Source organism: Mariniflexile jejuense (genome assembly GCF_042675665.1).
Classification (GTDB): Bacteria; Bacteroidota; Bacteroidia; order Flavobacteriales; family Flavobacteriaceae; genus Mariniflexile; species Mariniflexile jejuense.
This window is the reverse complement of the sequence record NZ_JBHTJI010000022.1, coordinates 115344-173014: the sequence shown is the minus strand read 5'-3', so window position 1 is coordinate 173014 and position 57671 is coordinate 115344. Positions and strand designations below refer to the sequence as shown.

Genomic DNA, 57671 nt, shown 5'->3' with positions numbered 1-57671 from the left:
TATTATGCCGAAAATACAATGCTTTGCGTAATTATGCTAATTTTTAGTGTTTAAAAGTGTTAGTTTTTACAACTGATATTTGTCATAGTTTTCTATATGTATTTAGCATAAATTTATATTTATTAAATATTTATAATTAATTGATAATGAATTATTTTAAACTATAGAAAGCAATGAAAACTATTTTATTACCTACAGATTTCTCTAAAAATTCAATTAATGCAATTAATTATGCAGTTGAATTATATAAAAATGAATCTTGCATATTTTATATTTTGAATGTTCAAAAAGCATCTTCTTTTATTTCTGATGACATGATGGTGGTAAATGCTTCAGCAACTATTTATAACACTATTGTTGATGCAGCAAAAAAATCAATCAATAACATTATTGTTAAAATGAAAAAGCATTACAACAATGATAAACATCAATTTATTGCTATTGTAGATTATGATAATTTTATCGATTCTATAAATCAAGTTTCAAGTAAATACAATGTAGATTTAATTATAATGGGTACAAAAGGCGCTTCGGGTCTAACCAAAATGTTTTTTGGTAGTAATACGGTTAAAGTTATTCAAAGAAGTAATATACCAGTATTGGCTATACCAGAAGCATGTAAATTTGATGGTTTAGAAGCTGTTGGGTTTACTACTAGTTTTAAAAATTTATATAGAAAAGAAGATTTTAAACAAGTAAAAGAGATCATATCTTTAAATAACAGTAAAGTGCATATTTTACACGCATTATGTGAACAAGATTTTGCTGATGAACTTGATAAATCGATAGACCTATTAAAGCAAATTTTTAAATATCCTGTTTTTGATTATTTGGTAGTAAAGAATAATAATGTTTATGAAACTTTGCACGAGTTTACACTTACAAACAACATCAAATTGATTGCTATGTTGGTTGATAAGCATACTTTTTTTGAACGATTATTTAACACACATACCTTTGAAACGATAGCTTTTAATGCAGAAATGCCATTTTTAGCTATGAAAAAAAGTGAAGATTAAATTTTAAATACACAATATGAAACTTTATATTTTTTCATTTGTATTGCTGTTATGTTTTGCAAGTTGTAAAAACAATAAAAGTGATAACTATTCAAAAGGCACTGTTATTAATGGCGAAAAAAACGATACTACACATCCTGGAAAAAAATTAATGGAAACCTATTGTTATGCATGTCATGATGCTACTACAAGTGAAGAAAATAGGCTAGCACCACCAATGATAGCTATAAAAAGACGCTACATTTTTAAAGAAACTACAAAAGATGAGTTTATAACAAATATGCTGAACTGGATTAAAAATCCAAATGAAAATGACGCAAAAATGTTTGGAGCTGTTAAGCGTTTTGGTGTTATGCAAAAACTACCATATCCAGAAGATGTTATTTATAAAATAGCAGATTATATTTATGATAACGAAATAGAACAACCTGAATGGTTTGAAGTTCACTTTAATCAAAATAAAGGCATGCATTAGGTTTTGTTTAGATGGTAAAAGCTATGGTTGTAACATTTTTTTGATTTATACGTCATATAAGTATCAATCAAAAAAAAACCATCATCATGAGACAAGACAATCAACTTTTAGTTATCACCCATTTAAGTCAATTAGTAACACTTGTTACGGGCTTTGGTAGTTTGTTAATACCTTTAATTATTTGGATTACCCAAAAAGAAAAAGTTTATAAAATGGACGAACACGGAAAAAATATTATAAACTTTCAACTTAGTTTAATAATATATTTTATAATATGTATTCCGCTTATTTTATTGTTAGGTTTAGGTCTTTTAGGTTTTGTTGTATTAGGAATTGCATCAATAGTTATGCCTATTATAAATGCCATTAAAGTTAGTAATGGCGAAACACCAAAATACCCTTTATCTTTTACTTTTATCAATTAATTTTTAAGAAGAAAGAAGTTTTTAAAGTATACATCATTCAAATACAAAAAAAGAAAAAGAGGCTATCAGAAAAAATCTGGATAGCCTCTTTTTATAGATATTTCTGTTTACACAGAACATTATTTTAGCTATTTAACATAACTGGCATAACAAGCATTGTAATTTGCTCGCCTTCATCCAACCCATCAACAGGTGTTAAAATACCAGCTCTATTTGGCATACTCATTTCAAGTTGCACATCATCAGAGTTTAAATTGTTTAGCATTTCGGTTAAAAAACGCGAGTTAAAACCAATTTGCATATCATCACCTTGGTAATCGCATGTTAAACGCTCTTCAGCTTTGTTGCTGTAATCAATATCTTCAGCAGAAATATTAAGTTCTGCGCCAGCAATTTTTAATCTAATTTGGTGTGTTGTTTTGTTCGAGAAAATACTAACACGACGCACAGAGTTTAAAAATTGTGTTCTACCAATTACCAGTTTGTTTGGGTTTTCTTTAGGAATAACCGCTTCATAATTAGGGTATTTTCCATCAATTAAACGACAAATTAAAACTGAATTTTCAAAAGTAAATTTAGCGTTAGAGTCGTTATATTCTATAGTTACATCATTTTCACTTCCAGCTAAAATTCCTTTTAATAAATTTAAAGGTTTTTTAGGCATGATAAATTCTGCTACTTGGTTCGCTTTTATATCTTCTCGTGTGTACTTTACCAATTTATGAGCATCGGTAGCTACAAATGTTAAACCTTGTGTTGAAAACTGAAAAAACACACCACTCATTACTGGGCGTAAATCATCATTACCTGCAGCAAAAATTGTTTTACTTATGGCAGAAGCTAACACATCGCCAAGTACAACGGTTTTACTAGGGTCATCAAGTGAAACTGCTTTAGGAAACTCTTTTCCATCGGCATAAGCTAAGGCGTATTTACCATGGTTTGAACTAATTTCTACCGTATTGTTTTCTTCAACTACAAAAGTTAAAGGTTGCTCTGGAAATGTTTTTAAAGTATCTAATAATAAACGTGCAGGAATTGCAACACTACCAGTACTATCACTTTCAACTTCTAATGAAGAAGCCATAGTTGTTTCTAAATCGCTTGCAGAAACAGTAAGGGTTGAATTATCTAATTCAAATAAAAAATTATCTAAAATAGGTAAGGTGTTTGAACTGTTAATTACACCGCCTAAAACCTGTAATTGTTTTAATAAATAGGTACTTGATACTATAAATTTCATGTAACTTTAATTTTTTTTGGTAATATGAAACATTCATTGGGTTAGTTACCTAGAATGTTTTATAAAAATAACTTGGTTAAAAGTTTAGTTTTTCTACTTACAAATATATTCTATACATACTAATATTCGAAACAAACTTATTAACATTTAATCTTAAGAAACAAGAGTGTTAAGCTTCTTAGTTTGCATACTTTTTTCTTCTGAAATAATTAAAAATAACACCAAAAATTCCTAATAATACTAACGGAAGCAGAATGTTTATAACTTGCCATTTTATTTTTTTATCGGCAATTTTTTCTTGGTCTAGAAAATTAATAACTATTTCTTTTGAACGAATGTTTATAAGTCCATTGTCGTCTAGTAAATAATTTACGGCATTTAGCAAAAATTCCTTGTTACCAAATGTTTGTCCAGTCCATCTATCAAAACCTAATTCTTGCGGTACATTTCTTGAAACATCGTTTTTTATAACATCGCCGTCGGCAATTACAATCATTTTTGTTGGCTTACTAATATTTAATTCGTTTTTAAGTTCAAAAGGTTTTACACGATTGCTGTAAACCGAATTAAATTTGCCTTCTAAAAGAACTGCCAGTGCTTGATTTCCTTTGTTAAAAGTGCTTGGGTCTGGTTCTTGAGTTACAATACTTAAACTAACTTCTCTTGGTGTGCCTTCTAGTTTTGTTAATGGCGCAGTTTCAAGTAAAATGGTTTTTTTTATGTTATTTTTTAGCGTGTCAATTTGATTGGCAAAATCAAATTTTACTAAATTTAAATTGTTAACAATAGGATGTGTTTCATTGGTTGAAGCTAATGGAGAATATGGCCAACGTAAATGTTGAAATTGCGATTCACTACCTTCGCCCATTGCTAAGGTAATAGGAGCAGAGTAAAGCGTACTAACCATAACAGGGTTTATACGAATGCCGTATTTAAAGAAAAAATCGGTTAAATTTAAATCTCTAGTAGTGGCAAAATTTTTGCCAGATGCGTTGTATAAACTATCTTTTTCCATAGCTACAGCATCAATTAACCAAAGACTTTTACCACCGTTCATGGTGAATTGGTCCAAAGCAAATTTTTCATCTTCAGAAAATGCTTCGGTTGGTTTTGCTGAAATTATTAAATCGAAATCTTTTAATTTTTCAACTGTTTTTTGTGGGTATTTTGAAACACTATCAAGCGTAAAAGGTGCTATAAAATAGTATTCACCAAGTTTCCTAATAAAATTAGCTATATACTTATCTTCTAACTGTTTATTGCCTCTTAAAACTGCAATTTTTTTGCTTTTAGGTTTTGTTAATTTGCTAAAACCATCTGCAAATGCATATTCTAAATGTTGTACAGAGTTAGTAACTAAATCTTGTTGTGAAGCGCCAATTTTACTTTTTACTAGCGGAATGATAACCGTTTCATCATTATAACTGGCTAATGCCCAAGGAAAAATAATAGCTTGAGATGCTTTTCCACTTTCTTGAACGCTTAGTTGCATGGGTGTTAAACCACGCTCAGTAAGTTGTTGAATGTTTCTTTCACGTGTTGCTTCGTCTTCTAGCGGATTTATAAAATTGAAAGCAATATTTTTATTTTTGGAAGCAAACTCTTCAAGTAATTGCTTGGTTTCATTTTGAAGCCTTCTAAATTCTGAGGGAAAATCGTCGCCACTTAAAAATACATCAATTACTATAGGAGAATCTACATCTTCAACAATAGAAATAGTAGCGTCACTTAGTGTGTAGCGTTTATCTTCGGTTAAATCAAACCGCTTATAAGTAATACTACTTAAGTAATTAATACCAATTAAAGCAATTAATAAACCAGCAATATATTTACTTTTTCTTTTCAAATTTAGTTTCTAATTGATATTGAGAAATACTTGCAACCTTATTGTTTTTAAATACAAGTTCTAAACATTCTTGTGTCATATTAAAAGCACCTGGTTTAAAGCCCATGTTGTAGTTCCATTTTTCTGGTGAATTAGCTTTAATACTATCATCCCAACCGTACCATTCACTAGTACCTAAAACAGCTTGAACTTCTTTTTTTGTTTTACCTAAAAATAGTTGTTTACTAATAATTTCATTACTCATTTCGTATCTATTGGCAGGCACTTCTTCCCATGCTTGAACATCGAAATGTTTTTCATGATGGTAACTACTAAAAATGTTTAACAATGGGTAAAACACAAAAAAATAAACAACATAAGTTAAAGGGATACTTATTAAAAAACTTAACCATTTACGTTTATCTATGGTATTTGTAAAAAGCCAAACAAGTATAAATACAATTATTAAAAAAATAATAGTTTTCGTGTTGTAAATCATTTTTTTTCTTTGTTAATATTGAGTTTAGTTAGCATTAAAAAGAAGCTAGTAATGCTTAAAAAATATATAATATCGCGCGTGTCTAAAACACCTCGACTCATGCTTTTAAAATGTGTGCTCATACCTAATTGTTCAATGAAATTGCTAGACATAAATTCGGCAACACCTTCAAAACCAATGTAAAAGATGAAGCAAATAAAAACCGATGTTATAAATGCAACTATTTGATTGTCGGATAATGTTGAAGCAAAAACGCCAATTGCAGTGTATGATGCAATTAAAAATAATAAACCAAAATAAGAACCAAGTGTGCTACCAACATCTAAATTACCAACCGGATTTCCTAATTGATAAATGGTATAAACATAAAGCAATGTTGGTATAAGTGCTATTAAAATTAAAATAAATGCTCCAAAATATTTACCTAAAACAATGTTGGTGTGCGATATTGGTTTTGTTAGTAATAATTCCAATGTGCCTTGTTTTTTTTCATCAGAAAAACTGCGCATAGTTACCGCAGGTATAAGGAAAATTAAAATCCATGGTGCTAATAAAAAGAATGATGATGCATCGGCAAAGCCATAATCTAAAATATTAAATTCTCCTTTAAACAACCATAAAAACAAGCCGTTTAACAACAAAAAAATAGCAATTACTAAATAGCCTATAGGCGAAGCAAAAAATGTGTTTATTTCTTTTTTAAGTATAGCTAGCATTAATTTTTTAAAAAAGTTAAAAGTTATTTTAAATTGATTTTTATTTACTTCTAATTGGCATCAAAATTACTAAGAAAAGCTTCAATTTTAGCTTCATAAAACCTCAATTTTACAATTCTTATCAACATAAATTTACATAAAATATTATTCTACACGTGGTAGAATAGATTCGGTGCTAAAGCTTACACTTACATTATCCATTAAACTTAATCCCATTAAGGTTGAGGCACTTCCTATTGTGGCACTATTACTTTTATAAATAGCAATTTCTAAAAAACCACCTGAATTAAAAACTACCAAACCTTTTCCTTCATCATGACGTTTATCTTCAGCGATTTCAAAATTAACAATATCGCTATATCGGTTGTGAATTTTTTTAAATTTATTATTTCTAGCCGATATTTCAAAAGCACGTCCTTTTTGTATGGTTTCAAAAAACGATTTTTTAATGTTAGTAACTACATTTCCGTAGTTGTCAATATAAATAACGCTTCCAACAATTTGTGTTTTATCATCATTTACAAAAGGCATAATGTGCTTTATGGGTTTTATTTCTTTAATGGTTTTACCAACAACTTCTAAAGTACCACCACGGGCAATATGGCAAGCTACCTTTACAAAAATATCAAGCACAGGAAAACTGGTTTGTATTTTATCATGTATATTGATTTCTACAATTTTTTCGGGAGCAATTTCAGAGCAAATCATACTCATAATCCCATTATTTGCACAAATAAAATAATGTCCGTCTAGTTTTATAGCAATGTGTTTGTTTTCTTCATTAATTTCAGAATCAATACCAATAATATGAATAGTTCCTTTAGGAAAACTATTGTATGCATTTTGAATAATATAAGCAGCTTCTAAAATATTGAAAGGCGATACAAAATGTGAGATATCAACAATTTTAACATCTGGCATTTCACTGTAAATAGCACCTTTTGTTGCGCCTACAAAGTGATCTTTTTCTCCAAAATCGGACGTAAATGTTATTATTGCCATTAATAAATTGTTGATATGTTTTTAGCGTTTGGTCACTCAAATTTGTTTATTTTTGAGTTTTAACAGATACGCAAACCTACATAAAATTTTTGTTTTCATTTTGATGTTTAACACTAAAAATATAGGTTCTTGATAAGATATTTGTAAAAATAAAATTACTGAAAAAAACTAATAAATCATTTCACTTAAATAATCATTATTTTCATTATTTTAAGAAGAAATTTTAACCAAACATCTACGCTTTTGAACGAAATTATTATCGAACTAGAGGAAATTACTCCAAAAGAATTTTTTGGAGAACAAAACATCAATATTGAACTTTTAAAAAAATATTTTCCTAAGCTAAAAATTGTAGCAAGAGGCAATAAAATTAAAGCCTTTGGTGATGATGAATTACTGGAAGAATTTAATCGCCGTATGCAAATGCTTGTTCAGCACTTTTCTAAATACAATAAGTTAGATGAAAATGTCATTGAACGCGTACTTACTAGCCAAAGTAGTGATGATTACTCAACATCCGATTCTAGTGGCGAAGTATTAGTACACGGTGTTGGTGGTAAACTTATAAAAGCACAAACCGCCAACCAGCGCAAACTTGTTGAAAGCATGCGAAAAAACGATATGGTTTTTGCCATTGGACCAGCAGGAACAGGAAAAACCTATACAGGTGTTGCATTAGCAGTTCAAGCGCTTAAAAATAAAGAAGTAAAACGTATTATTTTAACGCGACCAGCGGTGGAAGCAGGTGAAAATTTAGGATTTTTACCAGGTGATTTAAAAGAAAAGCTAGACCCATACATGCAACCATTATATGATGCATTGCGCGATATGATTCCTGCTGAAAAATTAGCAATGTACATTGAAAACGGTACCATACAAATTGCACCATTAGCATTTATGCGCGGAAGAACCTTAGATAATGCTTTTGTAATTTTAGATGAAGGCCAAAACACGACGCATAACCAAATGAAAATGTTTTTGACCCGTATGGGTAAAAACGCTAAGTTTTTATTAACTGGTGATCCTGGTCAAATAGATTTACCTCGTAGAACCATTTCTGGTTTAAAAGAAGCCTTATTGATTTTAAAAAACGTTGAAGGCGTAGGTATGATATTTTTAGATGATAAAGATGTAATTCGTCACCGTTTAGTTAAGAAAGTTATTGAAGCTTATAAAAGTATTGAAAACGTAGATTAGTTTTTTTATTAGCAATTAAGCTAATAAAATTCAGCATTACTTTAGTAAATTAATACATTTGTAGTTTCAATAATAATTTAAAAAATAAACACATCATTAAATTCGTGACAAATACAAATAATACCATTATAGATACCAATTTCAATTTTCCAAAGCAAAAAAACGTTTATAAAGGAAAAGTAAGAGAAGTTTATAACATCAATGATGAGCAATTAGTTATGATTGCTACCGATAGACTTTCGGCTTTTGATGTAGTTATGCCAAAAGGTATTCCATACAAAGGGCAAATTCTTAATCAAATTGCTACTAAAATGATGGCTGCAACCCAAGATTTAGTGCCAAATTGGTTAACAGCAACACCAGATCCAAATGTTGCAGTAGGTCATTTATGCGAACCTTTTAAAGTAGAAATGGTTATTCGTGGGTATATGTCTGGTCATGCTGCACGTGAGTACAAAGCAGGAAAACGAATACTTTGTGGTGTTTCGATGCCAGAAGGTTTAAAAGAAAATGATAAATTTCCAGAACCTATTATTACACCAGCAACTAAAGCAGAAATGGGCGATCATGATGAAGATATTTCGCGTGAAGATATTTTAAAACGTGGTATTGTTTCTGAAGAAGATTATCTGGTTTTAGAAGATTATACACGTAAATTATTTAAACGTGGAAGTGAAATAGCAGCTTCTCGCGGACTTATTTTGGTTGATACTAAATATGAATTTGGTAAAACTAAAGATGGTAAAATTGTATTGATTGATGAAATACATACACCAGATTCATCACGTTATTTTTATGCTGACGGCTACCAAGAACGTCAAGACAAAGGCGAACCTCAAAAACAACTTTCTAAAGAGTTTGTACGCCAGTGGTTAATTGCTAATAATTTTCAAGGTTTAAAAGGACAAACGGTACCATTTATGAGTGATGAATATATTGAAACCGTAAGCGAACGTTATATTGAACTTTATGAGAATATTACAGGTGAAACTTTTGTAAAAGCAGATGTTTCAAATATTCAAAGTAGGATAGAAGCAAACGTGTTGGCGTACTTAAAGTAATCTAAATACGCTCTATTAACCAATTTTTAAATTCATAAAAATTTTGTGGTGCAACACCATGACCTACAGGAAATTCAGAGTATTTGTGTTTTATATTCAAACTGCTTAAAAAAGGTACAGTTTGTCTTGCCCATTCAACAGGAATCACTTGGTCTACACTGCCGTGTGAACAGTAAAAATTTAAATTAGAATAATCTTGTTGGTTTGTGTTTTCAGGTAAAATATCTTTGTTCACATAACCGCTTAAAGCTATAATATTATTAACTTTTTCAGGATAGGTTAAAGCTACAGCATAACTTAAAATACTACCCTGGCTAAAGCCTAAAAGTGTTACACTATTTTTGTTTACAGGATAAGCTTCAATAGCTTCATCAATAAATTTTGCAATAATATCGCGCGATTTTTTAGCTTGTTCATTATCATTCCATTTACCTTGATCTGCATCAAAATTAATGGCATACCAAGCATTTCCATAAGGTTGCATAGGATATGGAGCTCTTACAGAAATAATAAAAAGTTCTTCAGGTAATTCAGATGCAAATGAAAATAAATCATTTTCATCACTGCCATAACCGTGCATCATAATAAGTAATGGTGCATTTTCAGTTAAAGAAGATTTTCTAATAATATGATGTAAAAAAAGCGAGGTATTAAGCATGATTAGTTTCCTAAGTTTGAAAATATTTTTTGGTAAAATTCACCAATTAATGGCACTGGTTGGCCTTTTTTTGAAAGCGCATTTGCAAAACCATAGATAAATAATACAGCAAAAAACAAATAAAAACCTGATGAAATCATCCAACTATCAAAGCTTCCAATAATGTAACCCAAAGCAAAAAAAGTTAGCCATAAGCCTAAAGATTGTCTAATGTGGAAACTTGCAAACTCACTTTTATTTTCAACTTCATTATTTAAGTAGTAGGCAATGATAACACCAAAAATAGTTATATAACTTATTATGGCATTATTTTTTCCTTTTTCAATATCTTGTTCTGTCATTTTTATAAGTTTAATGCCGTTTGATTATTTGCAATAATACCATAAACGCTTCCTTTTAAAGATTCGTTTTCAAAAATGGCATTTTTAGATTTTGAAATAATGTTTTTAGTAGTAAAAGTGTATTTAGAATCTGGATTGAAAAGGGTTATACTAGCTTTATTACCAACATTTATTGGTGTTTGCGCTATTCCAAATCTTGATTTTCCTTTCGTTAAAATGTCAATTGTTTTTTTGGTGGTAAAAATAGTTTGCAATGCTCCAAAAGCACTTTCTAAACCAATAGTACCATAGGCAGCATAATCAAATTCAATTTTTTTATGTTCAATGTCAATTGGGTTATGGTCGCTTGTAACCATATCAATTGTGCCATCTTTTACGGCTTCAATTAAAGCATCAACATCGGTTTGTGTTCTTAATGGTGGTAATACTTTAAAATGCGTATTAAAATCTGCTAAAACAGCATCAGTAAAATATAAGTTATGAATGGCAACACTGCAAGTAACATCCAGTTTTTTCTTTTTAGCTTCACGAATTAATTCTACCGATTTTACAGTTGAAATGGTTGGAATATGTAATTTACCACCAGTATATTCCAGTAAAAACAAATCGCGAGCCACTTGCAATTCTTCGGCTAAAGCTGGAATGCCTTTTAAACCAAGTTTTGTACTGTTAATATGTTCATTAACCACGCCATTTCCCGAAATTTTATTTTCTTGCGGAAATGAACATACCAAACCACCAAAATTGCTAGCGTACTGTAATGCAATTTTTAAAAGGTTTGGGTTGTTTATAGGCTTTTTATAATCATAATACGCTACGGCTCCAGCGGTATTCATGTCGTATAGTTCAGCTAAATCTTCTCCTTTACTACCAACGGTTAACGCGCCAACAGGCAACAATGTTACTGCATTATTTGATGCTTTTGCGTTTACAAACGTTATATCAGAATTTGAATGTATAACTGGATTTGTATTTGCATTCATCGCAACTGCTGTAAAGCCGGATGCAGCTGCTGTTTTTAGTCCATTTTTTATGGTGTCTCGTTCCTCAAAACCAGGTTCGCCAAAACATACGCTACTATCAAACCAACCTTGCGATATATGAAGGTTTTCAAACGAGATTTCTTGATAGTTTTTTGGGTTTTTAATAGTACTTTCAATCTTGGTTATCACACCATTTTCAATTAATATATCTTGAGTTGTGTTGTGAAACTCGCTTTTAGAATCTATTATGGTGGCAGATTTTATAAGTATGTTCATTTAAAGTATTTTAAGATGCCCATTTCAATAAGTAATAAAGCTAGTGCAAAAATAACAAACCATTTCCATAAGGCGTTAATTTTTGCATCACTTTTTATAGTATCGAAAATTTCGGAAATTGAACTGCTAATTGTTATGTTTTTTGAAGAAGAAAGCACATTATAAACCAAATTACTTTCATTTCTATTGTAATTGTAACTTACATTTTTAATTGCTTCTGTATTATTTTTTACTGTGAAAATTGATGCTATTGAAGGTGTTTCAGAAGTATTTATTATTACTTTATTATTGAAATATTGTTGCTTTGGTATGATGTTTTCGGCATCATTCACCAAGGTTAAAACAGCATCTTGTTGTAATTGCGTTTCTACATCAAACGTATTTTCGTTTCCAATGGTGTAATAAATATCAGGATTTTTAAAACTGAATTTTCCAATATTGTAAAGCGTAGGTACAATTAATGGCGAATTTTTAAAGCTTGAGTTTTCATTTTTTAAAGCAGAAGAAAATACAAAAGCATGTTTGTTTTGTAATAAAAACGCTTTGCCATCTTCAAATTTTAAAACAGAAGAACCGCTACTTGAACTTACAGGATAAAAACTATTTGTTTTTGGGTATTGAAAATTATCAACTTGCTTTTCAAAAACACCTTTGTTGTATAATGGATGTGAATAATTTATGGTTGTAATGCGTTTTTCGGTTTGAATGCTGTTGTTAAAATTCATTCCAAAATTAATTAAAAACGCATTATACGATTCTAAATTTATAGCTATTGAAGGAATTACAATAAGTTCGCCACCTTGGTTTGTGAACGACTTTAAAGCAGCTATTAGGGCATTAGGAATGCTATTTAATTCGTTTAAAATGATGAGATGTTGTTGGTCTATAATGCTGTAATTTAATTGATTTTCTGAAGTTGATGTATAATTAAATTCATCTTCAGTATAAATACGTTTTAAAAATGAATCATCATCTGCATTTACAACAAGTACATTAATTTTTGATGTTTTATTGATGTTGAAGAACAGGCTGTTATCAAACTGTAAATTAGCATCATCAATCGTTATTTTTCCATTAATTACTTCATTAAAAGGTAACGAAAATGTGGTTTCAGTTTTATCGGTTATTGCAACTGATGTTTTTGCAATTAGTTGGTTATTATTAAATAATGACACTGGCAAATTCTCAATGGCTTTTCCACTGTTTTTTAAAAGTACTTTAAGTTCGATAGCTGTTGCGGTAGTTGCAGCTATATAAGCACTATCAATACTAACATTATTAGTGTTTACGGGTTTTAATTGTACTAAATGTATGTTGGTTAATGAATCGTTTTTTGAACTAAAAGGATTGTTTTTTAGTTGAAAATCGGATATAAAAATTAAGTTTCTAAGTGTGTTTTTTTGCTTACTAAAAAAGGTGTTGCTTTTTAATAAAGCAGCATCATAACTTAGCTGATTTGTTGAATAATTTAACTGCAACAAGTCGTTTTTTATAGCTTTTATAGTGGTATTTCTATAAACATTATCGTTGGTTATGATGCTTAAAATTTCATCATCAGGAACGTTGTTAATTAGATCTTGTATAGCGCGTTTTAAAAGTTCACCTTGGTTGCCTTTTGCTTGCATGCTAAAAGAATTATCTAAATAAATAACCGTTTCTTTTTTTAAGTTGAATGTATTAGAATTTGTGGTAAATGGTTGCGCAAAAGCTAAAACAATGGCAGCCAACAACAACAAGCGTGTACAAAGTATTAACCATTTTTTTATTTGTGAACTTTTACGCGTTTGTATGGTAGCTTCTTTTAAAAAAGCGACGTTTGTAAAGGCTTCTTTTTTAAACTTCCGAAGTTGAAATAAATGAATAATAATAGGGATAAGCAGTAAAAATAAGGCGTAAAGAAGTTCGGGGTTTTTAAACTGCATTTCTTTTTAGATTTTTCAAATATAGAAAATGAAAATGAATAAATGATTGTAAAGCTAAATTAACAAAAGAATATATAATCTGTAAAAGGCTGTTTATTTATTTTATTTAAATAAGTTTTTATTTCTTCTTGCGCCAGTTTGTTTGCCACAGTTACAAGGCTTTGTGTGTTGTTTAATTCGGAAAGCGTTTTAAAATCACGTAAAGTTTTACCGTAAATATCTTTTCCTATTTTTTTTGGGTTATCGCAAATCCATTCAAAAGGGATATTTTTTTCTAATAAAATGCTAGCCATAAGTTTTCCTTTTGTACCTGCACCCCAAATGATGAGTGTTTTTTCTGGATTATAATCAATTTCTAAAAAGTGTCGTAGTTTTAAATTGGTAAAATGGTTTTGTGCATAGTGTATGTGAGTTCTAGAAGTACGTGTGCTATAATCACGCCAACGGTGTAAAACTATGTTACAAGGAATGCATTTAAAGTTGTGTTTGTAAAATCGAAACGTTAAGTCGTAATCTTCCGGATAACGGTTTGGGTTAAATGCATCGCAAACTATAAAATCGCTTCTGTAAACCATCCAACAAGGTGATGGAATGACACATTCTTTATAAATTTCAGAATAATTATCACCTGTTTTAGTTAATTTGTTTAGCCAATTTTCATAACTTTTATAGCCTTCGCCCACACCGGTTTCACTAAAATATGTAACCAAACCAACGGCTACGTGTTTTTCTCCATGTGTTATTAAACTGGTTGCTAACACCTCTAGTTTATTAGGCGTCATAATATCATCACTATCCATACGGGTTATGAAATTGCCTTTGCTGTGCTTAAAAGCATGTTGTAATGCATCAATAATGCCACTGCCATTATTTTTTAAAAGGGTTATTCGGTTGTCGTGTTCCGCGAAAGCGTTAACAATTTCATAACTATTGTCGGTAGAACCATCATCAACAATTACTAATTCCCAATTGGTATATGTTTGATTTATTATAGAATTGATACAGTCGGGCAAATAAGCTGCTGTATTTTTAAAAGGTGTAATAATGCTGATTAAAGGTTTTTGCATGATGCGAATATACATATTTAAGCTTTTTAACAAAACCTTAAGAAGACAATGCGTAACATAATAGTAATTTGCACGTCAATTCAAAATAAAAATAAAACCATCAATTAATGAATACTAAAACTTTAGCCACTGTATTTGCGGGTATTATGCTAGCCAGTTGTAGTGCTACAAAAACCTCTGGTAACGATTTAGCAACTAGTTTGCCCATAGAAACTTCAATAAATTTATCAAGTGTTGTAAATGATAAAGCACCTGTTGTAATAAATCCGGGTCGTTTTACGGTTGAAACAGTAACTTACAGATTGCCAAAAGTAGTTCAAGGAACTTACTCGGTAAGTGATTTTGGAAAATATATTGACGATTTTAAAGCTATTGATTACAATGGAAATGAATTACCTGTAACTAAAACCGATGTAAATACTTGGACTATTAAAAGTGCTAAAAAACTAGATAAGATAACGTATTTAGTAAACGATACTTTTGATATGGAAGCAGAAGGCGGTATTGGTAAAGAGCAGCCATTTTCACCATCGGGTACAAACATAGAGCCAACAAACTACGTGTTAAATTTACATGGTTTTATAGGGTATTTTGACTCTTTAAAAAACAACCAATATAAGTTAGATGTTGTTGCACCAACTAGTTTTGTACGTACATCTGCATTGCAACAAGTAGCATCAAAAACAAGTGAAGATGGTACTAGTACAACTACCAGTTATTTTGCACCTAGATATTTCGATATTACCGATAACCCAATGATGTATGGAAATTTAGATGTTGAAGAATTTCAAGTTGGCGATATTAAAATTGTTTTAAGTGTTTATTCTCCAAATAAAGTACACACAGCAGCATCGTTAAAAGAAACTATTTTTAATATGATGCAAGCCCAAAAAACATTTTTAGGTGCTATAAATACAACGCCACGTTATGATATTTATTTGTATTTATCAGAAGGAAAAGAAGAATCTCCAAAAGGTTTTGGAGCATTAGAGCATCATACATCAACCGTAGTTGTATTGCAAGAATCTATGGATGAAGCAGCCTTAGCAGCAAGTATGGTAGATGTGGTTTCGCATGAGTTTTTTCATATTGTTACGCCATTAAGTGTACACTCTGAAGATGTACATTATTTTGATTACAATAACCCGACATTTTCAAAACATTTATGGATGTATGAAGGTGTAACAGAGTATTTTGCAAACTTATTTCAAGTAGATCAAGGTTTAATTGATGAAGGTGAATTTTATAATAAAATGATGGAAAAAATTCAACGGTCAAGAAATTTGAATGATGCTATGAGTTTTACCATTATGAGTGAAAATGTATTAAAAGAACCTTATAAAGACCAATATTTAAACGTTTATCAAAAAGGAGCGTTAATTGGTATGTGTATTGATATTTTAATGCGCGAAGAAAGTAATGGACAACGTGGTATTTTGTCTTTAATGAAAGAATTATCAAATAAATACGGAAAAAATAAACCGTTTGAAGATGATAAATTGATTGATGAAATTGGCGCTATGACGTATCCATCGGTTCACGAATTTTTAACAACACACGTTGTTGGTGATATTCCAATTAATTACAATGAATTTTTAAATAAAGTAGGTTTAGAATTAGGTGAAGGTAAAGTTGAAACTAACTACATCCAAAACGCAGGAGAATTAATTGTTGGAGGCGATGGGCAAAGAGGTATTGTATTTTTTACAGATGCTGTTGAAAACAATAGTTTTTGGAATGACAATGGCGTAAAACCAAACGATATTATAAAGGTTGTTGACGGCACAGTTGTAACATTACAAAATGCAAACAATGTTTTACAAAATGTATTTATGTGGAAACCAGGTAAAGATATTGAGGTGAAATTAGATAGAAATGGTGAGGAAATTGTGATAAAAACTAAAACAACACAATCTTATACTTTTGGTGAAGGCATTGTTGAAAAAGCCGATGCTACACCAGCTCAAAAAAGTTTACGTGAAGCTTGGTTAAAAGGTTAACCAGATAACAATTTTTGAATAAAAAAAAACGATTGATAAACCTGAGTTTATCAATCGTTTTTTTATCAAAACCCTTCAAACACACCCAAACCAAATAACGCAAAATCGTATTTTACGGGATCTTTTGTGTCTAATTTTCTTAAAGCTGTATCTAATTCAAATAAAGCTTTCCCATCATTTTGTTTTCTGTTTAATAACCCTAATTTTCTAGCTACATTGCCTGAATGTACATCTAAAGGACATGAAAGTTGGGTAGGTGAGAGGTTTTTCCAAATACCAAAATCTACACCAGCATTATCGTTTCTTACCATCCATCGTAAAAACATATTGATACGTTTTGCTGCCGAATTTTTTAATGGATCGCTAATATGCTTTTGTGTTCTTGTTAAATGTTCAATTTCAAAAAAAGTTGTTTTAAATTTTGAAATAGATGGTTGAAGCGACTTGTTTTCAGCATATTTAACAAATACATTTTCTAACCCGTTATGGTTTTTATAAATATTTTGTAATGACTTTATAAATTGAATAGCATCATCAGCATTAAATGTTCTGTGAACAAAAGGTTGCAACTTTTCTAGATCGGGTTCGGTATGATTTATTACAAAATCAAAAGGAGCATTATCAAGTAACTTCATCAACCGTTTTGCATTATTTATAATGCTTTTTCGGTTTCCCCAAGCAATAGTAGCTGTTAAAAAACCTGCAATTTCTATATCTTCTTTTAATGAATAATTATGTGGAATTTGAATTGGATCACTTTCAATAAACTTGGGGTTATTATATTGGTTTACTTTTGTGTCTAAAAACTCTTTAAGTTCAATTTTTTTCAAAACTAATCAATATGATTGTTGGTTATTTTTCCATCTACCATCACCAATTTTCTATCGGCTAAATTGGCTAGTTCTTCGTTGTGTGTTACAATTACAAAAGTTTGACCAAATTCATCACGCAATTTAAAAAATAGACTATGTAAATTTTCAGCACTTTCGCTATCTAAATTCCCCGAAGGTTCATCAGCAAAAATTAAATCGGGATTATTTATAAGTGCTCTAGCTACAGCAACACGTTGTTGCTCACCACCAGAAAGTTCATTTGGTTTGTGGTTATAACGGTGTGATAATCCTAAAAAATCTAACAATTCTTTAGCACGTTTTTCTGCATCGGCTTTTTTTGTGCCTTTTATAAATGCAGGTAAACAAACGTTTTCAATAGCTGTGAATTCTGGCAATAACTGATGAAATTGAAAAATGAATCCGATGTGTTCATTTCTAAATTTAGCTAGTGCTTTGTCATTTAAAGCACCAACATCGGTATTATTAATTGTAAGTTGAAAGTTTTCTTTGGAGGAAGCTCTATCTAAAGTGCCTAAAATTTGTAATAATGTTGTTTTTCCTGCGCCTGAAGCACCAACAATAGAGATAACTTCCCCTTTTTGTACATGTATGTCAACTCCTTTTAAAACCTCTAAGTCTTTATAAAATTTATGGATGTTAGTTGCTTGAATCATAAGTAAAATTTAACACCGTGAAAATACTACATTAACCTGTTCTGTACAATTAAGAATGGTTTTTATTGTTTGATGCTGTTTTAGGTTTATATTTATGTAACTGAAATTTTTAAAAAAGAAAGAAAATTGGTTTTGGTATGTTTCTTGTTATTCAATTGATATAAATTTTAATTAATGAATAAATACAGTAAATTATTTTTAGGAATTTTATTTGATGCTATAGGTTATGTATCGTTTTTAATTCCTGGTATTGGTGAATTTTCAGATATAGTTTGGGCGCCACTTTCTGGGTGGTTAATGACTAGATTGTATAAAGGGAAATCTGGTAAAATTGCGGGTGTTATTAACTTTATTGAGGAAGCATTACCTGGTTTAGATATTATTCCAACCTTTACACTTATGTGGATTTACACTTATGTTTTTAGCAAAGAAACACCTAGAGTTAAAATAGAACAATAAAAAAATCCCTTTCAATTTTGAAAGGGATTTTGGTTTATTATAAGTTATAAGTTAAGCCAATAATAACATTTGTTCCCATATTAAAAACGCCATCAGTTTTTAAACGCGATAAGTGATTTATATAAGTTTTATTAGTTAAGTTAGTTCCTGATAATGTTAAGGTTGCTTCGTTTTTAAACAGGTTGAAACTTCCACCAATTCCAGCACTTAATAAACTATAGCCATTTGTAGTTGTTTCAAAAACACTTACGTTGTTTTGGTTAAATGTTGTTGTTAATTTTATAAACGAATAGCCTTTTTTTAACCAAGGTTTTTCAAATTCAACTCGTAAAATATTGGTTATAGAATTAGCAGGAATTAATGGTAAGTAAACATTATTAGCTTGCTTGCCTGTTACGGTTTCAAAACTACTTTCAATATGTAACCAATCTAATGGATGCGGATGTATGTGTAACCCAACTTCACCACCATATAATTTAGCATCATCTTGTAAATAAATAAAAACAGGATTGCCATCAATAACAGTTCCGTTTGGTGATAGAAAAATGTAATTATTAATGGTGTTATAAAACCCGTTAACAAAAAACTCAACGTGTTCGTTTTTATATTCTAAGGCTATATCGGTTTGAAAGTTTTGTTCACTTTTTAAATTTGTGTTTCCTATTTCATATCGGTTTGTACCTTCGTGTGCACCATCAGAAGTTAATTCAGATAAATTTGGCGCTCTAAAACCAGTTGCCAGATTTATTCTTGCTGTTATACTTTTTGCTATATCGGTTTTTACGCCAAAAGCACCATTAAAGCTATTAAAGTTTTTTTGCAAACCTGAAGCAATATCAATTATTCGGTTATCAAAACGCGCACCTAATTGTACATCGGTTTTTTCAAAATGAATATGTGAGGTTGCTAACACGCCAATATCGTTAGTTGTGGCATCTGGTATTAATTGCTCTTCACCATAATTGCTATTTACTTGGTTCATACCTTGTACACCAACAATGGTTTCAAACTTACCAAGTTTTGGTAGGTTGTACTTAATATCATAATTAGCGGTTTTTAACTTCATATGAAGTGCAGCTTCTAAAATTTCATCTTCTTCATGTTCTTCTTCATGTTCATGTTCATCGTCATCATCATCATGGTGGTGTTCTTCAAATTCCTTTCTATCATTATATATATAACCCAAATTAATATCTAAACGTGCGTTATTGAAAAATACTGTCGATTTAGAACTAAATATATGATTTGTAAGGTCTTGAAAAGGTAACAATGGTGTTTTGTTAGTAGATTGTTCGCCTATTTCTTCTGGAATACCTAGTTTTGAATGGTTTATATTGTATCTAAACTCAGTTTTGAAACCTTCTTTTTGATAGCCAATACCTGCTTTAAAATCCTGTTCTTTAAAACGTGTGTTGGTTACGCGGTAAACATTTGTTTTATAATCGGCATGTTCTGCGAAACTTCCTCTAAATAAAAATTTAAAATGCTCGTCTGAACTTTTATAACCTGCATTAGTACTAAAACCTTGTGTATTGCTGAAGTAGTTTCCACTAAAATCGGCATTTGAAGTATTATTTTGAGCAAACTTTTCAGGATTTAAATATAATACGCCACCAAGCGCATCGCTACCATAAAGTAGGGAAGCAGGACCTTTAATAACCTCGACGCTTTCAATACCCGAATCACTTATGCCCAATCCATGTTCGTCTCCAAATTGCTGATTTTCCAATCGAACGCCTTGTGTATAAACCAAAACACGATTTGAACTTAAACCACGAATTACGGGTTTACCAATGCTTAAACCAGTTGTTACACTTTCTACACCAGCAATATTAGTAATACCATCGGCTAAATTTACAGCACCATTAGCTTTTAAATTGGTAATGGTTTGTTGTTCTACTTTCATAACATTTTCACTTTGTAATTTGTGAAATGGTGTAGATACAATTACAGCTTGCATTTCTATAGCTGATGGAGTTAAGCTAATGGTTAAGTTATTGGTATTTGGAATGAATAGATTTAAAGATTTTGTTTCATAACCTAAAACGGATATAATTATTTTATGATTACCCGAAGGCAGGTTTTCTAATGAAAAGTAACCTGTTTCATTTGAAGATGTTCCTTTTTCAAGTTCTGAAAAGTAAATATTAGCAAACGGAATGCCTTGATTTGTATTGGCATCAATAACGTTTCCTTTTATTGAGTTTTGTGCATATAGGTTTGCAATTGCTAGAAATAGCAATGTATTTAATAGTATTCGCATATTATTTTTTTAATTTAAAAGTTGATTTTTACTGATAAGTTTCAGCGTATTTTGTAACTATTAAATTAATGATGGCGGTCCGCGAAGTGTTGTTTGTAACCGTTGAAATTTACTTAAAAAGTGATATTGTGATACAATTTGAACAGTATCTTCATTAAAAGAAACTAATTCAAAATTATAAAAAGTGAAGGTGTATTGGTTACTTAATTTGAATTTGTAAAAGTTACAATCTTTATTAATTTCATGTAAATGTGTTGCTTTTTCACCTTTACAAATATCGTGTTTATGATGTGCAAAAATATGTGTGAATTTATAAACAGTAGGAATTAATAACGCTAGCGCAAGCATTAATGTTACTATTTTAAAAGCGATATGTTTTTTTGCGTTTTGCATTAATCTACAAATCGTTTCAAGCCAATACGTTTTAACATTTTTTTTTCGAAATTCCAGAAAAATTTATGTTGCCCAAACAACCAACCAAAAAACACTAAAAGAAATTGGTACATTACAAATAATAGCAAAATACGTATTACCCAATAAGGAAATGTACCCAAACTTTCTGTTGAAATTTGAAAAAAGTTTAAAATAGGCTTTCCTATATATGAAGCAGTTGATCCGGTTATAGCGAATACAATTAAAATAACAATAATTTGCCAATCATTATCAATACCCCAACGTTTTTTTAATTTCTCCAAAAGTTACTTTTTGAACTCCAAAAATAAGTAAAGTAGATTAAATTCTAGGTACAAAAGGTCCTAATCTTTGTTTATATGTTAGCTGAAAATATATGAAGTAGTTATACAATTTATAATTTACATCGTACCCATAATCTATATTGGGCTGATAATCAATTTGCATTTCGTATAAATTAGGATTGTAGCGTTGTGGTTGTAACACACGTTGATTCCACTCGATAACATATTGATAATTTCTATTTTCTAAATATTGTTGTGTGTAGAAACCTTCAGGTCTTGCAGTGCTTGCTAACCAAGCATTGAAACCAGGTTCAATAATAATAATTTCATACTCTAAAGCATCATTACTAATACTAACGGTGTCACTAAGTTTGGTGTTTTCTAATGCTTCATTTTTGATTGAAGAAGTTGGCTTTGTGGTATTACAGCTTATAGCAAAACAACAAATAAGAAGTATGTAAATAATTGATTTCATCTTTTAAGGTTTATTATTATACAATCAAAATTATACTTTGCCTAGTTGATATGAAAGTAACAATGAGTATAACCTATTTTCCAGTTAGTAAAATAGTCTAATCTTGATACTCAAAATTACAAAAACGATATACTAAATACTTGTTTATGAATTGTTTTAACAAAAAAAAACGCTAAACATGTAAGTTTAACGTTTTTAATTTTATGTTTGAAGCTCTGTTATTTACCTCCAAAAAGACCACCTAGTAAACCACCAAGTCCGCCTTTCTTTTTATTACCGCCTAAAACCATGCCTGCTACATCATCAATAATACTACCATCACCATCGGCATCTAAAATAGATTCTAAAAAGCTTTGTTCATTTTTAGCAGAACTACCACTTAATAAGCCGCCTAATAACCCTTCAAGACCACTGGCACTATTAACATTTTGTTGTTTTGCTTTGTTACCCAAAACACCCATTAAAATAGGAGCAGCTACTTTTAAAATTTGAGCAACCGAACCTGCATCGATACCAGATTTTTGACTGATAGCATTTTGTACATTTTGTTGTTTACCACCTAAAACATGCCCTAAAATTTTGCTTCCGTCATCTAAAACATTGGTGTCTACACCACCATTAAACAAGCCACCAAGATTATCTAAAATACTGCCATCGTGTTTACCACTATTTAAAGCACCAAGCAAGCCTTCTGCACCTTGAGGTGTAGCGGCATTTCGTTTCATGGCTGCCATTAATACAGGTAATGCCATAGTTAAAACATCTTGTGTTTTGTTTGCTGGTTGGTTGGTTTGGTTTGAAACACCGTTAACAATGGTTTTACCAAGGTCACTGTTTAATAAGTCTAAAATTCCTGACATAGTATTATTTATGATTTAATGATTATAATTATAAAAGATGAAGGTACAAAAAAAGTCCCAACTATAAGTTAGGACTCTATTAAATCAATTAGGTCACAATTTTTTATTGTTTCCTATTTTAAAATACTTATTATTTGTTCAGCTAATTCAGTACCAATTCTATCTTGGGCTTCGTTAGTTGCAGCACCAGTATGAGGTGTTAACGATAAGCCTGAGTTCATTAATAATTGAATTTCTGGTTTTGGTTCATTTTCAAAAACGTCTAAAGCTGCACCAGCTACTTTTCCGCTTTCAATAGCAGTAACTAAAGCTGCTTCATCAACTACACCACCACGCGCTGCATTTGCAATAAATACGCCTTTTTTCATCATTTCAAATTCTGGAGCACCAATAACATATTCTTTTTGTGCAGGAACGTGTAATGTAATAAAATCGGCTTGTTTTAAAACGTCTTCTTTAGAAATGGTTTTAATTTCAAAATTCACTTTTTGACCATCAAAAAATTCTAATTCTAAATTCGCTTTTTCCATAAATGGGTCGAAAGCAATAACTTTCATACCAGCACCTAAAGCTACTTTTGCAGTGGCTTGTCCTATACGTCCAAAACCTAAAACACCTAAAGTTTTTCCTTTAAGCTCAACACCTTTAGCGTAGGCTTTTTTAAGTTTTCCGAAGTTAGCATCACCTTCTAATGGCATATCTCTGTTTGAGTTATGTAAAAAACGTGCTAATCCGTAAAAGTGACCAAACACTAATTCGGCAACAGAATGTGATGAAGATGCAGGTGTATTAATTACATGAACGCCTTTGCTTTTCACATAATCAACATCAATATTATCCATACCAACACCACCACGACCTACAATTTTAATACTTGGGCAGGCATCAATTAAATCTTTACGTACTGTTGTAGCACTACGTACTAATAGAACATCAATTTGTTTTTCGTTAATGTAATTTGCCAATTGCTCTTGTGCAACTGTTGTGGTAATTACCTCAAAACCGCCTTGTTCAAGTGCTTCTTTTCCAGTTTGAGAAATACCGTCGTTTGCTAATACTTTCATTTTTTTAGTTAAAAGTTAAAAGTTAAAAGTTAAAAGTTCTGTGAACCATTAATAATTTAACTTGTAATTAATTTTTTATTTTTTTTGGTCATTGCGAGGACGTAGGACGCGGCAATCTTTTGAAGAGATTCCTTCACTTTGTTCGGAATGACGTTTCGTTTTATGCCTTACTTTCTAATTCGCTCATTACTTCTACAAGTGCTTTTACACTTTCAATAGGTAATGCGTTGTACATAGAAGCTCTATAACCACCAACACTTCTGTGTCCGTTTACGCCACTAATACCAGCTTCTTTAAGCATGGTTTCAAACGTTTCTTTTAAATTTTCATTTTCTAAAGTAAACGTAGCATTCATTAACGAACGGTCTTCTTTTGCTGCAAAACCTTTGAATAATGGGTTTAAATCAATTTCAGAATACATTACTTGTGCTTTTTTCTCATTAAGAGCTTCAACAGCTTTGATGCCGCCTAAACTTTTAATCCACTCTAATGTTAGCATAGATGTGTAAACTGAAAATACTGGAGGTGTATTGTACATACTGCCATTTTCAATATGAATTTTATAATCCATAATTGAAGGAATGTTGCGAGATACTTTTCCTAAAATATCTTCTTTAATAACAACAAGCGTAGTTCCTGCAGGTCCCATATTTTTTTGAGCACCAGCGTATATTAAGCTAAATTGTGAAAAATCTAACTCGCGAGAAAAAATATCACTACTCATATCGCAAACCATAGGAATTGGCGAATTAGGGAATGATTTCATTTGTGTTCCAAAAATGGTATTGTTGGATGTACAGTGAAAATAATCATAATCTTCAGGGATATCATACACTTTTGGAATATAGTTAAAGTTTGCTTCTTTAGAAGATGCTACTTCGTAAATATCGTCTAATTTTTTAGCTTCTTTTATAGCTTTTGCACTCCAAGCACCTGTATTTAAATAGCCAGCTCTTTTTTCTAAAAGATTCATGGCAACCATTAAAAATTGTGTACTTGCACCACCTTGTAAAAATAATGCTTTGTAACCTTTGCCTTCTAATCCCATAAGTTCTAAAACTAATGCTCTGGCTTGCTCCATGACATCAATAAAACCTTTACTTCTATGAGATATTTCTAAAATAGATAGTCCTTCGTTGTTAAAATCAAGGACTGCTTGAGAGGATTTAAGGATTACTTCTTGTGGTAATATACTAGGTCCTGCACTAAAGTTGTGTTTCTTCATTTGTGTTGTAGAATTTAAAGATGCAAAGTTGCTAATTAATTAGAAAAATACTGCTAAAAATTCAATAATTTTTTCGTCAAATTGCTAACAAAAATTCAACAGAATCGACACTATCCGCATAATCCCAAAGATATGGTTTTTGTGTAGCTCCAAATGCAATTTCGTTTTTTGTAAATCCTTTAGAAACTATGCATTGAATTTGGTTTTTATCAGCTTCTAATTTTTGCTGAAGTTGCTCAGCATCATCATAATATTCATAAAAAACGGTGGCAATAGGCGAAGCATAACTTTGGTCTTCTTTAATCATTAAAAAACCATTTTCAAGCATATCAAATTCGCTCATTAAATAAACAGCTTTATTATAATCATAGTTGTTGGCGTATTTGGCTTTATCAATAATGGGATGCCAGTGGTACATGCCATTAAAAAAGGCATCAAAATTGTAATTTTTAGGTACAAATAATTTTGATACGTTTCTACAACCCAAACCGTAATATCTAAAAATATCTTCCGAAAGGTTTTTAAAATCTGTTTCAGTTTCTGTACCTGTTAAAACGGCTACCGAGTTTCTATTATTTCTTATAATTGAAGGTTTTCCTTTAAAATAATATTCAAAATAGCGTGCCGTATTATTGCTTCCAGTGGCTATAACGGCATCAAAATTTTCTAATTTTTCATTAGTAAAGGTTATTTTTCCTTTAAACTCGGGTTCAATATATTCTAAATACTTAGCTAAATAGGGTAGTAGTTGCTGGTCGTTTGATGATTGCTTAACTAATACTTTGTGTCCTGTAATTAACACCGATAAAAAATCGTGAAAACCAACCAACGGAATATTTCCCGCCATAATAATAGCTACTTTTTTAGGTTGATTGATTTGTAAATTATAGGGTTTAAGCCATTTGCTTAGGTTAGCTTCGGTTAATGCATTAACCCAACCTGAAATTGCGAACTTAATGTTTTCTAATGTAAACCAGCCATTATGTTCTTCAGCTAATTTTATTTGATGCTTAAAACCATCAAAAAATAACTCATTGTGTTCAATATTATCCTTTTTTTGAATAACTTCATTAGAAAATTGACTTAAAAAATCTCCTAATTTCACAAATGCGTTAATTCTTTGGTCTAAATGCATGCTTAATTTGGTTTTGAATTGTTTTGGCGTTATTTTTGCCCGACAAAGTTAAAAAGAAAAAACGCTATGGCAATTATTATAACAGACGAATGTATAAATTGTGGTGCTTGCGAACCCGAGTGCCCAAATACAGCAATATATGAAGGTGCAGATGATTGGCGCTATAAAGATGGTACTAGTTTAACAGGTACTGTTGTTTTAACAAACGGAACTGAGGTTGATGCCGATGAAGCACAAGAACCTGTAAGTGATGAATACTACTATATTGTACCAGATAAATGTACCGAATGTAAAGGTTTCCATGATGAACCACAATGTGCTGCCGTTTGTCCTGTAGATTGTTGTGTGCCAGATGATGACCATGTTGAAACTGAAGAAGCATTATTGGCTAAACAACGTTTTATGCACCCAGAATAATAATCAATTACAGTTGATAATTGACAAATAACAATTACTAATGAATCCTGAGTGTTTGCTTGGGATTTTTTTATGCTTTAAATGTACGGTGGCAATACTGTAATTTTTATTGCTTTTTGGAATATTTGTAAAATCTGTACATTTTTGGCGTTTTAGTAATTTTAACATTAGGTAACCTTATCTACGCCTTTGCTACGGCGTAACTATGGGGTTATGTACTAGCACGCGCCAAACTAGTATATTTGCTTGAACCTGTTTAAATACCTTAAATACTAATTTGCTGATAGCACGCCCATAGCTTATAATTTGTGTATAGAAGCAAAAGAAAAATAATTTGAAAACTTATGATGAATAATAACCACACTACTATCAACTAAAAAAGCCTTGTAAATACGTTAATTACAAGGCTTTTTTTTAAATATTATTTACAAATTAGAATTGGTAATTAAGTTTAGCGTAGTAATAAGCGCCACTAAAGCCCATTTGTACAGAATCCCAATAACCACCTGCTTCAGTCCAATCATCTTGTTGGTCTGGGTAAATATTAAAAAGGTTATTACTACCAACATTAAGTTTTAAACTTTCACTTAATTTAAAACCTAAATTTAAGTCGGTTACTATTTTAGAACCATAAGTATCCGTTGCAGCAGCAATTTGTTGTGCAAAAGTGCCATAATCTGCAGTGTCTTCATACATTTGATAATCTAACTAAGTTTAGCGTAGTAATAAGCGCCACTAAAGCCCATTTGTACAGAATCCCAATAACCACCTGCTTCAGTCCAATCATCTTGTTGGTCTGGGTAAATATTAAAAAGGTTATTACTACCAACATTAAGTTTTAAACTTTCACTTAATTTAAAACCTAAATTTAAGTCGGTTACTATTTTAGAACCATAAGTATCCGTTGCAGCAGCAATTTGTTGTGCAAAAGTGCCATAATCTGCAGTGTCTTCATACATTTGATAATCTAACAAGGCTACTTCGCTAAATCTGGTAAATGTTAAAGCGGCATCAAACCAGTTTTTGTTATAGTTTAAATTTAAACTCATTTTGCTTTTAGGAGCAGATGTTAGTAAAAAAGCTTTATCGCGTTCACCAAAAAAGGTTTGTTCATCTAAAGCACCATTTTTTACTTTATCTATTTTCATATCATTAAAGTTTCCTAAAAAGGTAGCACCAATAGAACTATCATCAGCTAGTTGCGTTTTATAAGCTAAAATAATATCTAGACCTGTAGTTTTTGTGTCGGCACCATTAGCAAAAAATTGAGCAGCTTCCACATTTTCAATTTGAGGCGCATCAAAATTTCCAGTTAGTACAATTCTATCTTTCACTTTTATGAAATACCCATCAACGGTAGCTGTAAAATCGCCAAACGAACTTGTAAAACCAAGAGCAGCATTAAATGCTTTTTCTTCTTTTAACGGTCCAATACCAAAAGAAGCTGTTACAGGACTGTTGTTAGGAGACAAAAGCGATTCTAAGGCTTGCCCACCAACAAAGTTTGTAAATTTTAAATTATAATATATTTGAGCTAACGAAGGCGCTCTAAAACCAGTGCTTAACGATCCACGAATATTAAAATTATCGGATGCTTTTAAACGTGCTGCTAACTTTCCATTTAAGGTACTTCCAAAATCGCTAAAATTTTCAAAACGTACAGCAGAACTTAATAGGAATGTTTCTGTTAAATCAAACTCGGCATCAGCATAAAGCGACAAGTTGCTTCTGCTTCTGTTTACTTCATTTGCAGGACTGTAATCTGGAAACCCTTGAGAACCACCAGGACGTGGATTACCTAAATCGTCTTCAGCTTGTGTTTGGTTTTCAGGATCGGTGATAAGAATGCCATTTTCAGTATATGTTCCATACGAGCCTTCTTCACCTGAATAAATAATAAATTGTTCGGTTCTATATTCTGCACCAAATGCTAAGTTCATACCATTTAAAACATCATCATAATATTTAGAAAAATCGAAATTTATGGTGTTTTGACTTAAACTATGTCCGCCAGCATCAAAATCGGTTGGCGATGTGTCTTCTAAAGAGGCGTTTAATGTTCCTTTAATGAAATAATGAAAATCATTTTTTCCGAAGGTATTACTAATATCTATTTTCCACCCTGAAGCAGTTTCAGTTCTCATACCCGCAGCTAGTGAATTATCAACAATTATAGATGTAATTCTTGGTGTGAAACCGTTTGGATAAATAGATTCTACCACACGAACACCATCATTTCTGGTAAAAGCATACGCATCGGTATCTCTGTAATTTCTGCCTCCAAAAGCATAAAATTCAGTTTTGTCTGATACCGGAATAGCTAAATTTCCAAAGAAATTAAAGCCATCAATAGCAGCTTCACCAAAACCTTTTCTAAAATCGAATGCCGGACGTAGTGTTTTGTTTTTGCTTAAATATTCGGTAGTAAAGTTAGCAAAACCACCTTCGCCAATTTCAAAACCGTAGTTAGCAGTTACTTTTACAGAACCACCATCAAAGTTTTGGTCTTTACCAATAGCGTTACCATCTTTTTTAGTGTCTAAACGATAGCCGTCGGTATTCCAAGCGCCATATTCACCAAAATCACTTGTGTTTACATCTGCGTTTGTACTGTATGCACCATAACTTACACTTCCAGTAAGTTTGTCTACATTATCTTTTAAAACAATATTAATTACACCAGCAATTGCATCTGACCCATATTGCGCTGAAGCACCATCTCTTAAAATTTCAATGCGTTTGATAGATGAAGCAGGAATTGCGTTTAAATCGGTACCTGTATTACCACGACCTCTTGTGCCAAAAATATTTATTAAAGACGATTGGTGTCTGCGCTTTCCATTAATTAAAACCAGTGTTTGGTCTGGACCTAAACCACGTAAGGATGCAGGGTCAACATGGTCGGCACCATCAGAACCAGTTTGCTTATTGGCATTGAACGATGGAGCAGCATATTGCAGCATTTCATTAATTTCAACTTTACCAACTTGGGTTGTAACATCGGCAACATCAATAACGTCAATAGCAACAGCTGTATCAACAGCAGTTCTTTTTGGGCTACGAGAACCAACTAAAACTACTTCATCAAGACTAACACCATCTTGTAAGGTTACATTAATTATGGTTTGATTTTTTACACTAACAGTTGTTGCATTGTAACCTACATAACTAAAAACTAACGTACCTGTTGGGCTAACTGTTATTGTGTATTTTCCATCAATATCTGAAATAACACCAGTAGTTGTTCCTTTTACAACCACGTTAGCACCAGCAATAGGCGTTCCAGAAGCATCTGAAACAACACCTTTCACTGTTTGCGATTGGGATAAATTAATGCTAAAAAAAAGTAGCATTGTTAAATAAATGAATTTCATATGTATTGTTTTTGGATTAGTTACTGCTAAAATATGTTAATATTTTATCAAAAGCTATGCGTACATAATAAAAATGTTGATTATTTTTTAATAAACCTGTAATTTTTATGTCAAAAATTTAAAAGTTTTGAGTTTATAAAAATTATAAAAAACTAGTATTTATAGTCTATATTTGCACTCGCAAAAACCAAAGTATTGGTTAGTGTATTTATTATTTAATATTATTATAAATGAAAGCAGGCATTGTAGGATTACCAAACGTAGGAAAATCGACTTTATTTAATTGTTTATCAAACGCTAAAGCACAAAGTGCAAACTTTCCGTTTTGTACCATAGAACCTAATATAGGTGTAGTAAATGTGCCAGATAAACGTTTAGAAACGTTAGAAGAATTGGTAAAGCCAGTACGTGTTCAACCTGCTACGGTAGAGATTGTTGATATTGCAGGTTTGGTAAAAGGAGCAAGTAAAGGCGAAGGTTTAGGAAACCAGTTTTTAGCAAACATTCGTGAAACAGATGCTATTTTACACGTATTGCGTTGCTTTGATAATGATAATATTGTGCATGTTGATGGTAATGTAAACCCTATTCGAGATAAGGAAACTATCGATATGGAATTACAACTTAAAGACCTTGAAACGGTTGATAAAAAACTAGAAAAAGTAAAACGAGCAGCAAAAACAGGTAATAAAGACGCGCAAAAAGAAGAAGCTGTTTTATTAAAAATAAAGACATCTTTAGAAGCAGGAATTTCAGTACGTGCTTTAGAATTTACAGAAGATGATTATAATGATTTTGTAAAGCCATCGCAGTTTATTACTGAAAAACCAGTGATGTATGTTTGTAATGTAGACGAAGCATCGGCAGTTTCTGGAAATAAGTATGTAGATTTAGTAAAAGAAGCTGTAAAAGATGAAAAAGCCGAAGTATTATTTTTAGCAGTCGCTACAGAAGCTGATATTAATGAATTGGATGATTATGAAGAACGCCAACTTTTTCTTCAAGATATAGGTTTAGAAGAAGCAGGTTCTGCAAAACTAATTAGAGGCGCATATAAATTATTAAATCAGCAAACCTATTTTACTGCAGGTGTAAAAGAAGTACGTGCTTGGACAATCGATATAGGCGCCACAGGACCACAAGCTGCAGGCGTTATTCATACCGATTTTGAAAAAGGTTTTATTAGAGCAGAAGTTATAGCATACGATGATTATGTGGCTTTTGGAAGTGAAGCAAAAGTAAAAGAAGCCGGCAAAATGCGTGTTGAAGGTAAAAATTACGTTGTAAAGGATGGTGATATCATGCATTTCTTGTTTAACGTGTAATTTTGCACTAATAAATTTTACCTTTAAAACATCGATGAAAAGCAAAAAATAGTTTTTTTCTTTCAAAAAAGCCTACAAGAATTTTGTATTTGTAAGTAAGTTTGTATTTTTGGTTTGATATTGTAATGTAATTACCTCAAAAAAGACCTACTTAAAATGCCTCTTATTAAAACAAAAACCCTTATTAATGCGGATGTTAAATCGTGTTTTGATTTAGCTCGTAATATTGATGTTCATCAAGAATCATTAAAACATTCAGGTGAAATTGCTATTGATGGAAAAACTACTGGCTTAATTGAATTAGGCGAAACTGTTACATGGGAAGCCAAACACTTTGGATTTGTGCAGCATTTAACTTCAAAAATTACAGAATTTGAACCATCTAAATATTTTGTAGATGAAATGGTATCAGGAGCCTTTAAAACATTACGACATGAGCATCTTTTTCGGGAACGCGACAACAAAACAGAAATGATTGATGTTTTTTATTTTGAATCGCCTTATGGTATTTTTGGAAAATTTGCCAATGCCTTGTTTTTAAAAAAATATATAAAAAATTTGCTAGAAACAAGAAATAAGTTTTTGAAAGAAAAAGCAGAGGCTGTTTAATTTTTTTAGTTGAACATTGTAATTTTGCCTATTCACTTTTTAAGTATAACATAAGCATACCATACATTTACCTAATGCAAGATAAAAAGAAATTCATTTCTGGTATTTTACTAGGTATATTAGGTATTGTACTATTTTCATCAAAAGCGGTTATGGTAAAACTAGCTTATAAGTATCAGGTTGATGCTTTAAGTGTTTTGTTTTTGCGCATGTTGTTTTCGTTTCCTTTTTATATTGTTATTGCTATTATTTATAGTAGAAAATCCAATCCTGAAATTGTTGTAAAAAATGATTATTTGTGGTTAGCTTTTTTTGGAATAGTAGGTTATTATCTTTCTAGTTATTTTGATTTTGTTGGTTTGGTATATATAAAAGCAAGTTTAGAGCGTATTATATTGTTCTTATATCCTACAATTATTATCATTTTTAATAAGTTATTTTTAAAAAAGCCCATAACACAAACACAGGCTATTGCCATATTTTTAACCTATTTAGGCATTGTAATTACATTTTGGGGCGAAGTAGCTATTTCTGGTAAAGACACCTATTTAGGCGGCTTTTTTATTTTGCTTTGTGCCATAACCTATGCATCCTATTTGGTTGGAAGTGGTTGGTTAATTCCAAAATTTGGTGTGGTTAAATTCACATCGTATGCCATGCTTATTTCGTGTGTTTGTGTATTTATTCATTTTGGAATATTTTCAAAAATTAATATTTTTAGTTTACAATGGGAAGTTTATGTACTAGGCTTTTTAATAGCTATTTTTGCTACTGTTATTCCATCCTATTTGGTATCAGAATCAATAAACCGAATTAGTTCTTCAAATTTTGCAGTTATTGCTGGTTTTGGCCCAATTTCAACCATTATTTTAGCAGCTATTTTCTTAAATGAACTACTTACTTTATTGCAATTATTTGGTGCTTTGGTAGTGATTTTTGGTATTTTGTTGGTGTCCTTAAAAAAAGATTCAAACGCCTAATTTAAGGTTCTCAACAAAAACATTTTTATATTGTTAATTACTTTGTGTATTGGCAGTTTCATTTTTTATGGCGTTGTATTATATTAGCAACCAATCACGAAATTTTACTCAAATTTATGGCAGAACTTACCAATTATACCGAAGACAATATACGTTCACTAGACTGGAAAGAGCATATAAGAATGCGACCAGGGATGTATATTGGTAAGCTTGGTGATGGTTCTTCACCAGATGATGGTATATACATTTTGCTAAAAGAGGTTTTAGACAACTCTATAGACGAGTATGTTATGGGTGCTGGAAAAACCATCGAGATTTCTATTCAAGGCAATAAAGTTACAGTGCGCGATTACGGTCGTGGTATTCCATTAGGAAAAGTGGTTGATGTAGTTTCTAAAATGAATACTGGTGGAAAATACGATTCTAAAGCGTTTAAAAAATCGGTCGGACTTAATGGTGTTGGTACCAAAGCGGTAAACGCATTATCGTCATTTTTTAGGGTAGAATCTAATCGCGATAATAAATCCGCTTCCGCAGAGTTTGAACAAGGAAATCTAATTAACCAAGATTTACTTGATGATACAACACGCAGAAAAGGCACAAAAGTATCTTTTGTACCAGACGATACTATTTTTAAAAACTACAAATTTAGAAACGAGTATATCGTTAAAATGCTTAAAAACTATGTGTATTTAAACCCAGGTTTAACCATTGTTTTTAATGGTGAAAAGTATTTTAGCGAGCATGGACTTAAAGATTTATTATCAGAAAATATCAATGAAGGTGATCGTGCATACCCAATTATTCATTTGCGAGGTGATGATATTGAAGTTGCCATTACACATAGTAAAACACAATATAGTGAGGAATACCATTCCTTTGTAAACGGGCAAAACACAACACAAGGTGGAACGCATCTAAATGCGTTTAGAGAAGCCTATGTAAAAACCATACGTGAGTTTTATGGAAAAAATTATGATGCTTCCGATGTTAGAAAATCGGTTGTTTGTGCTGTAGCCATAAAAGTTATGGAACCTGTTTTTGAAAGTCAAACCAAAACAAAATTAGGATCTACCGATATGGGTGGCGATTTACCAACCGTAAGAACCTACATAAACGACTTTTTAAAAACCTATTTAGATAACTATTTACACAAAAATCCAGAAACAGCTGATAAAATCCAGCGCAAAATTCTGCAAGCCGAACGCGAGCGTAAAGAACTTTCAGGTATACGTAAATTAGCTAAAGACCGTGCAAAATCAGCAAGTCTTCATAATAAAAAACTGCGCGATTGCCGTGTGCATTTTGGCGATACAAAAAACGATAGAAGTTTAGAATCAACCTTATTTATTACCGAGGGAGATTCAGCATCAGGAAGTATTACAAAATCACGCGATGTGAATACGCAGGCTGTTTTCAGCTTAAAAGGAAAACCTTTAAATTGCTACGGTTTAAGCAAGAAAATTGTTTATGAAAATGAAGAGTTTAACCTATTGCAAGCTGCTTTAAACATAGAAGAATCATTAGAAGATTTGCGTTATAACAACGTGGTAATTGCTACCGATGCCGATGTAGATGGAATGCATATTCGCTTGTTATTAATAACATTCTTTTTACAGTTTTTTCCAGAAGTTATAAAAGAAGGGCATTTATACATTTTACAAACACCACTGTTTCGTGTAAGAAATAAAAAGGAAACCATTTATTGTTACACCGAAGAAGAACGTATTAATGCTATAGAAAAATTAAAACCTAAACCAGAAATTACCCGATTTAAAGGATTAGGTGAAATTTCGCCAGATGAGTTTAAACATTTTATAGGAGATAACATTCGCTTAGACCCCGTAATGTTAGATGAAAATATGTCCATAGAAGAACTTTTAGAGTTCTATATGGGAAAAAATACACCAACCAGACAAGAATTTATTATAGACAATTTAAAAGTAGAATTGGACATCATTAAAGAAGACGACCAAGTACCTGTTAAAACAGGAGTCTCTTAGATGTAACAATGTAACAAGTAAATTAAAACTAAAAAAAGTACCTGTTTTACAGGAGTTTAATGAATAAAATTAATACATTATGCTTTATAAAAAAGGAAAAAAAGTGAAGAGAAACTATGATTATTTGGTAGCACCTGCAAGTAATGAGCATTTATTAAAAAACAAAAAAAGAACACAAAAAGTTTCAACAAAATTCAAAAAGAAATAAGGTAATTAATGATTGAAGACGATAACGATTTAATTAACGGTCAAGACGAGCCAAAAGAAACCATAACCCGTGTAACGGGCATGTTTAAAGATTGGTTTTTAGATTACGCATCGTACGTTATATTAGAACGTGCTGTACCTGCTATTGAAGACGGTTTTAAACCCGTACAACGCCGTATTATGCACTCTATGAAAGATTTAGATGATGGACGGTACAACAAAGTAGCAAACATTGTTGGTCATACCATGCAATACCATCCGCATGGTGATGCTAGTATAGCCGATGCTATGGTACAAATTGGTCAGAAAGATTTACTAATTGATACCCAAGGAAACTGGGGAAATATTTTAACAGGCGATAGTGCAGCAGCATCACGTTACATAGAAGCGCGTTTGTCAAAATTCGCATTGGATGTTGTTTACAACCCTAAAATAACCGAATGGCAAGCTAGCTACGATGGGCGCAGAAAAGAACCTACTAATTTACCAGTTATGTTTCCGTTGTTGTTGGCGCAAGGTGGCGAAGGTATTGCCGTTGGTCTATCAACAAAAATATTACCGCATAATTTTATTGAACTTATTGATGCTTCCATAAAGCATTTACAAGGCAAACTTTTTACTATTTTACCCGATTTTCCAACCGCTGGTATCGCCGATTTTTCAAATTACAACGACGGTTTACGTGGTGGTCGTGTACGTATTCGTGCAAAAATTTCACAAATAGATAAAACAACACTTGTAATTACCGAAATACCTTTTGGAACTACCACATCATCACTTATAGATTCTATTCTAAAAGCTAATGATAAAGGTAAAATCAAAATTAAAAAGATTGAAGATAATACGGCTGCCGAAGTTGAAATACTTGTGCATTTACCATCAGGTTTATCACCCGATAAAACCATTGATGCCTTGTATGCCTTCACCAGTTGCGAATCGTCTATTTCACCTTTAGGTTGCGTTATTGAAGATAATAAACCGTTGTTTATTGGTGTAACCGAAATGTTGCGTCGTTCAACCGATAACACCGTTCAACTTTTAAAAAGCGATTTAGAAATTAAGCTTGATGAATTTGAAGAACAATGGCATTTTGCCTCATTAGAACGCATTTTTATTGAAAATAGAATTTATCGTGATATTGAAGAAGAAGAAACCTGGGAAGGTGTAATTAATGCCATTGATAAAGGTTTAAAACCACATATTCAGCATTTAAAACGCGCTATTACCGTTGAAGATATTGAGCGATTAACTGAAATTCGCATCAAACGTATTTCAAAATTTGATATTGATAAAGCACAGCAAAAAATTGATGCTTTAGAAGATCAAATAGCCGAAATAAAACATCATTTAGCAAACTTAATAGATTATGCGATAGCATATTTTACCAGACTAAAAAAAGACTATGGTGCAGGACGCGAGCGCAAAACAGAAATTCGCACGTTTGATGATGTAGATGCTACCAAAGTAGTTATTAGAAACACCAAACTATACGTTAATAGGGAAGAAGGTTTTGTTGGTACATCGCTTAAAAAAGATGAATATGTTTGCGATTGTAGCGATATAGACGATATTATTGTTTTTACCCGCGAAGGTAAAATGATGATAACAAAAGTTGATGCAAAAACCTTTATTGGTAAAGATATTATTCGTGTTGAGGTTTTTGATAAAAAGGATAATCGTACTATTTACAACATGATTTATCGTGATGGAAAAAGTGGACCATCCTACATTAAACGTTTTGCAGTAACCAGTATTACACGCGATAAAGAATACGATTTAACTAATGGAAGTAAAGGCTCAACAACCTTATATTTTTCGGCAAACCCAAATGGTGAAGCCGAAGTTGTTACCATTTTACTGCGTCAAGCTGGTAGTATTAAAAAGCTAAAATGGGATATTGATTTTGCCGATATTTTAATAAAAGGTAGAAACTCAAAAGGAAATTTAGTTACCAAATATCCTGTTAAAAAAGTAGAACTTAAGGAGAAAGGCATTTCAACCTTAAAACCTCGAAAAATTTGGTTTGATGATACCGTACAACGCTTAAATGTTGATGGTAGAGGTGAACTTTTGGGTGAGTTTAGAGGTGAAGACCGTATTTTAATTATCAATCAAAAAGGTGTTGCAAAAACCATTATACCAGAAGTTACTGCACACTTTGAAAGTGATATGATTGTGATGGAAAAATGGTTGCCTAAAAAACCAATTTCTGCCATTTATTTTGATGGTGAAAAAGAAAAATACTTTGTAAAACGCTTTTTAATAGAAAACGAAAATAAAGAAGAATGTTTTATTACCAATCATGAAAAATCGCATTTAGAAATTGTTTCAACCGATTGGATTCCTATGGCTGAAATAGAATTTACTAAAGAACGCGGTAAAGAACGTAAAGATAATTTGATAGTAAATTTAGAAGAATTTATAGCAATTAAAGGTATTACAGCATTAGGAAATCAATTAACTAAAGAGAAAGTAAACCAAATTAGTTTATTAGAACCACTACCATACGAAGCACCCGAAGAAGTACATGCCGATGATTTGGATGTAGTTGATGAAGAAGCTATAACTGAAGAAATTGAAACAGAAAACTCGCAAAACACTACAAACAACGTTAGTAATAATGCTGAAGATGATAATTTAGACGAAAAAGGGCAAACCAAATTATTTTAAAAATTCACCAATATGTTTAGAGTTATTGTTGTTATATTATTGTTGTGTGTAATTAAAAAAACGAAATGAAAATGAAAAATATTTTTGTGATTATAATTTCTATTCTACTTTTTACTTCTTGTAATGATTCTGAAAAATTGAAAGATTTGGAAAACCGAATTTCTAATATTGAAAATCAGAATAAAATATTATTGGATAGTTTGAATTCTGTGAATATTGAATTTATAAAACCATTTAAAATTTACGAAAAAATAATCTTATCTGAATTGAAAAACTCACCGAATCAAATAATATCAGATTATGAGTTTTTAATAAAAGATTATCCTAATTCCTTTTGGAAACACGAAGCTAAAAAAAGGATTGAAAATATTGAAAAAAGAAAAAAATATTGGTCTGAAAAAAATGGATGGGAACTACCCAAAAAACCAAAGAAACCTGAATTGATTGAAATAATTGAACCAATGGTTATAAGTTGTCCTGGATGTTAAAAAACTACACACAACAACATATATAATTTATTGCTGGCTTTTTGCTTACTTACGAAAATCCTCGCGGATTTTCTTCGTCAGTTTTTATTTACTAACTTTAGTGCTTAAACCACGCAACAAACCATATATAAACACGTTGTGCAACATATGAAAAAAACGCTCAAAATATTGATTTTATTCATTTTCATTCAAGGTTTTGGACAAACTGAAAATGATAGCATTCCAAAAAAATCTGAATTTATTGAATTAAGTGTAATAACTGATTTATGCAAGGATAATTCCAATTGGAAAGAAAAAAAAGAATGCTCAAAACAAGAAATATTAAAAAAAATAAGAAAAGAACTGAATTACGATATTATTGAAAAACTGACAACTAATAAAAAGTATCGTATTTGGTATTCGTTTTGGTTTGACTCGAAAGGCAAATTGACTAAAACACTTGTGAGAACGGACAACGATTTATTGAAAACGGAATTTAAGAGGATTATTGACAAGTTGGAATTAGACTTTGATTTACAAGACGAAAAAGGAAACCTAAAAAATGGACGATTTGACTTACCCGTAATTATTGAAACGCAAATTTAAAATACGTTGCACAACAAAGTATAAAAATAATGCGTAAGTTTAATCCTAAATCAAAAGGTTAGTGCGTATTTGGTCACTCTGATTTTCCTACGGAAAATCCTCGCACACAAACACGCAACTTTCCTTATACATAAACGTTGTAGGTAATTTGAGAAAATGATAACTGACACAAAAACTGAAAAGATTATTACTATTTATTTTTATTTGATTTTAATAATCGGAATTATATGGACATTTTTTGGAAGTGATGAGTTGGATAATTACGGACCAGTATTTTTCATGATTTTCGGATTTCCTGTATTTGCCGTTATTTACCAAAAACAATTTTATTCATTCAGCAATATGCTAAAACAAGAAAGACCTGATATTTTTGAAAAAAATGTACTAAACTACTCTGTTTTAAAGGGAGATGTGATTTCGGGATGGAGTGTTTTTAATAACAAAAAAGAATTTAAGGAAATTGAACCTCTTAAACTTAATCGGAAATACAAACTGACAATGAAAGCTTTTAATTTTTGTCTTTTGTCCTTTTTTCTTAGTATTTTGATTTCTATTGTTTTAATCTATAAATAAAAACTACCTACAACAACGGCTATAATTCATTGCGGCGGAATTTCCTGCCGGAAATTCTTATCTTGCAATGAACGCTTGGTCTCGGGGAATAGTCCGTGCGGACGATTCCGCAACGAAACCATAGCCCAAACGTTGTAAGCCATTTAAAAAAACCTGAACCCAATGAGTGATATATTAGACAAATTTGGAAAATTGATAGTAGAAAAGTTGAGAGATAGACAAATCGACTTGTTCCAAGGACTTATTAATGGTAAATGGAGAAGTAAAGAATCAAAAGAGTTACATGCCAAACTTTCAAAATTAACTCAAGAAGAAAAACAAGTTGTTGCGGACGTTTTGGAAAAGGTCCTAGAGAACTCTATGCATGATTTTCTCTTCGCAATTCAGGAGAGTAACGATTTAGATAGTGGACTCAAAGTTTTTATGGATGGCGAAAATGTAGCAGAGCTGTCTGACGGTTTACATGGAGAAATTTTTACAGAAGACGGTTGGATTGAAAGGTTTAGCAGGCACAAATCTGTTTACGAAAACAAGAATTCCAATTGGATTAAAAAACTATTTAGTTAAAATTCAATCAAAATTTCAAGCATTTGTACTTACATGTAAATCAGTTAGACCGACTAAAAACGGCTTACAACAATGTATAACCGCAATTACGGCGGATTCGACTACGTCCGAATCCACTCGGAATTGCTAAATTCAGTGCCAAACCGAAAATAATCGCTAATTTAACCCGTAACTGACGGTTATATGAGACCGATAATTATAGCTTACTATTTATACCGTATTTATAAAGGGAATAGAAATTATTAATTGTTGAAATTTAAATAATCCTTTGAAAAAAGAAATAATTTTTATTTTAAGTACTATAGTCTTTTTAAATTGTGAGTCTGAAAAAAAATTCTCTGATTATAATGAATTGGATTTTTATGAAGTACAAGGTATTATTAATTACGTAGGCTCAAACAAAAACCCTTTTGATAGTCAAAGAATTAAAGATGTTAGTTTTTCATATTTTTTAGATCGACCTGTTCCCATAAAAGGAATTGAAAAAAACATCAACTTATTTGAGTTAGATGCCAGATTTCCAATGTATGAGTCTAGTAATGGATACCCTTTAATAGTTTTGGTTCATAAAAAAGATGAAAACATTAGTTTTTATGGTCAAATAGGAATTCTTGAAAATTTGAATGATAAGGAAAAAGAATTTTTATCCCAACATTTTAAAAATGAGATGCAAAAAATCAAGAAAAAGATGCCTGAATATATATACAACGCCTTAACAAAAGACACTGTTAGAGAAACTTCAAATAGTAAACAGTAATTACCTTCACTTTAAATAAAGCTTAAAAAAAAGAATCATTCATATTACAGAAAGCCTTACTTTATTTTTTTTGTTTCTTCTGAATTCTAAAGTTTAAAAATTCTACAAATAACGAAAAAGCAATAGCAAAATATAAATATCCTTTTGGTATGGCGCCAACTTCATTACCAAAAAGTTTGGTATGCGATAGGTGTGCTGCTTCAGTAATTAGCATAAACCCAATTAATATTAAAAACGCTAAACCTAGTAATTGCATACTAGGGTGTTCATTTATAAATCTTCGTATAGGGTTTGCAAAACCTATCATAACGCCAATGGAAATAACTACAGCAATTATCATTAACATTAAGTTGTAATTATGGTTTGGATGCAATCCGTTGGTCATGCCAACAGCTGTTAAAATAGAATCGATTGAAAATATAAAATCAATCAACATAATTTGAATAATGGCCTGCGATAAACTTTTTATTTTTTTTTCTTTTAAAGCATTTTCATCATGGTTTGGTAGTTCTACTTTTTCATGAATTTCTGAAGTGCTTTTGTAAATTAAAAATAAACCACCACAAAATAAAATAATGGCTTGCCAACTAATAGCTATGTGCAACCATGAAAGTTGGATAGTGTAAAATGGTTCTTTCAAACCTATTAAAAATGTAACAAAAAACAGCAGTATAATGCGCTGAACCATAGCTAAAAGCAAACCAATAGTAGTGGCTTTAGCTTGTTGGTTTTCTGGTAATTTATTGGCTGCTATAGATATAAAAACGATATTATCTATACCTAAAATAATTTCTAAAAAGGTTAAGGTTAGTAATGCCATTATAGCATCACTGGTTAACAGAAAGTCTATCACAATAAGAAAAGTTAGTATGTAAAATTAATTAAAAAATGTTCACACAATTCAAATTGTAGATTAATTATTTTTAGGTTCGTTTTAATTGTTTTTTTATTTTTTCTATTGCAGATTCTATAGACTTTTCAGGTTCAATAATATTGTATTCACCCCAAAAAGCAGGGTCTTTAAATCCCGAAGTTTCATCGGCTAAAATGGTTGTTGGTTTTAGCAAATTATCTTTTACTTTGGCAAGTTTGGTATTATTAATACTCCAATCTGTAATTGCCATTTCACTGTTTAAGGTGTATGTGCTATTAAATAATTTACCTTTCCAGTTTACCTTAAATGTTAATAAAATATTACTGTATGCATAGTGCCATTTGCCATTTTGTGTACGGTAATTAACTCGGTACGTTGCTTCGGTTGGGTAAACATCAACCTGTCTGGGTTTTTTGCGTACATACATTTGGCTTGATAGTTCTCGGTTTTCAACATTAAGTCTGTAAACGGCGTTTGTTAAAGCTAAAGTTTCGGCATCAATATACAGTTTGCCATAATACATTGGCTGTGCTACACCTGGTTTTTGTTTGAAATTTATAACATAAACTAATTTATCGTTAATTTGAGTTGATTCGCTAAAAGAGAAGTCGTACAAAGGAATTTCTTGATTTGTAAAAATAAACTCGGGATACTTAATAATATCGGTGTAAAGGTTACTAAATGGTCCGCCTTGAAGCTTTACGGCAAGTGTATCTAATCTTGAATAATCGGTACTTTTTCTAGCTTTAATAAGTTCGATATCGTCATTTTTAAAATTACTATAAGGCTGTTTGTGTATTTGTACAACAGCTTCAGAAAGTGATGCATTTCTTCTTCGTTTTTTTATGGTTTCTCTATAAAAGGCGGTCATTAAAGTGCCATTGCTATTATAAACACTTCTGTTTTTTAAAGTTTCTTTCAATAGTGCTTCCGCATTTTTAAAGGTTTTAATTTCAATAGCAGTTAATTCTGTAAGAGCAGGTTTTAATGTTACTTTTGAATTTGAAAGCAATTCGGAAATTTTCATTTCCTTTTTTTGATACCCTAAATGCGAAAAACGTATCGATTTTGAAGTTAAAGAATCTGGCACTTTTAAAACAAATTCACCATCTGAATTTGTAATGGTACTTATATTTGTGTCTTTTAAAACAATATCAGCAAATACCAATGCATCTTTAGAGTTTTCATCTATAATTTTTCCTTTAACTTCAATATATGAAGCAGGCTTTTGTGCATACATACCTTGTATGCCAAATAGCAACAGTAGGCACAAAATATATAAAAAGCGTTTCTTTTTCATGACTTATTGAGGTTTAGTTTAGTGACCCATTAAGATACGAAAAAAATAGTATTTATTGTTTTAAATATCTGTTTTTTAATTGTTTGTGTTTTTGATGTGTGAAAATGTTAACATTTTCAATTGCTATTTTGTGTTGTTTGGTTAAGCAATTAATTTTTTTTGTTTAAATCTAAATTTTAGCAACTTAACCAAGTTACAAAGTTTCTTTAAATAGATTCAAACAAAACTCTTAACTATTTTTTTGGATTTCTAAAATTAGAATAGCTGTATATTTACACTTTAAACTTAATTTTTAATATGCCAACCGATTGTATTTCATTTAAACAAACAGGTTATTTTTCGTCGCTTATTTGTGATTATTTAGATGAAAAACCAGAACTACAAGCCTTTTACAACCAATTTCCAAAGCTTGAAAATTTTAAAGCACAGATTGAGGAAAAGCAGTTGTCTTTTCAAATACAGTCTAGAATAGTTTTAGCAGAAAGTTTAAAAAAACAATATCAAAACATTGAAACCTCTGAAGCTAGTTTAAAAAATATTGAAAGTTTAAAGTCAACAAATACCTTTACAATTACTACTGGGCATCAATTAAATTTATTTACTGGACCATTATATTTTTTATACAAGATAGTTTCTACTATCAATCTTTCAAATCAATTAAAGGAACACTATCCCGATTATAATTTTGTGCCAATTTATTGGATGGCTACCGAAGACCACGATTTTGAAGAAATAAATTATTTTAATTTTAAAGGCAAGAAAGTACATTGGAATAAAGACGCAAATGGTGCTGTTGGCGAATTAACAACCCAAGGTTTAGAGGCCGTTTTTAATTTGTTTTCTTTGGAAATTGGCAATACAAAAAATGCCGAATATTTAAAAAAGCTGTTTAAAGACGCTTATTTAAGTCATGATAATTTAACTGATGCAACCCGTTTTTTAGCTAACGAATTGTTTAAAAACTATGGTTTAGTAATTATTGATGGAAATGATTTTGATTTAAAAACCCAATTTATTCCATTTATGGAAGATGAATTATTAAATCAAACAGCTTTCAAAAATGTATCAGCAACAAATCAACAAATCAACAAATTATCAAATTACGGTATTCAAGTAAATCCGCGTGAAATAAATTTATTTTATTTAAAAGAAAATTTACGAGAACGCATTGTTTTTGAAGACACCATTTATAAAGTATTAAATACTAACATAACTTGGAGTAAGCGCGAAATACAAAAAGAGTTACTAGAGCATCCAGAACATTTCAGTCCAAATGTTGTTATGCGACCGCTGTACCAAGAAGTAATTTTACCCAATTTATGCTACATAGGTGGCGGTGGCGAATTGGCATATTGGTTTCAACTAAAACAGTTTTTTAATACGGTTAAAGTGCCTTTTCCTGTATTATTATTGCGTAATTCGGTGTTAATTCAATCGGAACGTCAATCAAAAAAGCTTCAAAATTTAAATATTTCTAAAGAAGATATTTTTTTGAAACGCAACAGTTTTATTAATAAAAAAGTACGCGACATATCGAATATTGATATCGATTTTTCAGAACAGAAAGCAGTCATAAAACTCCAGTTTGAAAACTTATACAAACTCGCAGAACAAACAGATAAATCGTTTTTAGGCGCAGTAAAAGCACAAGAAGTAAAACAAATAAAGGGTTTAGAGGCTTTAGAGAAGCGATTGCTTAAAGCGCAAAAGCGTAAATTATCAGACCAAGTTTCTAGAATGATTGATATTCAAAATGACTTATTTCCTAACGGAAGTTTACAAGAACGAACCACCAATTTTTCGGAATTTTATTTGGAATATGGCAATGAATTAATACCGAAACTCATCAATAGCCTGCAACCATTAAGAAAAGAATTTTTAATACTAAATTTTTAAAAAATGCATAAGGCTGATATCGCGTTAGTTGAAATGACAATGGATATAATGAAGTATGCCATAGACAGACTTTCATCAACTAAACATAAAATAGGAAAACCTAAAAGCGAAGAAGAGCTCAAGGCATTAGTAGGCGAAACCATAACAGAAAAAGGAATTGGTGGTGAAGTAGCATTTAATCTTTGGAAAAAACATTTAATGAAGGCTAATGTTCCTATAGACCATCCTCGGCATTTGGCATTTGTGCCTGCATCTCCAACAAGAGCAGCCATTATGTTCGATTTAGTAACATCGGCTTCGAGCATTCATGGAGCTTATTGGATGGAAGGTGCTGGAGGTATTTTTTGTGAAAACGAAGCTATGAAATGGATCGTGTCGTTAACAGGCTTACCTAAAGGTGCTTTTGGCGTATTTACAAGTGGTGGTACAGCAGCAAACCTTTCGGCTATGGTAACTGCTAGAGAACATTGGCGAGAAAATGCTACTTTTAATAATGAAAAGGGACTAATTATAACGTCTATTGGTGCACACTCTTCAATAAAGGCAATGGCAAAAGTGATTGATGTTGATGTGTTACTTATTGATACCGAAGATAAATTGAAAGGAATAGATTTACAAAACACCATCAATACGTTATCACCACAACAGCGCAAGCGCTTATTTGCTGTAGTTGCCACAGGAGGTACTACCAATGCTGGCATAATAGACGATTTGGATGGTATTGCCGAAGTATGTAACAGCGAACATTTATGGTTTCATGTAGATGCAGCTTATGGTGGTGGTGCTTTAGCAGCAGATTCTGTTCGGCATTTATTTAATGGTATAGAAAAAGCTGATAGCATCACAATTGATCCACACAAATGGCTATTTTCACCATATGATTGTGGTTCGGTTATTTATAAAAATCCTGAATTAGCAAAAAAAGCACATGCACAAGAAGGATCTTATCTTGATATTTTTAAAGACGAAGGTGCACATGGTTTTAATCCATCGGATTATCAAATTCAATTAACACGACGTGTTCGAGGTTTGCCATTATGGTTTTCATTGGCTATGCATGGCACAAAGCGTTATAAACAAGCTGTAGAACGAGGTTTAAAATTAGCCAAAGTAGCAGGTAAATTAATTGAAGAAAACCCGCATGTTGAACTTGTTAGAGAACCAAGTTTATCGTGTGTTTTATATAGAAGAATAGGTTGGAAACCTGATGATTATACTCATTGGACTTATGAAAATCATAAAAAAGGATTTGCATTGGTAGCTCCAACAAAGTGGAAAACTGGTAATACTTTTGAAACGGTTTCACGTTTTTGTTTTATAAACCCAGATACTACAAAAAAAGACATCCAATTGATTTTAGATTCCATGCGGTAAAATTTAATTAAAAAATCGCAATTCGTAATTCGTCATTCAAAAATCAATTACTATTTTTGCGCATGCAACATGACAAGGTACTTATTTTAGACTTCGGATCGCAATACACACAGCTTATTGCCCGTAGAGTTAGAGAACTCAACATTTACTCCGAAATACATCCATTCAACAAAATTCCAACCGAAATAGAAAGCTATAAGGCAGTAATACTGTCTGGTAGTCCAAATTCTGTAAGAGGCGATGATGCTTTACATCCAGATTTATCGGAAATTAGAACAAAAAAGCCATTGTTGGCAGTATGTTACGGTGCACAATATTTAGCGCATTTTTCGGGAGGTAATGTAGCACCTTCAAGTACCAGAGAATATGGACGTGCAAATTTATCATTCATAAAAAGCAACGAACCATTTTTAGCTTATATCCATACAGGAAGTCAAGTATGGATGAGCCATAGCGATACCATAAAAGAACTTCCAATAAATGGTGTTTTAATAGCAAGTACGCACGATGTTAAAAATGCAGCCTATAGAATAGACGGTGAAGAAACATATGCTATCCAATTTCATCCAGAAGTATACCATTCAACAGATGGAAAACAATTATTACAAAACTTTTTAGTTGACATTGCAGGTTTAAATCAAGATTGGACACCAGATTCTTTTGTTGAAGAAACCGTAGCGGCCATACAAGAAAAAGTAGGAAGCGACAAAGTGGTTTTAGGCTTATCGGGCGGTGTAGATTCTACCGTTGCTGCTGTTCTTTTAAATAAAGCTATTGGCAAAAATTTATACTGCATTTTCGTTAATAACGGCTTGCTTCGTAAAAACGAATTCCAAAATGTACTTAACCAATATGAAGGTATGGGACTCAATGTTAAAGGTGTTGATGCTTCCGAAAGGTTTCTAGCAGCTTTAAAAGGTTTAGAAGATCCAGAATTAAAACGTAAAGCTATTGGTAATGCATTTATTGAAGTTTTTGATGATGAAGCTCACAAACTTACCGATGTAAAATGGTTAGCACAAGGTACTATTTATCCTGATGTAATAGAAAGTGTTTCGGCTACTGGCGGACCTTCAGCTACTATAAAAAGTCATCATAACGTAGGTGGTTTGCCCGATTTTATGAAACTTAAAATTGTAGAACCATTACGCGCTATTTTTAAAGATGAAGTAAGACGTGTTGGTGCTACGTTAGGTATCGATCCAGAACTTTTAGGGCGACATCCATTTCCTGGACCAGGTTTAGGTATTCGTATTTTAGGTGATATTACTGCCGAAAAAGTACGTATTCTACAAGAGGTTGATGCTATTTTTATTAACGGATTAAAAGAATGGGGTTTATACGACAAGGTTTGGCAAGCAGGAGCAATGCTTTTACCTGTTAATAGCGTTGGTGTTATGGGCGATGAACGTACATACGAAAAATGTGTGGCACTTCGTGCTGTTGAAAGTACCGATGGTATGACTGCAGATTGGGTGAATTTACCTTACGAATTCCTTCAAAAAACATCAAACGATATTATAAATAAAGTTAAAGGCGTTAATAGAGTAGTTTACGATATTAGTTCAAAACCACCAGCAACCATCGAGTGGGAATAAAATTCTGTATGGCAGGAATCATTTGATATTGTGTACGTTGTTGCCAAAACAAAATTTATAAGTTATATTTATTGCATTAAGTTGTCTTCTTTATATAAATCAAACGTATATAATTAAGCCGAAACTAAATGAATTTACTTTTAAGCTATATTTTGGCATATTATATGCATATAAGAAATTACATTTTGCTTCAAACACAATTAAAAAAATAGATTTACATGATTAAATTCTTTTCCGTTTTATGTTTAGTATTTATGCTTAGCGCAAATGCTTTAACAGCACAAAACTTTAGCACACATCAAGTTAAAAAAGGTGAAACCGTTCATGGTATAGCAACACAATATGGTGTTTCAATTGCCGATATTTATGCGTTAAATCCAGATGCTAAAAAAGAATTGAAAGCTAATTCTATTTTAATAATTCCCATTTCAAAAGCTAATAAACCAACAGTAACTATTGTAAAAGAGTTACAAGGTTTTAAAGAGCATAAAACCAGTAAAAAAGAAACACTTTATAGTATAGCAAAGCAATACGATGTTACTGAAGATGATATAAAAAAGCACAACACATTTTTATATGCAAACACATTAAAAAAAGGTGATAAACTTCAAATACCAGTATTTAAAATAACAAAAGAAGAACCTAAAGCAGCTACAAAAACCTATATTGTATTACCTAAAGAAGGCAAATGGCGTGTTGCTTATAAATTTGGAATTACTGTACAAGAACTAGAGGCTTTAAACCCACAAATGGGAGAAACTTTGCAAGAAGGTCAACAAATTTATGTACCTAATATTACAGGAGATGCAGTTAAAAACGTTGATGAAAAATACAGCTATTATAGCGTGTTACCAAAAGAAGGTTTTTACCGTTTGAAGCTAAAGTTAGGTTTAGACCAACAAGAATTAGAGGCTTTAAATCCAGAATTGAAAGAAACAGGTTTAAAAGAAGGCATGGTTTTAAAAATTCCGTTTTCAAATAAAATGACGGAAGATAGCGGTGTAGCTTTAAGTAAAACAAATTTAGGTAATCGCATTAAAAATTACGAAACCAAGCATATAGCTGTTATGTTACCGTTTAGGTTAAATCGTGTTAATTTCGATTCGTTACCAGATATAAAAAACAGCATTAAAAAAGATCCATATTTAAATGCTTCACTCGATTTTTATACAGGTGTTTTAACAGCTATTGATTCTTTGAAATCATTAGGAATATCGCTTAAAGTTGATGTGTATGATACTAATTACCAAGTAAGTGAAGTGTCAAAATTAATTAACGACAACAATTTTAAAGAGCTAGATGCTGTTATTGGACCATTAACACCTGATACTTTTGATAAAGTTGCTTCAGAATTATTACCATATCATGTGCCTGTAGTGTCGCCAATTGGTACTAATTTAACTTTATATGAAAATGTATTCCAATCAAGACCATCAGATGATTTATTAAAAGGAAAGTTAATAGACTATGTTAAAACCGATACATTGGCAAGTAATATTGTTGTTATTTCCGATGCTAAAAATGCTACTGTAGCAAATGAACTTAAACAAGCATTTGGTTCTGCTAAAATGGTGTATTCTAGAAAAGGAAAAACAGGTAACGATTTAAACTTTTTGTATGCTGAAGATGTTAGAAGTGTATTAAAACCTGGTAGGAATTATGTTTTTCTAGAAACACAAAATGAAGGATTTGTATCAAATGTAGCAAGTGTTTTATCGTCATTAAACAATTCAAGTGCTAACGAACTAATTTTAGTTACTACAAATTTTAATGCAGCTTTTGAAGGTGAACAAGTATCCAATGATCATTTATCAAAACTTCAACTACATTTTGCAACCACAACAAAATCGTATGATGATATTACTGATGGTGTTTTTGTAAAAAACTATTCAAAAACCTATAATACCATTCCTAGTAAACGGGCTATAAAAGGTTTTGATTTAACTATGGATGTTGTATTACGTTTAGCATCGTCTAAAGATTTATATATGTCTGTTAAAAATGCACCACTTACAGAGTATGTTGAAAATAAATTTGCTTACAAAAAGAAACTTTTAGGTGGCTATTATAACGATGCCATTTACATAGTAAAGTATAGTGATTTAGCCATTGTTGAAGTAAAATAAGTGCTTCCAAACCAACAATTTTTGATAGATTTAGCGCATACCAAAATGCCATTTGGTAAGTATAAAGATCGCTATTTAATAGATTTACCCGAATATTACATCGTTTGGTACCACCAAAAAGGCTTTCCAAAAGGAAAGTTGGGCGATATGCTTAAACAAGTATATGAACTTAAATTAAATGGATTGGAAGATTTGATTCGGAATATTAGGAAGCAGTATCCTAAGTAAATAGTATTTTTTGAGGTTCGTTTAACGTGTTTGTGTAAGGAACGTTGCGTATTTGAGTGCGAGGATTTTCCGCAGGAAAATCAGAAGCAAGCAAACAAGCAACTAACTTTGGTTTAGCTAAAACTAGCAATTTTTTTTATACGGTGTTAGACACCGTTATTTTGTCAGTTTAATTTTAAAATACATTTCTACATCCATACCGTAATTGTCTTCTTTCGGTTCAAACCTTCGTAAACTACCAATGACCAAACTGTCAGCATTTACGTTTATTAAGTCAACATAATCGGATGGATTAATTCCATTATTCAGAATTATTTCATTCCCAGTTTGAGATACTTTCCAGTTTCCATTTCTTACTGAAATATCTGATTCATAAATATTATATGTCGAATCTTTGGAAAACTTAAATGATAGTTTTTTGTCTTTTAGGGATTCCAATTTGATTAAGGATGAATCCCAATCTCGTGAACCTTGTCCTAAAGTATCTAAACTTAATATTCTGTCCATTTTCCAAACGTGATTTTGGATTTGGCTGATAATTTCCTGCCTTTTGGATTCAGATATATTTTGTCTTTTTCGTAAATCAGTTTTGACATTTGGAAATTGAAGTGATTGTAACTCAATAATAGAATCTCCGACATAGTTTTTAATTCTATAAAATTCGTTATCCATTTGATGGAAAGTCTTTATAAATAATTGATTGCCATTTATGTTAACGGTTTTCCATTTATCAATTGTACTTATAAATTGATTGTCCTGAAGGTCTTTTTGAATACAAAGTTTAGAATCTGGTTCATCAAAAAACAAGGAATCCGTTAAATAAAGTTCTCGCTGATAATCATTATATGATAAAATCCAGTTTTTATGTTTCCACATTTCTGGTTTCTCCTCTATAGAATACTTCTTGTCTAACTTGATGAATTTTACTCTGGCATTTTCTCGTACATCTAATATTAAGCTGTCTTGATATTCGGCAAAATTTACTGCCCAAAGAGTATCATTTAAAAATATTTTTTTATCGTTAATTCTCAAGTTGTAATTACCACTTCTTTTATCATAAACGTCCCCAAAAAATAATTGGTCATTCGTAAAATGAATAGTCATTCCATCATAAACGCTATTTCCTGTTTCGGGTGGAATAGGAAATGATTTTACAGCTAGCCAATAAGAATCAGATAGACTGTTATTCTTACACGAAACAAGAATAAATCCGATAATTAATAATGGTAGCAGAATTTTTTTCATAATGGTGGCTAACTTTTATGATATGAAATCGTTTTAATGTTTTACATCAATAGTTAAACGAATTTAGTTGATTTTTTCTACAAAATCAAATTTTTAAAATAGCCATTTTTTTACTCAGTTTCATTGTTAATAACAACCCATTAAATAACTAAAAAACTATTCGGTAATAACTATTTAAATTTTGTAAATTTGCCTGCGTTTATAAGCGCAACATGACAACTACAGCAAAATACATATTTGTAACCGGCGGGGTTACATCGTCTTTAGGTAAAGGCATTATAGCAGCATCACTAGCAAAGCTATTACAAGCACAAGGTTACAGAGTAACTATTCAAAAATTAGATCCATATATAAATGTAGATCCAGGTACATTAAACCCATACGAACATGGTGAATGTTATGTAACTGAAGATGGCGCTGAAACCGATTTAGATTTAGGGCATTACGAACGTTTTTTAAACGTACCAACCAGTCAAGCAAATAATGTTACTACAGGTAGAATTTACCAAAGTGTTATACAAAAAGAACGTAGAGGTGAATTTTTAGGCAAAACAGTACAAGTTGTACCACATATTACAGATGAAATAAAAGAACGCATCCAGATTTTAGGAAAATCGGGCGATTATGACATCATCATCACCGAAATTGGCGGTACAGTTGGTGATATTGAATCGTTACCATACATAGAAGCTGTTCGTCAATTACGTTGGGATTTAGGTGAAGATAACGGTATTGTTATTCACTTAACATTAGTTCCGTATTTAGCAGCAGCAGGCGAATTAAAAACCAAACCAACACAACACAGCGTTAAAACTTTAATGGAAAGTGGTGTACAGGCAGATATTTTAGTTTGTAGAACAGAGCATGATTTACCTAACGATTTACGTAAAAAACTAGCCTTATTTTGCAACGTAAGGGAAGAAGCTGTTATCCAATCAATTGATGCTTCAACTATATACGATGTACCAAATTTAATGCTAGAGGAAGGTTTAGATAAAGTAGTACTTAAAAAATTAGGACTTAAAAGTTCGACGCCAGATATTACAAAATGGAATCAATTTTTAACGCGTCATAAAAACCCAAAAAGCGAAATAACAATTGGTTTAATAGGTAAATATGTAGAGTTGCAAGATTCGTACAAATCTATTTTAGAAGCCTTTATTCATGCAGGAGCAGAAAATGAAGTTAAAGTTGTTATAGAATCTGTACATTCTGAATATTTAAATGAAGATAATATAAAACTAAAACTTGGTCATTTAGATGGTATTTTAGTTGCACCAGGTTTTGGAGAGCGTGGTATTGAAGGTAAAATAGATGCAGTAAGATATGTGCGTGAAAACAATGTGCCATTTTTTGGTATTTGTTTAGGTATGCAAATGGCAGTTATAGAGTTTTCTAGAAACGTTTTAGGTTTAAAAGATGCCGATTCTACAGAAATGAACCCAAATACGCAAAATCCGGTAATTGGTTTGATGGAAGACCAAAAAACGATAACCGATAAAGGTGGAACAATGCGTTTAGGTGCTTGGGATTGCGATTTGAAACTTGGCAGTGCAGTACGCGATATTTACAAAGCTGAAAGTATTAAAGAACGCCACAGACACCGTTATGAATTTAACGGCAAATATAAAGCACAAATGGAAGCCGCTGGCATGTTGGCAACAGGTTTAAACCCAGATACAGGTTTGGTAGAAATTGTTGAAATTCCTACGCATCCTTGGTTTGTAGGTGTGCAATATCATCCAGAATATAAAAGTACAGTTGCAAATCCACATCCATTATTTGTGGCGTTTGTAAAAGCGGCTTTAAATCATAAAAAAAAGAAGTCAAGTGTCAGAATGGCACAAAATTAATATTGGTTAACTTATTGCAATAGGGTAGTGCGTTTCAATTATAACGCCATCTTTTTACTAGATACATAAAGAATACATGGAAGAAAAAAAATTAGACATTAATTCGGTAATAGGCTTTGTTCTTATTTTCGGAATATTAATGTATATGCTTTGGCAAAATCAACCAACGCCAGAAGAACTTAAAGCGCAAGAAAAAGCGAAACAAGAACAGGTTGAAAAAGAGCGTAAAGCCAAAAACCAAGAACAAACCAAAGTCGTTACGGCTCAAGATTTTTCTGCAACTGGCACTACCGATTCACTCAAATTAGTAAATTTAAAAAACAAGTTAGGTGCTTTTGCTTATTCAGCAGCTAATGCTTCAACAAACAAAACAGTTGTAGAAAGCGATTTATTAGCTTTAACTTTTGATAATAGAGGCGGTTATCTTTCAGAAGTAAAATTAAAAAAGCATACCGATTTTAATGATAAACCAATTTATATCATTAAAGATAACAACGCATCTTTCAATATTAATTTTGGAACAACGGATAGCCGAATTTTAAATACCAAAGATTTATATTTTGAACCTACAGTAAGTAAAAATGGCAATAGCACGGTGGTTTCTATGAAATTAAAGGTATCTGAATCTAAGTTTTTAGAATACCGTTATGAGTTGAAAGATGGCGATTATATGCTAGATTTTACCATTCGTTCGCAAGGTTTAAGTGATGTTTTTAATAGCTCGCAACCTATAAATTTAGATTGGAAATTAAAAACCTATCGTCATGCAAAAAGTATTTCTTATGAAAACCGTTATACTGAAGTTGTTTTTGAATATGAAGATGGTAAAGATGATTATTTAGGGCAAAAAGCATTTTCTGATGATACTGCTGAAGACGTTACTTATGTAGCCTTCAAACAGCACTTTTTCACCTCTATTTTGTTAGCCGATACACCATTTAAAACGGCAACACTAGAGTCTAGAAATTTGGTTAAAAATGAAGATATTGATACCGTTTTCACCAAATCATTTGTGGCAAAATTACCTTTAGAATTGGCAGGTGGCGAGATTAACAAATCTATGAATTGGTATTACGGACCAAGTGATTATAAAATTTTAAACAAATACGATAGAAATTTAGATGAAGTTGTACCACTAGGTTGGGGTATTTTTGGTTGGATAAATAAATATTTATTCATTCCGTTATTTGCCTTTTTAGGCGACTTTTTACCATACGGAATCGCCATTATTGTTATGACGATATTAATTAAATTATTAATGTCTTTTGTACAATACAAACAGTTTTTATCGCAAGCGAAAATGAAAATTCTAAAACCAGAATTAGATGCCATTCGCGAAAAGCATAAAGACAATAAAATGAAAGCGCAACAAGAAACCTTGGCGCTACAAACCAAAGCAGGTGCAAGCCCCATGGCAGGTTGTTTACCAGCATTGGTACAGTTACCAGTTTTCTATGCGTTATTTCAATTTTTCCCTTCGGCGTTCGATTTGCGTCAAAAAAGTTTCCTTTGGGTTAAAGATTTATCATCGTATGATACTATTTTTGAATGGGATACACATATACCTGTCATTTCGACTTTTTATGGAAATCATATGAGTTTGTTTCCAATATTAGCATCTATTGCTATCTTCTTTTATATGCGTTTAACAACTGGCGATCAAATGGCATCGCAACCAACGCAAGAAGGCATGCCTGATATGGCGAAAATGATGAAGTACATGATGTATTTTTCACCAATAATGATGTTGTTTTTCTTTAATAATTACGCATCAGGATTGAGTTTGTATTATTTCATTTCAAACTTAATTAGTATTGGTATTATCTTGGTTATTAAAAATTATATTCTTGATGAAGATAAAATTCATGCTCAAATTCAAGAAAACAAGAAAAAACCTAAAAAGGAAAGCCGTTTTCAACAAAAAATGAAGGAAATGATGGAGCAGGCAGAACAACAAAAACAAGCGCAACAAAAGCGAAAAAAATAATACATCTTCTAGATGTTTCATTAAATTAAAAAGCTGTCAATAAAATATTTTGGCAGCTTTTTTATTATAAACAATTTCCAATTAACTTTATCGTTTCAAAAAGTATCGTTGAAAATCAATTTAATTTCCGCAAAAGCAAAAAATAATATTTAAAATGAGAACTTTAATTCTATATGTAACTACGTTTCTATACGCTAATTTGCTGTTGGCACAAGATATTAACCAACTCGATGCCAACGGAAAAAATCATGGTGTTTGGAAGAAAAATTTTGAAAACACAAACATACTTCGATATGAAGGTGAGTTTTTGCATGGTAAAGAAATAGGCACATTTAAGTTTTATAAAAACATAAAAAAGAAAGCGGTTTTAACTGCTACCAAAACGTTTAATGAAGTGAATAATAAAGCTTATGTAAAGTTTTTTGCATCAACAGGAAAACTTATAAGTGAAGGCGAAATGGACGGTAAAACGTATGTTGGCGAGTGGAAATACTATCAAAAAACCAACAATAAACTTTTAACTTTAGAGCATTATGATGATACTGGAAAATTAATAGGCGAGCGTATTGTATATTATCCGAATGGGCAAATAGCTGAAAAACAAACCTATAAAGCAGGTAAATTGGATGGCAATTCGGTAGTGTATTCAGATAGAAATGTGTTGCTAAGTGAAATAGTTTATGTGAATGGTGAACTACATGGAAATGCAAAATACTATACTGCAACAGGCGAATTGGTAGCTGAAGGTTTTTACAAAAAAGGTAAAAAAGATGGTGTTTGGAAATATTATGAAGATGGCAAACTAACGGAAGAAAAGGATTTTACATACATACCTAAATACACAAAAAAAACTCCTTAATTACTTAAGGAGTTTTCTTTTTGTAGATTATTACAAATAACCTAGCTATCAATCACCAACTAAACATCTTTATGAATTAAGGTTAGGAATGGCTACTTTGTTAATAACATGTATAACGCCATTTCCTGCCTGTACGTCAACTTTAATAATACCTATATTAGAATTTCCTGAACCATCGGTCATGTTTGCAATGTTACCATTTGTTCCTGGTAACGTAATTGTTATATTGTTTCCTTGTAAAGTTGTTGCAGTAGTTGTACCATTAGGGGTAAGTGCACCAGATACTACATTAGCACCTAAAACATGATGCAACAATACTTGAGTTAATGTAGGCTCTTCAGGTACCGATGCTAAAGCTGAAAATGCTGCATTTGTAGGTGCAAAAACTGTAAACTCAGCATTTGTATCAGACAATACAGAAACAAAATCTGTTGCTGGTGTTAAAGTAGTTAAGGCACTAACAAGTGTAGAAAAGGTTGGATCTGCAGTTGCAAAAGTTACAACTGTAGGTATGCCAATAACCGCATCTACCACATGAATTACGCCGTTTGTAGCTTCAATGTTAGGTGTTACAACGTTTGAAACACCATTTAATTTTACACCACTTGCTGTATTAACAAACATACTTAAATTCAAATCGGTATCAGCATACGTAGCTAAGGTGTTAACATAACCCGTAGATAAGCTTGTTGAAGGTAGTTCAGTAGCTATTACGTGATTTAGGAGTACTTGAGTTAATACATCAACAGGCACATCGTTTACAGATGCAAAGTTGTTAGCTGATAAAAATGTTGCAAATGCAGCATTTGTAGGTGCAAATACAGTATATGTTCCAGTGTTGTTAAGTACATCAACTAAACCAGCTCTTTGTAATGCGGCAACTAAATTTTCTAAACCTGGTGTTGCTATGGCTATTTCTGCTATTGTTTCAGGTGTTTTTACTGTGTCATCATCATTGCAAGACATAGTAAAAATTGACATTAAAACAATTAATCCCATTTTGGTAATTAAGTTAAATCTTTTCATTGTTTGTGTGTTTTATGAGTTTTTTGTTTAACAAATATAATAAAACATTAAACAAATAAATTAATAATATTGTTTAAATTTTTGTTAAAATAATTAAACAAAATAATTTTATGCTCAATAAAGGTTATTCTACATTAACTTTTTTTACTGTATAAATTTATATCTTTGCGAAATAAAAAATTAGTAATGAAACGGGTTATTATAGGACTTTCAGGTGGTGTAGATTCTAGTGTTGCGGCTTATTTGTTAAAGCAACAAGGATATGAAGTTATAGGCTTATTTATGAAAAATTGGCATGATGATTCTGTTACGATCTCTAACGAATGCCCTTGGTTAGATGATAGTAATGATGCTATGT

General features: G+C 31.4%; 54 protein-coding genes (1 of these 54 only partly in view). 28 read left to right on the top strand and 26 right to left on the bottom strand.

The window, feature by feature from the left end; translation table 11 throughout:
- The first annotated feature begins 173 nt into the window (after positions 1 to 173).
- The 3 genes from ACFQ1R_RS12480 (at position 174) to ACFQ1R_RS12470 (ending at position 1919) form a co-directional block, all read left to right on the top strand.
- Positions 174 to 1019 carry a universal stress protein gene (locus tag ACFQ1R_RS12480; protein ID WP_379926571.1) on the top strand — a complete coding sequence of 282 codons (846 nt, stop codon included), beginning with the start codon at positions 174 to 176 and terminating at the stop codon, positions 1017 to 1019.
- A gap of 16 nt (positions 1020 to 1035) precedes the next feature.
- Positions 1036 to 1494, top strand: a complete 459-nt coding sequence (locus ACFQ1R_RS12475) for a hypothetical protein (RefSeq protein ID WP_379926570.1) — start codon at positions 1036 to 1038, stop codon at positions 1492 to 1494.
- 86 nt (positions 1495 to 1580) lie between these two features.
- Positions 1581 to 1919, top strand: coding sequence for a DUF4870 domain-containing protein (locus tag ACFQ1R_RS12470; protein WP_379926569.1), 339 nt, complete (start codon positions 1581 to 1583; stop codon positions 1917 to 1919).
- Between the two features lie 124 nt (positions 1920 to 2043).
- On the opposite strand, the gene dnaN is transcribed toward ACFQ1R_RS12470, so the two are convergent.
- From dnaN to ACFQ1R_RS12445, 5 genes are all read right to left on the bottom strand, one after another.
- Positions 2044 to 3162, bottom strand: a complete 1119-nt coding sequence (gene dnaN, locus ACFQ1R_RS12465; RefSeq protein ID WP_379926568.1) for a DNA polymerase III subunit beta — start codon at positions 3160 to 3162, stop codon at positions 2044 to 2046.
- Positions 3163 to 3340: 178 nt separating this feature from the next.
- The gene (gene gldG, locus ACFQ1R_RS12460; RefSeq protein ID WP_379926567.1) at positions 3341 to 5008 is read right to left on the bottom strand and encodes a gliding motility-associated ABC transporter substrate-binding protein GldG; all 1668 of its coding nucleotides are present in this window, start codon (positions 5006 to 5008) and stop codon (positions 3341 to 3343) included.
- Positions 4992 to 5486, bottom strand: a complete 495-nt coding sequence (locus tag ACFQ1R_RS12455; protein WP_379926566.1) for a hypothetical protein — start codon at positions 5484 to 5486, stop codon at positions 4992 to 4994. Before ACFQ1R_RS12455 ends, gldG begins: the two co-directional genes overlap by 17 nt.
- Complete coding sequence (gene gldF / locus ACFQ1R_RS12450) at positions 5483 to 6202, bottom strand: gliding motility-associated ABC transporter permease subunit GldF (protein ID WP_379926565.1); 720 nt, start codon at positions 6200 to 6202, stop codon at positions 5483 to 5485. Before gldF ends, ACFQ1R_RS12455 begins: the two co-directional genes overlap by 4 nt.
- Before the next feature lie 144 nt (positions 6203 to 6346).
- Complete coding sequence (locus tag ACFQ1R_RS12445; protein WP_379926564.1) at positions 6347 to 7204, bottom strand: SAM hydrolase/SAM-dependent halogenase family protein; 858 nt, start codon at positions 7202 to 7204, stop codon at positions 6347 to 6349.
- A 243-nt stretch (positions 7205 to 7447) separates the two neighbouring features.
- Here ACFQ1R_RS12445 and ACFQ1R_RS12440 point away from each other — a divergent pair, with 243 nt between their 5' ends.
- Together ACFQ1R_RS12440 and ACFQ1R_RS12435 are read left to right on the top strand one after the other, a co-directional pair.
- Complete coding sequence (locus ACFQ1R_RS12440; RefSeq protein ID WP_379926563.1) at positions 7448 to 8401, top strand: PhoH family protein; 954 nt, start codon at positions 7448 to 7450, stop codon at positions 8399 to 8401.
- Positions 8402 to 8505: 104 nt separating this feature from the next.
- Positions 8506 to 9462 (top strand): phosphoribosylaminoimidazolesuccinocarboxamide synthase, encoded by a 957-nt coding sequence (locus ACFQ1R_RS12435; protein ID WP_379926562.1) that lies wholly within the window; start codon positions 8506 to 8508, stop codon positions 9460 to 9462.
- A gap of 1 nt (position 9463) precedes the next feature.
- On the opposite strand, the gene ACFQ1R_RS12430 is transcribed toward ACFQ1R_RS12435, so the two are convergent.
- The 5 genes from ACFQ1R_RS12430 to ACFQ1R_RS12410 are packed head-to-tail and all read right to left on the bottom strand — an operon-like array spanning position 9464 to position 14724.
- Positions 9464 to 10120 carry an alpha/beta hydrolase gene (locus ACFQ1R_RS12430; RefSeq protein ID WP_379926561.1) on the bottom strand — a complete coding sequence of 219 codons (657 nt, stop codon included), beginning with the start codon at positions 10118 to 10120 and terminating at the stop codon, positions 9464 to 9466.
- Between the two features lie 2 nt (positions 10121 to 10122).
- The gene (locus ACFQ1R_RS12425) at positions 10123 to 10461 is read right to left on the bottom strand and encodes a hypothetical protein (protein ID WP_379926559.1); all 339 of its coding nucleotides are present in this window, start codon (positions 10459 to 10461) and stop codon (positions 10123 to 10125) included.
- A 2-nt stretch (positions 10462 to 10463) separates the two neighbouring features.
- On the bottom strand, positions 10464 to 11720 hold the full coding sequence (locus ACFQ1R_RS12420) for a dihydroorotase (protein WP_379926558.1): 1257 nt from the start codon (positions 11718 to 11720) through the stop codon (positions 10464 to 10466).
- The gene (locus ACFQ1R_RS12415; protein ID WP_379926557.1) at positions 11717 to 13642 is read right to left on the bottom strand and encodes a vWA domain-containing protein; all 1926 of its coding nucleotides are present in this window, start codon (positions 13640 to 13642) and stop codon (positions 11717 to 11719) included. Before ACFQ1R_RS12415 ends, ACFQ1R_RS12420 begins: the two co-directional genes overlap by 4 nt.
- Before the next feature lie 59 nt (positions 13643 to 13701).
- Complete coding sequence (locus tag ACFQ1R_RS12410) at positions 13702 to 14724, bottom strand: glycosyltransferase family 2 protein (RefSeq protein ID WP_379926556.1); 1023 nt, start codon at positions 14722 to 14724, stop codon at positions 13702 to 13704.
- 92 nt (positions 14725 to 14816) lie between these two features.
- On the opposite strand from ACFQ1R_RS12410, the gene ACFQ1R_RS12405 reads away from it, so the two are divergent.
- Entirely contained in the window at positions 14817 to 16709 is a 1893-nt protein-coding gene (locus ACFQ1R_RS12405; protein WP_379926555.1) for a M61 family metallopeptidase, read from the top strand.
- Positions 16710 to 16774: 65 nt separating this feature from the next.
- On the opposite strand, the gene ACFQ1R_RS12400 is transcribed toward ACFQ1R_RS12405, so the two are convergent.
- Together ACFQ1R_RS12400 and ACFQ1R_RS12395 are read right to left on the bottom strand one after the other, a co-directional pair.
- Positions 16775 to 17539, bottom strand: coding sequence for a TIGR02757 family protein (locus ACFQ1R_RS12400; protein ID WP_379926554.1), 765 nt, complete (start codon positions 17537 to 17539; stop codon positions 16775 to 16777).
- A 2-nt stretch (positions 17540 to 17541) separates the two neighbouring features.
- Positions 17542 to 18216: an ABC transporter ATP-binding protein gene (locus tag ACFQ1R_RS12395; RefSeq protein ID WP_379926553.1), complete on the bottom strand. Its 675-nt coding sequence runs from the start codon at positions 18214 to 18216 to the stop codon at positions 17542 to 17544.
- Positions 18217 to 18390: 174 nt separating this feature from the next.
- Between ACFQ1R_RS12395 and ACFQ1R_RS12390 the strand changes: the two genes are divergently transcribed.
- Positions 18391 to 18675, top strand: coding sequence for a hypothetical protein (locus ACFQ1R_RS12390; protein ID WP_379926552.1), 285 nt, complete (start codon positions 18391 to 18393; stop codon positions 18673 to 18675).
- A 37-nt stretch (positions 18676 to 18712) separates the two neighbouring features.
- On the opposite strand, the gene ACFQ1R_RS12385 is transcribed toward ACFQ1R_RS12390, so the two are convergent.
- The 8 genes from ACFQ1R_RS12385 to ACFQ1R_RS12350 all read right to left on the bottom strand — a co-directional run bounded on the left by ACFQ1R_RS12385 (position 18713) and on the right by ACFQ1R_RS12350 (position 26392).
- Positions 18713 to 20938: a TonB-dependent receptor gene (locus ACFQ1R_RS12385; protein WP_379926551.1), complete on the bottom strand. Its 2226-nt coding sequence runs from the start codon at positions 20936 to 20938 to the stop codon at positions 18713 to 18715.
- A 60-nt stretch (positions 20939 to 20998) separates the two neighbouring features.
- Positions 20999 to 21286: a hypothetical protein gene (locus tag ACFQ1R_RS12380; RefSeq protein ID WP_379926550.1), complete on the bottom strand. Its 288-nt coding sequence runs from the start codon at positions 21284 to 21286 to the stop codon at positions 20999 to 21001.
- Positions 21287 to 21330: 44 nt separating this feature from the next.
- On the bottom strand, positions 21331 to 21633 hold the full coding sequence (locus ACFQ1R_RS12375) for a DUF6787 family protein (RefSeq protein ID WP_379926549.1): 303 nt from the start codon (positions 21631 to 21633) through the stop codon (positions 21331 to 21333).
- A 37-nt stretch (positions 21634 to 21670) separates the two neighbouring features.
- Positions 21671 to 22108, bottom strand: a complete 438-nt coding sequence (locus ACFQ1R_RS12370; RefSeq protein ID WP_379926548.1) for a DUF6146 family protein — start codon at positions 22106 to 22108, stop codon at positions 21671 to 21673.
- A gap of 218 nt (positions 22109 to 22326) precedes the next feature.
- Positions 22327 to 22968 carry a DUF937 domain-containing protein gene (locus ACFQ1R_RS12365; protein WP_379926547.1) on the bottom strand — a complete coding sequence of 214 codons (642 nt, stop codon included), beginning with the start codon at positions 22966 to 22968 and terminating at the stop codon, positions 22327 to 22329.
- 113 nt (positions 22969 to 23081) lie between these two features.
- Positions 23082 to 24032, bottom strand: coding sequence for a D-2-hydroxyacid dehydrogenase (locus ACFQ1R_RS12360; RefSeq protein WP_379926546.1), 951 nt, complete (start codon positions 24030 to 24032; stop codon positions 23082 to 23084).
- 160 nt (positions 24033 to 24192) lie between these two features.
- Complete coding sequence (serC, locus tag ACFQ1R_RS12355; RefSeq protein ID WP_379926545.1) at positions 24193 to 25257, bottom strand: 3-phosphoserine/phosphohydroxythreonine transaminase; 1065 nt, start codon at positions 25255 to 25257, stop codon at positions 24193 to 24195.
- Between the two features lie 76 nt (positions 25258 to 25333).
- Positions 25334 to 26392 (bottom strand): acyl-CoA reductase, encoded by a 1059-nt coding sequence (locus tag ACFQ1R_RS12350; protein WP_379926544.1) that lies wholly within the window; start codon positions 26390 to 26392, stop codon positions 25334 to 25336.
- Positions 26393 to 26458: 66 nt separating this feature from the next.
- Between ACFQ1R_RS12350 and ACFQ1R_RS12345 the strand changes: the two genes are divergently transcribed.
- The gene (locus ACFQ1R_RS12345; RefSeq protein WP_379926542.1) at positions 26459 to 26809 is read left to right on the top strand and encodes a 4Fe-4S dicluster domain-containing protein; all 351 of its coding nucleotides are present in this window, start codon (positions 26459 to 26461) and stop codon (positions 26807 to 26809) included.
- A 432-nt stretch (positions 26810 to 27241) separates the two neighbouring features.
- On the opposite strand, the gene ACFQ1R_RS12340 is transcribed toward ACFQ1R_RS12345, so the two are convergent.
- Complete coding sequence (locus tag ACFQ1R_RS12340; protein ID WP_379926541.1) at positions 27242 to 27505, bottom strand: hypothetical protein; 264 nt, start codon at positions 27503 to 27505, stop codon at positions 27242 to 27244.
- Between the two features lie 8 nt (positions 27506 to 27513).
- Positions 27514 to 30183, bottom strand: coding sequence for a TonB-dependent receptor (locus ACFQ1R_RS12335; RefSeq protein ID WP_379926540.1), 2670 nt, complete (start codon positions 30181 to 30183; stop codon positions 27514 to 27516).
- 230 nt (positions 30184 to 30413) lie between these two features.
- Between ACFQ1R_RS12335 and ychF the strand changes: the two genes are divergently transcribed.
- From ychF to ACFQ1R_RS12280, 11 genes are all read left to right on the top strand, one after another.
- Complete coding sequence (ychF, locus tag ACFQ1R_RS12330; RefSeq protein WP_379926539.1) at positions 30414 to 31508, top strand: redox-regulated ATPase YchF; 1095 nt, start codon at positions 30414 to 30416, stop codon at positions 31506 to 31508.
- 156 nt (positions 31509 to 31664) lie between these two features.
- Positions 31665 to 32117, top strand: coding sequence for an SRPBCC family protein (locus ACFQ1R_RS12325; RefSeq protein WP_379926538.1), 453 nt, complete (start codon positions 31665 to 31667; stop codon positions 32115 to 32117).
- Between the two features lie 74 nt (positions 32118 to 32191).
- Positions 32192 to 33097, top strand: coding sequence for a DMT family transporter (locus ACFQ1R_RS12320; protein WP_379926537.1), 906 nt, complete (start codon positions 32192 to 32194; stop codon positions 33095 to 33097).
- 116 nt (positions 33098 to 33213) lie between these two features.
- Positions 33214 to 35100 (top strand): DNA topoisomerase IV subunit B, encoded by a 1887-nt coding sequence (locus ACFQ1R_RS12315; RefSeq protein ID WP_379926536.1) that lies wholly within the window; start codon positions 33214 to 33216, stop codon positions 35098 to 35100.
- 79 nt (positions 35101 to 35179) lie between these two features.
- Entirely contained in the window at positions 35180 to 35308 is a 129-nt protein-coding gene (locus tag ACFQ1R_RS12310) for a hypothetical protein (RefSeq protein WP_379926535.1), read from the top strand.
- A gap of 8 nt (positions 35309 to 35316) precedes the next feature.
- Positions 35317 to 37977 carry a DNA gyrase/topoisomerase IV subunit A gene (locus ACFQ1R_RS12305; protein ID WP_379926534.1) on the top strand — a complete coding sequence of 887 codons (2661 nt, stop codon included), beginning with the start codon at positions 35317 to 35319 and terminating at the stop codon, positions 37975 to 37977.
- Positions 37978 to 38048: 71 nt separating this feature from the next.
- Complete coding sequence (locus ACFQ1R_RS12300; RefSeq protein ID WP_379926533.1) at positions 38049 to 38465, top strand: hypothetical protein; 417 nt, start codon at positions 38049 to 38051, stop codon at positions 38463 to 38465.
- 147 nt (positions 38466 to 38612) lie between these two features.
- The gene (locus ACFQ1R_RS12295; protein ID WP_379926532.1) at positions 38613 to 39050 is read left to right on the top strand and encodes a hypothetical protein; all 438 of its coding nucleotides are present in this window, start codon (positions 38613 to 38615) and stop codon (positions 39048 to 39050) included.
- 156 nt (positions 39051 to 39206) lie between these two features.
- Positions 39207 to 39623 (top strand): hypothetical protein, encoded by a 417-nt coding sequence (locus ACFQ1R_RS12290; protein ID WP_379926531.1) that lies wholly within the window; start codon positions 39207 to 39209, stop codon positions 39621 to 39623.
- 162 nt (positions 39624 to 39785) lie between these two features.
- Positions 39786 to 40190 carry a hypothetical protein gene (locus ACFQ1R_RS12285; protein WP_379926530.1) on the top strand — a complete coding sequence of 135 codons (405 nt, stop codon included), beginning with the start codon at positions 39786 to 39788 and terminating at the stop codon, positions 40188 to 40190.
- A 268-nt stretch (positions 40191 to 40458) separates the two neighbouring features.
- Positions 40459 to 40947, top strand: coding sequence for a hypothetical protein (locus ACFQ1R_RS12280; protein ID WP_379926529.1), 489 nt, complete (start codon positions 40459 to 40461; stop codon positions 40945 to 40947).
- Between the two features lie 61 nt (positions 40948 to 41008).
- On the opposite strand, the gene ACFQ1R_RS12275 is transcribed toward ACFQ1R_RS12280, so the two are convergent.
- Both ACFQ1R_RS12275 and ACFQ1R_RS12270 read right to left on the bottom strand, forming a co-directional pair.
- On the bottom strand, positions 41009 to 41800 hold the full coding sequence (locus ACFQ1R_RS12275) for a TerC family protein (RefSeq protein ID WP_379926528.1): 792 nt from the start codon (positions 41798 to 41800) through the stop codon (positions 41009 to 41011).
- A 70-nt stretch (positions 41801 to 41870) separates the two neighbouring features.
- Positions 41871 to 43121: a carboxypeptidase-like regulatory domain-containing protein gene (locus ACFQ1R_RS12270; protein WP_379926526.1), complete on the bottom strand. Its 1251-nt coding sequence runs from the start codon at positions 43119 to 43121 to the stop codon at positions 41871 to 41873.
- A gap of 297 nt (positions 43122 to 43418) precedes the next feature.
- On the opposite strand from ACFQ1R_RS12270, the gene bshC reads away from it, so the two are divergent.
- The 5 genes from bshC to ACFQ1R_RS12245 all read left to right on the top strand — a co-directional run bounded on the left by bshC (position 43419) and on the right by ACFQ1R_RS12245 (position 50343).
- Positions 43419 to 45017 carry a bacillithiol biosynthesis cysteine-adding enzyme BshC gene (gene bshC, locus ACFQ1R_RS12265; protein ID WP_379926525.1) on the top strand — a complete coding sequence of 533 codons (1599 nt, stop codon included), beginning with the start codon at positions 43419 to 43421 and terminating at the stop codon, positions 45015 to 45017.
- Positions 45018 to 45020: 3 nt separating this feature from the next.
- Positions 45021 to 46391, top strand: a complete 1371-nt coding sequence (locus ACFQ1R_RS12260; RefSeq protein WP_379926524.1) for a pyridoxal phosphate-dependent decarboxylase family protein — start codon at positions 45021 to 45023, stop codon at positions 46389 to 46391.
- A 62-nt stretch (positions 46392 to 46453) separates the two neighbouring features.
- Entirely contained in the window at positions 46454 to 47989 is a 1536-nt protein-coding gene (guaA, locus tag ACFQ1R_RS12255) for a glutamine-hydrolyzing GMP synthase (RefSeq protein ID WP_379926523.1), read from the top strand.
- A gap of 218 nt (positions 47990 to 48207) precedes the next feature.
- Positions 48208 to 50115: a LysM peptidoglycan-binding domain-containing protein gene (locus tag ACFQ1R_RS12250; protein WP_379926522.1), complete on the top strand. Its 1908-nt coding sequence runs from the start codon at positions 48208 to 48210 to the stop codon at positions 50113 to 50115.
- A complete protein-coding gene (locus ACFQ1R_RS12245) occupies positions 50116 to 50343 on the top strand; it encodes a DUF3820 family protein (RefSeq protein WP_379926521.1) in 228 nt (75 codons plus the stop codon).
- A 156-nt stretch (positions 50344 to 50499) separates the two neighbouring features.
- On the opposite strand, the gene ACFQ1R_RS12240 is transcribed toward ACFQ1R_RS12245, so the two are convergent.
- Positions 50500 to 51588 (bottom strand): hypothetical protein, encoded by a 1089-nt coding sequence (locus ACFQ1R_RS12240; protein ID WP_379926520.1) that lies wholly within the window; start codon positions 51586 to 51588, stop codon positions 50500 to 50502.
- 212 nt (positions 51589 to 51800) lie between these two features.
- Between ACFQ1R_RS12240 and ACFQ1R_RS12235 the strand changes: the two genes are divergently transcribed.
- The 3 genes from ACFQ1R_RS12235 to ACFQ1R_RS12225 all read left to right on the top strand — a co-directional run bounded on the left by ACFQ1R_RS12235 (position 51801) and on the right by ACFQ1R_RS12225 (position 56287).
- Positions 51801 to 53441 (top strand): CTP synthase, encoded by a 1641-nt coding sequence (locus ACFQ1R_RS12235; RefSeq protein WP_379926519.1) that lies wholly within the window; start codon positions 51801 to 51803, stop codon positions 53439 to 53441.
- A 76-nt stretch (positions 53442 to 53517) separates the two neighbouring features.
- A complete protein-coding gene (yidC, locus tag ACFQ1R_RS12230) occupies positions 53518 to 55428 on the top strand; it encodes a membrane protein insertase YidC (RefSeq protein WP_379926518.1) in 1911 nt (636 codons plus the stop codon).
- Between the two features lie 154 nt (positions 55429 to 55582).
- Complete coding sequence (locus ACFQ1R_RS12225; RefSeq protein WP_379926517.1) at positions 55583 to 56287, top strand: toxin-antitoxin system YwqK family antitoxin; 705 nt, start codon at positions 55583 to 55585, stop codon at positions 56285 to 56287.
- A gap of 69 nt (positions 56288 to 56356) precedes the next feature.
- Here ACFQ1R_RS12225 and ACFQ1R_RS12220 read toward each other — a convergent pair whose 3' ends face one another.
- Positions 56357 to 57313, bottom strand: coding sequence for a fasciclin domain-containing protein (locus ACFQ1R_RS12220; RefSeq protein WP_379926516.1), 957 nt, complete (start codon positions 57311 to 57313; stop codon positions 56357 to 56359).
- A gap of 186 nt (positions 57314 to 57499) precedes the next feature.
- Here ACFQ1R_RS12220 and mnmA point away from each other — a divergent pair, with 186 nt between their 5' ends.
- On the top strand, positions 57500 to 57671 hold the beginning of the coding sequence (gene mnmA, locus ACFQ1R_RS12215) for a tRNA 2-thiouridine(34) synthase MnmA (protein ID WP_379926514.1). Its footprint extends 1016 nt past the window's final position; only the first 172 of its 1188 coding nucleotides appear in the window; it begins with the start codon at positions 57500 to 57502; its stop codon lies beyond the right edge, outside the window.

Bases quoted from the DNA above. Each gene is read 5' to 3' on its own strand.
- ACFQ1R_RS12260 (WP_379926524.1), top strand. From the start codon at position 45,021: ATGCATAAGGCTGATATCGCGTTAGTTGAAATGACAATGGATATAATG.
- ACFQ1R_RS12445 (WP_379926564.1), bottom strand. From the start codon at position 7,204: ATGGCAATAATAACATTTACGTCCGATTTTGGAGAAAAAGATCACTTT.
- ACFQ1R_RS12315 (WP_379926536.1), top strand. From the start codon at position 33,214: ATGGCAGAACTTACCAATTATACCGAAGACAATATACGTTCACTAGAC.
- ACFQ1R_RS12235 (WP_379926519.1), top strand. From the start codon at position 51,801: ATGACAACTACAGCAAAATACATATTTGTAACCGGCGGGGTTACATCG.
- ACFQ1R_RS12410 (WP_379926556.1), bottom strand. From the start codon at position 14,724: ATGTATATTCGCATCATGCAAAAACCTTTAATCAGCATTATTACACCT.
- ACFQ1R_RS12225 (WP_379926517.1), top strand. From the start codon at position 55,583: ATGAGAACTTTAATTCTATATGTAACTACGTTTCTATACGCTAATTTG.
- ACFQ1R_RS12320 (WP_379926537.1), top strand. From the start codon at position 32,192: ATGCAAGATAAAAAGAAATTCATTTCTGGTATTTTACTAGGTATATTA.
- ACFQ1R_RS12365 (WP_379926547.1), bottom strand. From the start codon at position 22,968: ATGTCAGGAATTTTAGACTTATTAAACAGTGACCTTGGTAAAACCATT.
- ACFQ1R_RS12415 (WP_379926557.1), bottom strand. From the start codon at position 13,642: ATGCAGTTTAAAAACCCCGAACTTCTTTACGCCTTATTTTTACTGCTT.
- ACFQ1R_RS12345 (WP_379926542.1), top strand. From the start codon at position 26,459: ATGGCAATTATTATAACAGACGAATGTATAAATTGTGGTGCTTGCGAA.
- ACFQ1R_RS12220 (WP_379926516.1), bottom strand. From the start codon at position 57,313: ATGAAAAGATTTAACTTAATTACCAAAATGGGATTAATTGTTTTAATG.
- ACFQ1R_RS12405 (WP_379926555.1), top strand. From the start codon at position 14,817: ATGAATACTAAAACTTTAGCCACTGTATTTGCGGGTATTATGCTAGCC.
- ACFQ1R_RS12385 (WP_379926551.1), bottom strand. From the start codon at position 20,938: ATGCGAATACTATTAAATACATTGCTATTTCTAGCAATTGCAAACCTA.
- ACFQ1R_RS12390 (WP_379926552.1), top strand. From the start codon at position 18,391: ATGAATAAATACAGTAAATTATTTTTAGGAATTTTATTTGATGCTATA.
- ACFQ1R_RS12310 (WP_379926535.1), top strand. From the start codon at position 35,180: ATGCTTTATAAAAAAGGAAAAAAAGTGAAGAGAAACTATGATTATTTG.
- ACFQ1R_RS12285 (WP_379926530.1), top strand. From the start codon at position 39,786: ATGAGTGATATATTAGACAAATTTGGAAAATTGATAGTAGAAAAGTTG.
- ACFQ1R_RS12300 (WP_379926533.1), top strand. From the start codon at position 38,049: ATGAAAAATATTTTTGTGATTATAATTTCTATTCTACTTTTTACTTCT.
- serC (WP_379926545.1), bottom strand. From the start codon at position 25,257: ATGAAGAAACACAACTTTAGTGCAGGACCTAGTATATTACCACAAGAA.
- ACFQ1R_RS12370 (WP_379926548.1), bottom strand. From the start codon at position 22,108: ATGAAATCAATTATTTACATACTTCTTATTTGTTGTTTTGCTATAAGC.
- ACFQ1R_RS12425 (WP_379926559.1), bottom strand. From the start codon at position 10,461: ATGACAGAACAAGATATTGAAAAAGGAAAAAATAATGCCATAATAAGT.
- ACFQ1R_RS12240 (WP_379926520.1), bottom strand. From the start codon at position 51,588: ATGAAAAAAATTCTGCTACCATTATTAATTATCGGATTTATTCTTGTT.
- guaA (WP_379926523.1), top strand. From the start codon at position 46,454: ATGCAACATGACAAGGTACTTATTTTAGACTTCGGATCGCAATACACA.
- ACFQ1R_RS12250 (WP_379926522.1), top strand. From the start codon at position 48,208: ATGATTAAATTCTTTTCCGTTTTATGTTTAGTATTTATGCTTAGCGCA.
- ACFQ1R_RS12430 (WP_379926561.1), bottom strand. From the start codon at position 10,120: ATGCTTAATACCTCGCTTTTTTTACATCATATTATTAGAAAATCTTCT.
- ACFQ1R_RS12290 (WP_379926531.1), top strand. From the start codon at position 39,207: ATGATAACTGACACAAAAACTGAAAAGATTATTACTATTTATTTTTAT.
- ychF (WP_379926539.1), top strand. From the start codon at position 30,414: ATGAAAGCAGGCATTGTAGGATTACCAAACGTAGGAAAATCGACTTTA.
- ACFQ1R_RS12420 (WP_379926558.1), bottom strand. From the start codon at position 11,720: ATGAACATACTTATAAAATCTGCCACCATAATAGATTCTAAAAGCGAG.
- ACFQ1R_RS12350 (WP_379926544.1), bottom strand. From the start codon at position 26,392: ATGCATTTAGACCAAAGAATTAACGCATTTGTGAAATTAGGAGATTTT.
- ACFQ1R_RS12475 (WP_379926570.1), top strand. From the start codon at position 1,036: ATGAAACTTTATATTTTTTCATTTGTATTGCTGTTATGTTTTGCAAGT.
- ACFQ1R_RS12340 (WP_379926541.1), bottom strand. From the start codon at position 27,505: ATGTATGAAGACACTGCAGATTATGGCACTTTTGCACAACAAATTGCT.
- ACFQ1R_RS12270 (WP_379926526.1), bottom strand. From the start codon at position 43,121: ATGAAAAAGAAACGCTTTTTATATATTTTGTGCCTACTGTTGCTATTT.
- ACFQ1R_RS12455 (WP_379926566.1), bottom strand. From the start codon at position 5,486: ATGATTTACAACACGAAAACTATTATTTTTTTAATAATTGTATTTATA.
- ACFQ1R_RS12295 (WP_379926532.1), top strand. From the start codon at position 38,613: ATGAAAAAAACGCTCAAAATATTGATTTTATTCATTTTCATTCAAGGT.
- dnaN (WP_379926568.1), bottom strand. From the start codon at position 3,162: ATGAAATTTATAGTATCAAGTACCTATTTATTAAAACAATTACAGGTT.
- ACFQ1R_RS12470 (WP_379926569.1), top strand. From the start codon at position 1,581: ATGAGACAAGACAATCAACTTTTAGTTATCACCCATTTAAGTCAATTA.
- ACFQ1R_RS12395 (WP_379926553.1), bottom strand. From the start codon at position 18,216: ATGATTCAAGCAACTAACATCCATAAATTTTATAAAGACTTAGAGGTT.
- ACFQ1R_RS12360 (WP_379926546.1), bottom strand. From the start codon at position 24,032: ATGAAAGTATTAGCAAACGACGGTATTTCTCAAACTGGAAAAGAAGCA.
- ACFQ1R_RS12305 (WP_379926534.1), top strand. From the start codon at position 35,317: ATGATTGAAGACGATAACGATTTAATTAACGGTCAAGACGAGCCAAAA.
- ACFQ1R_RS12335 (WP_379926540.1), bottom strand. From the start codon at position 30,183: ATGAAATTCATTTATTTAACAATGCTACTTTTTTTTAGCATTAATTTA.
- gldF (WP_379926565.1), bottom strand. From the start codon at position 6,202: ATGCTAGCTATACTTAAAAAAGAAATAAACACATTTTTTGCTTCGCCT.
- ACFQ1R_RS12380 (WP_379926550.1), bottom strand. From the start codon at position 21,286: ATGCTTGCGCTAGCGTTATTAATTCCTACTGTTTATAAATTCACACAT.
- ACFQ1R_RS12480 (WP_379926571.1), top strand. From the start codon at position 174: ATGAAAACTATTTTATTACCTACAGATTTCTCTAAAAATTCAATTAAT.
- ACFQ1R_RS12325 (WP_379926538.1), top strand. From the start codon at position 31,665: ATGCCTCTTATTAAAACAAAAACCCTTATTAATGCGGATGTTAAATCG.
- bshC (WP_379926525.1), top strand. From the start codon at position 43,419: ATGCCAACCGATTGTATTTCATTTAAACAAACAGGTTATTTTTCGTCG.
- yidC (WP_379926518.1), top strand. From the start codon at position 53,518: ATGGAAGAAAAAAAATTAGACATTAATTCGGTAATAGGCTTTGTTCTT.